Below are 55,593 nucleotides of genomic sequence, written 5' to 3'. Positions count from 1 at the left end.
CGATCTGGCCTGCCGGGTAGAAAACAGCGCGCTGGCGCAGCTCCTGGGAACGGCGCGCCGGGACGGTAACGAAATCATGGTCTTCGTGGGCAACCGCGGCTGCGTGCAGATCTTCACCGGCGCGGTGGAAAAGCTGGTGCCAATGAAAGGCTGGCTGAACGTCTTTAACCCAACCTTTACCCTGCATCTGCTTGAAGGATCCATTGCGGAAACGTGGGTCACGCGCAAGCCGACGGCTGACGGGCATGTCACCAGCCTGGAGCTGTTTGCCGCCGACGGAACGCAAATCGCCCAGCTGTACGGCCAACGTACGGAAGGCGAACCGGAGCAGAGCCAGTGGCGCAGCCAGATTGACGCCTTAACGGCGAAAGGGCTGGCCGCATGAAACGGTGGCTTGCCCTGCTTAGCGCCCTGCCCCTGCTGGCGTCTGCGGCGCCGCAGGAGAAAATCGTTACCCTCGGCGGCGACGTCACCGAGATTGTCTACGCTCTCGGCGCGGCGCCCTCGCTGGTGGCCCGCGACAGCACCAGCCAGTGGCCGCAGGCGGCGAATTCGCTGCCTGACGTGGGCTATCTGCGCCAGCTCAATGCGGAAGGGATCTTATCCATGCGCCCCACGCTGGTGCTGGCCAGCGCTCAGGCGCAGCCGTCTCTGGCGCTAAAGCAGGTTGAGCAAAGCCACGTCAGGGTGATCGCTGTTCCTGCCAGTAACGACCTGAACGTCATTGACGAAAAGGTGCGGATCGTCGCTGAAGCGACGCACCGCGAGGTCGAGGGGGAGGTCCTGCGCAGCACGCTGCGCCAGGCACTGTCGGCGCTTCCCGCGTCGCCGCTCAATAAGCGGGTACTGTTTATTCTCAACCACGGCGGGATGACCGCCATGGCCGCCGGACAACAGACCGGCGCGGATGCTGCCATTCGTGCGGCGGGGCTGCAGAACGCGATGCAGGGGTTTACCCGCTATCAGCCGCTGTCTCAGGAAGGCACGATAGCCAGCCAACCCGATCTGGTGGTGATTTCTCAGGACGGTCTCAACGCCCTGGGCGGTGAAGCGAATCTGTGGACGCTGCCCGGCCTGGCGCAAACCCCGGCGGGACGGAACAAGCAGGTACTGGCGATTGACGATATGGCGCTGCTGGGCTTCAGCGTGCGAACGCCGGAAGCCATCCAGCAGCTGCGTGCCAAAGCGGAGCTGCTGCCCTGATGTCCCGGCGGATCGCCTTATCGTTATGGATGCTGACCGCGATCCTGACCATCATGACGCTCGCAGCGACCGGGGTTGGGGCATTACACCTGCCGATCAGCCTGATGTGGAACGGGACCGACGAGGCGCTGCGTCAAATCTGGCTGACAATCCGCCTGCCTCGCGTGCTGCTGGCGCTGGCGATCGGCGGTTCACTGGCGCTGGCGGGTTGCGTGATGCAGGGGCTGTTTCGAAATCCGCTGGCGGACCCGGGACTGCTCGGCATCAGCAGCGGCGCGGCGCTCGCCGTTGCGCTGTGGGTGGTTCTTCCGCTCTCGCTGCCTGCACTGGTGATGCTGTATGCCCCGATGCTGGCGGCGTTTCTCGGCGCGCTGGCCGCCACCTTCGTGATTTTCCTGCTCAGCCGTCAGCGTGACGCTTCCCTGTCGCGCCTGCTGCTGGTGGGAATTGCTATCAACGCCCTGTGCGGCGCGGCCGTCGGGGTGCTGTCATGGCTCAGCAATGATTCCCAGCTTCGCCAGCTTTCGCTCTGGGGAATGGGCAGCCTCGGCCAGGCGCAGTGGTCAACGCTGCTGGTCGTCGCGTCGCTGATGGTTCCCACCGTGCTCGCGATCTGGCGTCTGGCAGGCGCCCTCAACCTGCTGCAGCTGGGCGACGAAGAGGCACATTACCTCGGCGTGGAGGTTGCCGCCGTGCAGCGGATCCTGCTGTTGTGCAGCGCCCTGCTGGTGGCCGCCGCCGTTGCGGTCAGCGGCGTGATCGGCTTTGTCGGCCTGGTGGTGCCGCATCTGGTGCGCATGTGGCTGGGAGCCGACCACCGGGCCGTGCTCCCCGGCTCGGTGCTGGCCGGCGCGTTGCTTCTGCTGGTTGCCGATACGCTGGCGCGCAGCCTGGTCGCACCGGCGGAAATGCCGGTCGGCTTACTGACCAGCCTTCTCGGCGCGCCGTGGTTTCTGTGGCTTATCTTTCGTCGCGGAGGTGCGCATGGCTGAACACTATTGTGCTGAAAACCTTGTTTTTCGCGCCGGACAACGCACGCTGATTGACGACGTGTCGCTGACCTTATCTCAGGGCGAGCTGGTGGCGCTGATTGGCCCCAACGGCGCCGGGAAATCAACGCTGTTGCGGCTGCTGACCGGATACCTTAAACCTGCGGGCGGACGGTGCAGCCTGGCGGGCACACCGCTTGCGGCCTGGCAGCCGAACAGGCTTTCCCGCTACCGGGCGGTAATGCGCCAGAACACGCAGCTCGGATTTGACTGGCCGGTTGAGGCGGTCGTCGGTATGGGGCGAGCGCCCTGGACCCGCACGCCTGAAGCGACGGTTATTGAGGAGGTCATGGCCGTCACCGGCTGTTTACCGCTGGCGGGCAGGCAGTTTGCCGCACTCTCCGGCGGCGAGCAGCAGCGCATCCAGCTCGCCCGCGCGCTGGCTCAGCTTTGGTGCGACGGCGCGCCGCGCGGCTGGCTGTTCCTTGATGAACCCACGTCTGCGATGGATCTCTATCACCAGCAGCATCTGCTGCGCCTGCTGAAATCCCTGACCCGTCGGGGTCATCTGCACGTTTGCGCGGTGCTGCACGACCTTAATCTGGCGGCGCTGTGGGCGGACCGCATCCTGCTGCTGCATGACGGCAGAATCGTGTCCCAGGGAGCACCGGAAACCGTTTTGCAGGCCGACGCGCTGGCGCGCTGGTACGGCGCGCAGGTTATCGTCGGCAGGCATCCGGCTCACGCCGCGCCGCAGGTGTTTCTCGCCCCCTGATTGGGCTGGTAAAAATCTTTCAGCGTTTCCAGCAGGGCATGCGCCGCCTTAGAGAGCTGCGTGTGTCCTGGATGGATCGCTCCAATACACTTTTCAATGGGCGGGTTATCCAGCGGAATACAGACCGCGCCCAGCGCCGTCATCTGCGCCTCGCAGAGCGCCGGAACGGCACTGCCGCCCAGCCCGCTCGCGACCATTCGCCCGACCGTCACCAGCTGATGACTCTCCAGCGCCACGTCCAGCTTTCTGCCGCTTCGCGCCAGCTCCTCCTCCATCATCAGACGTACCGCCGACGGGCGCTGCAGGGTGATGAAATCCAGCGTCAGCAGATCTTCCCATGACAGGCGCTTCTTGCCTGCCAGCGAGGAATCTTTCGGTACAATGGCAACAAACCTGTCGAGGCCCAGCGGAGTAAACAGCAGGTTGTGCGTTGGCGCCGGCTCAAAGGCGATGCCCATCTCGACCCGCCCTTCCCGCACCATCTCTATCACCTGCTCGTTAATAACATCATGCACGGTGACGTTGATCCCGGCATGGCGATCGCGAAACGCTTTTAGCACCTCGGGCAGGACATTCGCGGCAAACGACGGCATGGCCGCAACCGAAATTTTACCGCGCTGCAGGGTAAAGCACTGGTGCATCGCCTCTTCGACGTTATCCCAGTCGGCAAGCAGCTGACGCGCCATCGGCAAAAACGTCTCTCCCTCCTGCGTCAGCGCGACCTTGCGCGTGCTCCGCTGCAGCAGCGGTCCGCCGAGCGCATCCTCCAGCGCTTTAATCGTCAGGCTCAGGGCCGGCTGGGAAAGATTCAGCCGTTCGCTGGCGTGCGCGAAATTGAGAGTGTGAGCTACCGCTAAAAACGCGCGTAACTGTTTGACACTCATTCTCATTTTTCATCCTGTTAACTAATTGAAAAAATTTAGTTAACAGGAAATTAATAAAAAAACCAAATGAGTGGGTCACAAATTCAAAATTAACAAATGAGTCGCCGCCCCTAATGATACCGGCACGGATAACGGGAGGGATGACTATGGCGGGACTGGATAAGCGCGTCGGCAGCTATGCGCAGGCGCTGGATGGGCTGACGGACGGAATGACCTTGCTGGCGGGCGGCTTCGGCCTGTGCGGTATTCCGGAGAACCTGATTGCAGAGGTCAGACGCCGTCGGGTGAAAGATCTGACGGTGGTATCAAACAACTGCGGCGTGGACGGTTTCGGTCTCGGGATACTGCTCGAAACGCGGCAGGTTCGCAAAGTGGTGGCCTCTTACGTCGGCGAGAACGCCCTGTTCGAACAGCAGGTGCTGAGCGGCGAACTGGAGATTGAACTCACGCCCCAGGGCACGCTGGCGGAAAAAGTGCGCGCGGGCGGCGCGGGCATTCCGGCATTTTACACGGCCACCGGCTACGGCACGCCCGTGGCTACCGGCAAAGACGTGCGCCAGTTTGCGGGGAAGCACTACATCCTCGAGGAGGCGATTACTGGTGATTTCGCGCTCATTAAGGGCTGGAAAGCGGACTGGTACGGCAACGTTGTCTATCGGCATACCGCGCAAAATTTTAACCCTCTGATGGCAACGGCGGGCCGGATAACGGTCGTCGAGGTGGAAGAGATAGTTCCCCCGGGCGAGCTGCCCCCGTCGGCCATTCATACCCCGGGCATTTACGTCGACAGGCTGATTGTCGGCCAGTTTGAAAAACGCATTGAACAGCGCACCCTGCGCGCGGAAGGAGTGTGACGATGTTAACCCGTGAACAGATGGCCATGCGCGTCGCCCGCGAGCTGCGCGACGGGTATTACGTCAACCTGGGGATCGGTATTCCTACCCTGGTGGCGAACTACATTCCGGACGGAATGGACGTGATGCTCCAGTCGGAAAACGGGCTGCTGGGGATGGGGGCTTTTCCTGACGAGCAGAGCCTTGACGCTGACATGATCAACGCCGGTAAACAGACCGTGACCGCGCGCACCGGCGCGGCCATTTTCGACTCGGCCCAGTCGTTTGCCATGATCCGCGGCGGTCATGTCGACCTGACCGTGCTGGGCGCGTTTGAAGTGGACGTCGAGGGCAATATCGCCTCGTGGATGATCCCCGGAAAGATGGTGAAGGGCATGGGCGGCGCAATGGATCTCGTCGCAGGGGCGCAGAACATCATTGTGGTGATGACCCACGCCTCGAAAAGCGGTGAGTCAAAGCTGCTGCCGCGCTGCACGCTGCCGCTCACGGGCGCGGGCTGTATCCGTCGGGTCTTGACCGACCTCGCGTTGCTGGAGATCGAGGACGGCGCGTTCATCCTGCGGGAATACGCCCCCGGCGTCAGCATCGACGAAATTGCGGCTAAGACAGCCGGGAAAATGATTGTGGCGGACAACGTTCGCGAGATGCGCTTCAACTGAGGACTCACGATGAAAGAGGTCATGATTGTCGGGGCAACGCGAACCCCCATTGGCAGTTTTCGCGGATCGCTATCGTCCCTTTCAGCGGTTGAGCTGGGGGCCGTCGCGGTGCGGCAACTGCTGGAGAACAGCGGTCTTCGCGAAGAACAGGTAGATGAACTGATTTTCGGACAGGTGCTGACGGCGGGATGCGGGCAAAACCCGGCGCGTCAGACGGCCATCAACGCCGGATTACCCGTCAGCACGCCGGCGACAACGGTCAACCTGGTGTGCGGCGCGGGCCTAAAAGCGGTGCAGCTCGCCGCGCAGGCGATCCGCTGCGGCGACGCGGACGTGGCTATCGCTGGCGGTCAGGAGAGCATGAGCAACGCCCCCTATCTGCTGGACGGCGCGCGTGCAGGGCTCCGTTTTGGCCATACGGGCCTGCAGGACAGCATGATTACCGACGGCCTGTGGGACGCGTTCAACGATTACCACATGGGGATTACCGCTGAAAACGTCGCCCGGGAGAATGCCATTTCCCGCGAGCAGCAGGACGCCTTCGCTGCCCGGTCGCAGCACAAAGCGGCCTCCGCCATCGAAGCGGGTCGCTTTGACGCCGAGATAGCGCCGGTGACGGTGAAACAGGGCAAAAAACCGCCGCTTATCGTCAGCCGTGACGAACAGCCCCGGCCTGGCACTACCGCTGAGCAGCTGGCGCAGCTGCGCCCCGCCTTTTTGCAGGCGGAAGGCACGGTGACGGCCGGAAATGCGTCAACGCTCAACGACGGTGCCGCCGCGGTGCTGCTGATGAGCGGCGAAAAGGCGCGGGAGAGCGGTTTGCCGATCCTCGGTCGCATCGTGAGCTACGCCGTGACGGGCGTTGACCCGTCGGTAATGGGCATCGGTCCGGTCAGCGCCTGCCGGACGGCGCTGGCGAGGGCGGGCTGGACGCTCGATGACGTGGACCTCATTGAAGCCAATGAAGCCTTTGCCGCCCAGGCGCTGGCGGTAGGCAAGCAGCTCGGCTGGGATGAGCGCAGGGTGAACGTTAACGGCGGCGCTATCGCCCTGGGTCATCCGATTGGTGCCTCCGGCTGCCGCATCCTCGTGACGCTGCTGTACGAAATGCAGCGCCGTGACGTCAAAAAAGGGCTCGTCACCCTGTGCGTGGGCGGCGGGCAAGGCATTGCTCTGACCGTCGAGCGTTAAGCATCTCGTTGATACCCGAATAATAATTAAAGTGAGGAGTCGTAATGAGCGTGTTAATTGCCCTGGCGGCGCTGGCGCTGCTGATGCTGGCGGCCTATCGCGGATACAGCGTTATTTTGTTTGCGCCGATTGCGGCGCTCGGCGCCGTGCTGCTGACCGATCCGGGTGCCGTCGGCCCGACGTTTACCGGTCTGTTTATGGAAAAAATGGTGGGCTTCGTCAAGCTCTACTTCCCGGTGTTCCTGCTGGGGGCCGTTTTCGGCAAGCTGATTGAGCTTTCCGGTTTCTCACGATCCATCGTCGCGGCCGCGATTCAGATCCTCGGTCGTCGCCACGCTATTCCGGTGATCGTCCTGGTGTGCGCGCTGTTAACCTACGGCGGCGTGTCGCTGTTCGTGGTGGCGTTTGCGGTGTATCCGTTTGCCGCGGAACTGTTCCGCCAGAGCGGCATCCCCAAGCGGCTGATCCCGGCCACCGTGGCGCTGGGGGCATTTTCGTTTACCATGGACGCCCTGCCCGGCACGCCGCAGATCCAGAATATCATCCCCACCAGCTTCTTTGGCACGAACGCCTGGGCCGCGCCGTGGCTGGGGCTTATCGGCTCTCTGTTTATTATCGTCTTTGGCCTGCTCTGGCTGGAGCGCCAGCGTCGTAAGGCGTTCAATAACAACGAGGGCTACGGCACGGATCTGAAAAATGAACCCGAAACGCCGGATAACATTAACCTCCCGCATCCGCTGATTGCCATCTCCCCGCTGCTGGTGGTGGGCATACTGAACCTGCTGTTTACCCGCTGGATCCCCGGCTGGTACGGCACGACCCACGAGCTTACTCTGCCCGGCCTGGCGAAACCGATTGTGACCGAGGTGGGCAAGATCACCGCCATCTGGGCCGTCGAGGCGGCGCTGATCTCCGGTATCGTGCTGGTGCTGATTTTTGGCTTTCGCAATATCCGGGGGCGTCTGGCTGAAGGCAGCCGGACCGCGGTGAGCGGTGCCATTCTGGCGGCGATGAATACCGCCTCGGAATACGGTTTCGGCGCGGTGATCGCCGCCCTGCCCGGGTTCCTGGTGTTATCCAAAGCGCTGGCGGCCATCCCCAATCCGCTGCTGAATGAGGCCATCAGCGTGACCGTCCTCGCGGGGATCACCGGCTCGGCGTCCGGCGGGATGAGCATTGCGCTCGCCGCCATGTCAGACTCGTTTATCGCCGCCGCCCACGCCGCCAATATCCCGCTTGAGGTGCTGCACCGCGTGGCCTCGATGGCGAGCGGGGGAATGGATACGCTGCCCCATAACGGCGCGGTGATTACCCTGCTGGCGATTACCGGCCTGAGCCATCGTCAGGCCTACGGCGGCATTTTTGCTATCACCCTCATTAAAAGTCTGGCAGTGCTTTTTGTCATTGCCGTGTTCTATCTGACCGGCATTGTGTAAGGAGAGAAAGATGAATCTGAACGGTAAGACCGCGCTGGTGACGGGCTCGACCAGCGGCATTGGACTTGGGATCGCCCGCGTACTGGCGAAGGCCGGGGCGCAGCTGATCCTCAACGGTTTCGGCGACAGCGAATCAGCAAGAGAAGAGATTGCGCAGCTGGGCAAAAAGCCGGGCTATCACGATGCGGACCTGCGTGACGTGCTGCAAATTGAAGCCATGATGCGCTACGCCGAATCGCAGTTTGGCGGCGTGGACATTCTTGTCAACAACGCCGGGATACAGCATGTCGCCCCGGTTGACGCGTTTCCGGTGGAGAAATGGAACGACATTATCGCCATCAACCTCTCCTCGGTATTTCACACCAGCAGGCTGGCGCTGCCCGCCATGCGCGAGAAAAACTGGGGGCGCATCATTAATATCGCCTCCGTTCACGGGCTGGTCGCGTCAAAAGAGAAGTCAGCCTACGTTGCCGCCAAGCATGGCGTAGTGGGCTTTACGAAATCGCTGGCGCTGGAAACCGCCCGCACCGGTATTACCGCCAATACCATCTGCCCCGGCTGGGTACTGACGCCGCTGGTGCAACAGCAAATCGACCAGCGCATCGCTGAAGGCGTCCCGCCGGAGCAGGCTCGCGATCGGCTTCTCGCGGAGAAACAGCCTTCGGGCGAGTTTGTTACCCCGGAGCAGCTGGGTGAACTGGCGCTGTTTTTGTGCAGCGAGGGCGCCGTGAACGTTCGCGGCGCCGCGTGGAATATGGATGGCGGCTGGGTTGCGCAGTAATTTTTGCCGGGTAAGGCGACGCCGCCACCCGGCAAAATCGCTAGCTTGAACAGCTGACCTCCAGCCGCTTGCCCCAGTCAGGCGGGCGGCTGACGTAGTCATCATCCCGCTCGGCAAACGGCGTGCGCAACGCCAGATGCAGGCGGTGTAGCTCGTCATACTCCCCCTGCTCTGCCTGCTCAATCGCCCGCTGCGCCAGCCAGTTGCGCAACACCATCGCGGGATTTGTCGCGTTCATCTGCGTCTGGCGGGTAGCGTCATCCACCCGCTCCTGCTGCAGCCGCGCGCGGTAAGTGGCAAACCAGTCGTCAAACACCTGTCTGTCAATAAACTCGTCGCGCAGCGGTGAGGCCGCACTGTGCTGCTCCGTCTGGCCCAGCATCCGGAAGGTACGGGTATAATCGCTGCCCTCGCGCGCCATCAGGGCAAACAGACCGTTGAGAATGTCGTTATCGCCCCTCTCCTGCGTCATCAGCCCCAGCTTGTTGCGCATCAGCGTGCCGTATTCTCGCAGCAATATATCCTGATAGCTGTCGAGCGCATCATTGAGGGCATCTACGTCGATGAACGGCGACAGGGTTTGCGCAAGCCGCTGCAGGTTCCACAGGCCAACCGCTGGCTGATTATCAAAGCTGTAACGTCCCTGATAGTCGGAGTGGTTGCAGATATAGCCAGGCTGATAATCGTCCAGGAAACCAAACGGACCGTAATCAAAGGTCAGCCCCAGGATCGACATGTTGTCCGTATTCATGACGCCATGCGCAAAGCCCACCGTTTGCCAGCGGGCAATCAGGCTTGCGGTACGGGCAACCACATCCCTGAACCAGAGAACGTATTTATCCGCCTCGTCCTGCAAATGCGCCCAGTGGTGACGAATGGCAAAGTCAGCCAGCTGGCGAACCTTGTCAGGCTCGCGGCGATAGTAAAAGTGCTCGAAATGACCAAAGCGCAAATGGCTTTGCGCAATACGCATCAGCATCGCCCCTTTTTCCACCGTTTCGCGCGCTACCGGCGTATCGCTGGTGACAATCGACAGCGCGCGCGTAGTGGGAATACCCAGGGCGTGCATCGCTTCTGACGCCAGGCTTTCGCGGATCGTTGAACGCAGCACCGCGCGCCCGTCGCCCATTCGCGAATAGGGAGTAAGACCCGCCCCTTTCAGGTGCCAGTCAACCGTCTCCCCGTTGGGAAGCCGTTGTTCGCCGAGCAGGATCCCCCTGCCGTCGCCCAGCTGCCCCGCCCAGACGCCAAACTGATGTCCGCTATAGACCTGAGCCAGAGGTTGCATACCGGCGAGAAGCGTTTCACCGCCCCAGACGCCTGCGCCCTCTGAAAGCTGAAACAGCTCAGGCGGAATGGCCAGTTCTTCTGCCAGCAAATCGTTATGCCAGATAAGGCGTGAATTTTGTAACGGTGTTGGTTTGAGTGCGGTGTAAAAGCCAGGCAACTCGTCATGCCAGTGAGCAGTAAAAGACAGGGTCATAAGTCCTCCTGCTTTTAGTGTAGAGGGTTTACCCGGACTTAAACACGGGCGAAAGCAAGGGTTATCGCTGCTGAACCAGCGATGTAACGTGCTCCGCAGAGACGGCTGGCCAGAGTGCGCCCTGCATGGCGCCAAAATTGAAGGACAAAACGCGTTGCAACAGGCCGTGGTCGTCAATGCCCGAGACGATCACTGACTGGCAGTGCGGTGTGATTTGCCAAAGGATGGCGCGCATAAAGGGCTCAAAAGAGAGCTCCGGGGCACGCTGCTGAATGAAGCCTTTGTCGAGAATAACCCGTTTAAATAATCCATCATAGACCGCCTTGAGCGATGCGGCACCTGCGCCAAAGTTTGCCAGGACCAACGGGAAATGGATTGCCATTCTCGCCAGCTGCAGATCGTCCTTTCCGTTATTTAAACCTGGATAATTCTCATTAACAGTAAACTCAAGAAACGGGTAACGCTCAAGGATTGAAACAGCGTTTCCATTACTTAATAAAAATTCAACTATTGCAGGTGTAATATTGATCCATGCAATTAACTGATGCTGAATAAAAAACAGTTTACAGGTATCAAGTAATTGCAATTTTTCGTTAAACAGCACTAACTCTTCAGCTGCTGAAAGCCGAGGGATAACGAGCTCAGTGGGGATCCGCACATCGCTGCCGACGCCAGTAAAGTTAACCAGAACCTCTAAACCTTTAAGCTCCCCTGCGCTATTACGAGCAGGCAGAAGCAGCAGTTCAGACTGGTAAGCATTATCTAGCGTAATAATCATTGCACTCGCTCCGCATTAAAGATGAGAGAGGACATCCTGGAGCAATTGCCGACACAATTCCACTGTCTTGATTTTAATAAGATTAATTTCATTAGTTCCGTTTTTATTTTCAGATTTATCCCTGAATCTAAAATAATTTTATCCTGGTTGCCGAATAATAGCCAGTTTTAGATAAAACAGACACATGCAGGATTCGCTAATTTTAGATAAATTTAACTTTAAGCATCTTATTTGAGAAAAAACGGCATGATTTATTAGATACCATGCTGTCATAAGAGAAGTGTCTGACAAAGACTATATACGTCGTGCCTGCCAGAAATTTTTACGCCAGTAAACATTATCAAGAGAAGAGCGCATCACCCCGCGGCTTGTCGAAGCGTGAATGAACTGATTGTCTGTATCATATATCCCCACATGAAGACCGCTTTCACCCGATCCGGTTTTGAAGAAAACCAGGTCCCCGGGGAGAAGATCGTCTTTATCAATTTCAGTGCCAATTTCGGCCTGCTTGCGCGTTTCGCGCGGAAGCTGTAAATCAAACTTATCGCGGAACGTCATCAGAACGAAGCCGGAACAATCTACGCCGCCGCGGCTCATTCCGCCGTAGCGATAAGGCGTACCGCGCCAGTTGCTCAGCTGATCGTTAAGGCTGGCAATGACGGTGATCGAATCTGAAAGCCGTGGGTTAGGCGGCGGCGCACGATGGCTACTGCATCCCGCAAGAAAAAGTGCGGCCATCAGGAGAAACCAGAATCGCATTTTCAGACGAATCCTCTGCTTTTTTTGTTCTTTTCGTAATTTAGCGTGCAATTGTGCTAAGAGGCAAGAAACGGTTACGTCTGCCCGGTAGAAATCAGCATCTTATGTCCCTCAATATCCAGCCTGCGGAACGACATGTTGTACGCGCGGGCAAGATGGGGCGGCGTAAGAACCCGATCCCGCGCGCCGCTGGCGATCATCTTTCCCTGCGACAGCAGCCACACCCGGTGGGCATGACGCAGGGTGTGGTTGAGGTCATGACTGCTCATCACCACGGCGATACCTTTTCGGCTCAGGGTGCTTAACAGCGTATCCAGTGCCGCCTGCTGCGCCACGTCCAGACCGCTCATGGGTTCATCGAGGAGCAGCATTCGCCCGTGAGGATTACCTGCCGGGTGGATCTGAAGAATGACGGCCGCCAGGCGCACCCGCTGCCACTCTCCGCCGGAAAGCTGGCTGGCATGCCGGGACAGTTTATCTTCCAGTCCCAGGGCCGATGCAACGTCCGTCAGCAGTGCCGTTTGTTGTTTGTCGTGCAAATGCAGCATCAGATAGTGCCAGACCGGCATCGCAAAGGGCGGCATCTGCTGCTGTACGAGATAGCTGCGCCGATGCGCCAGCGAGACCGGCGTCCAGTCCGCGAGCGTATGCTCCAGCAGCGTTATCTGCCCTTCTCCGTCGGTCATGCCTGCCATCCGTGCCAGCAGCGTGCTCTTCCCTGCACCGTTTGGCCCGACAAGATGCAGGATTTCTCCCGCATTGATGATTTCGGTTATCGGCTCCAGACGTCCCCGCTCGGCAACGTCCGTGAGCTGCATCAGCAACGACATTATTTCGCCAGCGCCAGCTTGATCGATTCCATGACGATCGGATCTTCAGGGGTCATATCCGGCGAAAAACGCTGAACGACCTGGCCGTCGCGGCCAATCAGGAATTTTTCAAAATTCCACAGGATATCGTCCGGGTAAAGCGGCGCGCGGCCTTTGCTGGCCATGCGTTCATAAAAACCGCTTCCTTCCGGCGCAACGGCCTTCGGCGCGGCCGCGATCAGCTTCGCATACAGCGGATGGCGGTCTTCACCGTTGACATCGATTTTGCTGAACATCGGGAACGTCACGCCATAGGTGGTGCTGCAGAAGGTTTTAATCTCCTCTTCGCTGCCCGGCTCCTGGCCCAGGAACTGGTTGCACGGGAAGCCCAGCACGGTGAAACCGTCTTTCTCCCAGGCCTTCTGAATGTTCTCCAGCTGTTCGTACTGCGGCGTCAGGCCACATTTGGATGCCACGTTGACGATAAGCAGCACGTTGCCTTTGTAGCCTTCCAGCGTGGTGTTATCGCCATCAATGGTGGTCACTTCAGTATTCAGGATGTCTGACTGCATAGCATTCCCTCAGGTTGTCTTACGGCTTGTTGATTTAACGTCCAGCTTTTAATAGTAGCCAGATAAATACCGGCGCGCCCAGCGTGGCGGTCACCACGCCAATCGGCAGCTCGGCGGCCGTCAGGGCAAGCCGGGCGATGATATCGGCCACCAGCAGCGTGACGGCCCCGGCAACCGCCGAGGCCGGAAGCAGGGTCCGATGGTCCGTGAGGCCACACAGGCGCAGCATGTGCGGAATCACCAGCCCGATGAAGCCGATCGCGCCCGCCAGAGCCACGCTGACGCCGACCAGCCAGCCAATAACGATCACCAGCACATTACGCCAGAACCCAATCGGCATGCCGAGCTGGCGGGCAGAGGTTTCACCCAGCGCGAGCATATTCAGCGGCTGCGCCTGCAGGGCAGCCCAGACGATGACCGGTACCAGCAGCGCCATCAGCCAGCCCTGGTGCCAGTCAACGCCGCCAAAGCCGCCCATCATCCAGTACATCAGCTGACGCAAGTCAAAGGATGTTGAGAAGTAGACCGCCCAGGTCATCAGCGCGCTGCAGATTATCCCCAGCGCCACGCCGGCAAGCAGCAGACGGCTGGTCGATAAGTGCCGTCTGGCGAAACGAAGAAGGATCGCGGTGATTAGCAGCGCGCCGAGGATAGCGCTCAGGCTAATACTCCATCCGGAGAGTTCTCCTCCGCCGAGCATTACCGCCGCAATCAGGCCTACGCCTGCGCCGTTTGACACGCCGAGCAGCCCGGGCTCCGCCAGAGGGTTATCAAACAACGCCTGCATTATGGTGCCGCACAGCGCCAGCGCGGCGCCGACCAGAACCACCGCGACGGTGCGCGGCAGGCGAATTTGCCAGACGAAGAGCTGCCCGTCCGGCCCCCACCAGCTTTCAGGCCCGATCCATCTGTCGCCCGCGCAGAGGCTCACGCCCGCGGCGACAATGAGCATCAGCACCAGCAAAAGCAGGCGACGCTTATCGGAACGGTGCTGGCGATGGGCATAATCAAGCATGTGTACGGTTTTAGTAGCGTGAGATGTAATTGATTTTACGGCGGGTTTGCCGGAGAGCGCAAAGAAAAAAGGCCGCGTGGGCGGCCTTTTTAGTTAGTTCATATTACTCTGCTTTGGGCGTTGCGTTTTCGACACGGCTTTTCAACTTCTGGCCGGGTCTGAAGGTCACCACGCGGCGGGCTGTAATGGGAATATCTTCCCCCGTCTTCGGGTTGCGGCCCGGACGTTGGTTTTTGTCTCGCAAATCAAAATTGCCAAAACCGGAGAGTTTTACCTGCTCACCATTTTCCAGAGCACGACGGATCTCTTCGAAAAACAGCTCTACCAGCTCTTTGGCATCCCGTTTGCTAAGCCCAAGCTTATCAAACAGATATTCTGACATTTCAGCTTTTGTAAGCGCCATAGGTTCAATCCCTCAATGATGCCTGGAATCGCTCTTTTAATGCCTCTACACATTTGGCGACGGTAGCGGCAATCTCCTCTTCTTCGAGTGTACGGCTGGTATCCTGAAGGATAAGGCTAATAGCGAGGCTCTTGAAACCTTCTGCTACGCCCTTGCCGCGGTACACGTCAAATAAGTTTACGCCAACTACCTGATTTACGCCAACTTTCTTACATTCGGCCAAAATATCTGCTGCAGGCACATTTTCCGCGACCACAACCGCGATATCACGGCGGTTTGCCGGGAAGCGGGAGACGTCCTGAGCCTGAGGAATAACACGGTCAGCCACCGGGTTCCATTCCAGCTCGAACACGATGGTACGGCCGTTCAGATCCAGCTTACGCTCCAGCTCAGGGTGAACAACCCCAATAAAACCAACGCGTTTGCCGTCTAAATAGATAGCTGCGCTCTGGCCCGGATGCAGAGCCGGGATCGCTTCTGCGCGGAATTCAATTTCAGATAATTTACCGGTCAGATCCAGAATCGCTTCCAGATCGCCCTTCATATCGTAGAAATCAACCGTGCCTTTTGCCAGGTCCCAGTGCTCTTCATAGCGGTTGCCGCTGATGGCGCCAGCCAGCATGAGATCCTGACGGATGCCTAAATTTGCCTGATTATCCGGTACAAAGCGCAAACCGCTTTCGAAAATTCGCACGCGGTTTTGCTGGCGATTCTGGTTATAAACGACAGTGCCCAGCAGGCCCGTCCACAGAGACAGACGCATCGCGGACATTTCGCTGGAAATTGGGCTTGGCAGGATCAGCGCCTCCTGACCCGGGTGGATCAGCTGCTGCAGCTTTGGATCAACGAAGCTGTAGGTGATCACTTCCTGGTAGCCTTTGTCGTTCAGCATGGTTTTCACACGCTTCAGGGACAGGTCGGCTTCGCGGTGGGTGCCCATCACCAGACCTGCCTGGACAGGCTCGTCAGGGATGTTGTTGTAGCCGTAAACGCGGGCCACTTCTTCCACCAGATCTTCTTCAATTTCCATGTCGAAACGCCATGATGGCGCAACGGCTTTCCATTCGTCCTGGCCTTCGGTTACTTCACAGCCCAGACGTTTCAGGATGTCGGTTACCTGCGCATCGGCAACGTGGTGGCCAATCAGGCGATCCAGCTTGCTGCGGCGCAGGGTGATGGTCGCACGCTTCGGCAGGGTCGCTTCGTTGGTGACGTCGATAACCGGGCCCGCTTCACCGCCGCAGATGTCGATCAGCAGGCGGGTCGCACGTTCCATCGCTTTGTACTGCAGCGCCGGGTCAACGCCGCGCTCGTAGCGGTGAGAGGCATCGGTATGCAGGCCGTGGCGGCGTGCGCGACCGGTGATGGAGAGCGGGCTGAAGAACGCGCATTCCAGCAGGACGTTTTGCGTCTCGTCGTTGACGCCCGAGTGCTCGCCACCGAAGATACCGCCCATTGCCAGCGCTTTGCCGTGGTCAGCAATCACCAGGGTGTCGGCGTTCAGTTTCGCTTCGCTGCCGTCCAGCAGAACCAGGGTTTCGCCCTCTTTCGCCATGCGCACAACGATGCCGCCGTCGATACGATCTTTATCGAATGCGTGCATTGGCTGGCCCAGCTCCAGCAGAACGTAGTTGGTCACGTCAACCACGGCGTCTATAGATCGGATACCGCAGCGGCGCAGCTTCTCTTTCATCCACAGCGGAGTTGGCGCTTTCACGTTGATGCCTTTCACCACGCGACCGAGGTAGCGCGGGCAAGCATCCGCAGCGTCAACCTGAATAGGCAGCACGTCACTGATGGTCGCTTCAACCGGCGCAATGTCCGGCGCGTTCAGCTCAGTCTGGTTCAGCACGGCCACGTCGCGCGCCACGCCGATGATACCTAAGCAGTCGGCACGGTTTGGCGTGACGCTGATTTCGATGGTGTTGTCATCAAGCTTCAGGTATTCACGGATATCGGTGCCGATTGGCGCATCCAGCGGCAGCTCAATAATGCCGTTGTGATCGTCGGAAATACCCAGCTCGGAGAAGGAGCACAGCATGCCTTCAGACGGCTCGCCGCGCAGCTTAGCCGCTTTAATTTTGAAATCGCCCGGCAGCACCGCACCGACGGTCGCCACGGCCACCTTCAGGCCCTGACGGCAGTTTGGCGCACCGCAGACGATATCCAGCAGACGGTCACCGCCCACGTTTACTTTTGTTACGCGCAGTTTGTCAGCGTTGGGGTGCTGGCCGCACTCGACCACTTCGCCGACAACCACGCCGTTGAAGGCACCGGAAACCGGCTCAACGCCGTCGACTTCCAGACCTGCCATGGTGATCTGGTTAGAAAGCGCGTCGCTGTCCAGCGTGGTGTTCACCCACTCGCGTAACCACAGTTCACTGAATTTCATTGTTCTGTCCTGCCCTTATTTAAACTGTTTGAGGAAACGCAGATCGTTTTCGAAGAATGCACGTAAGTCGGTCACGCCGTAGCGCAGCATAGTCAGACGCTCCATGCCCATGCCGAAAGCAAAGCCGGAGTAAACTTCCGGATCGATACCCACGTTGCGCAGCACGTTTGGATGCACCATGCCGCAGCCCAGCACTTCCAGCCATTTGCCGTTTTTACCCATCACGTCAACTTCCGCAGACGGTTCGGTGAACGGGAAGTAGGACGGACGGAAACGAACCTGCAGATCTTCCTCAAAGAAGTTGTTCAGGAAATCGTGCAGCGTGCCCTTCAGGTTGGTGAAGCTAATGTTTTTATCAACAATCAGACCTTCCATCTGGTGGAACATTGGAGTGTGGGTCTGATCGTAGTCGTTACGATAGACGCGGCCCGGCGCGATAATGCGGATTGGCGGCGCCTGATCCTTCATGGTACGGATCTGAACGCCGGAGGTCTGAGTACGCAGCAGACGCGTAGCGTCGAACCAGAAAGTGTCGTGGTCAGCGCGTGCCGGATGATGGCCAGGAATGTTCAGGGCGTCGAAGTTGTGGTAATCATCTTCGATTTCCGGGCCAGTCGCCACGGTAAAGCCGAGCTCACCGAAGAAACTTTCAATGCGATCGATGGTGCGGGTAACCGGGTGCAGACCACCGTTTTCGATGCGGCGCCCCGGCAGAGAAACGTCGATCGTCTCTGCGGCCAGACGCGCATTCAGCACCGCGCTTTCCAGCTCGGCTTTGCGCGCGTTCAGCGCCTGCTGTACCTGCTCTTTGGCTTCGTTAATCACCGCACCCGCTGCCGGGCGTTCTTCTGGCGGCAGCTCACGCAGGGTTGTCATCTGAAGGGTCAGGTGCCCTTTCTTCCCAAGATATTCGACGCGGACATTGTCTAACGCGGCAACATCTGAGGCCTGATTAATGGCGGCTGTTGCACTGGCAACCAGCTCTGCGAGATGTGACATGATTTTCCTCATTATGTCGGTGCAGACACCGATTTGGTGGAGTTATTCTCTCAAATTCAGGCACAAAAAAAGCCTCCATCGGGAGGCTTATCTGGCGCTGTTTTTCGTTTCATCTTTCACGCGCTAGCCTCCTGAAATCAGGTGCTAAAGTAAAAGAAGAAGCGGAAAATAGCAGCATTCATGCTTGCGTTACCTTGTCTGGTAAAAACCGTTAAGACCTTATTGAAAAGCCTGGACGGATAAATGTCAATCTTCTGATAGTGTTAAATGAAAAGAGGGAGCAAAGCCCCCTCTCTCAACTGGCTTATGCCAGTGCTGCTTTCGCTTTTTCGACCAGAGCGGTGAACGCTACTTTGTCGAATACTGCGATGTCAGCCAGGATCTTACGGTCGATTTCAACAGAGGCTTTTTTCAGGCCGTTGATGAATTTGCTGTAAGAAATACCGTTCTGACGTGCTGCTGCGTTGATACGCGCAATCCACAGTTGACGGAACTGACGCTTACGCTGACGACGGTCACGGTAAGCGTACTGACCTGCTTTGATAACAGCCTGGAAGGCAACGCGGTATACGCGTGAACGCGCACCGTAGTAGCCTTTAGCTTGTTTCAAAATTTTCTTGTGACGTGCACGTGCAATTACACCACGTTTTACGCGAGCCATATGTGCTCTCCTGTATCTATATTCTTAGTAAAAAATTAAACGTTAACGGCTTATGCGTACGGCAGGCACGCGATAACCAGACCCAGATCGCCTTTAGAAACGAGGCCTTTTGGACGCAGGTGACGTTTACGCTTAGTAGATTTTTTGGTCAGAATATGACGCAGGTTTGCGTGCTTACGCTTAAATCCACCACCACCGGTTTTTTTGAAGCGCTTAGCAGCACCGCGTACGGTCTTAATTTTTGGCATCTTAATAACTTCCACTTCGCATTGTTAAATAAACGAAACATAGGCGAACAAAACCTATGAAACCCGAAGGCTCCACAGATTTTGCTGCTTGAAGGCCTTACTGTTTCTTCTTAGGAGCGAGCACCATGATCATCTGGCGGCCTTCGATCTTCGTAGGGAAGGATTCGACTACTGCCAGTTCACTCAGATCGTCACGGACGCGGTTAAGCACTTCCATACCAATCTGTTGGTGGGCCATCTCACGACCGCGGAAACGCAGTGTGATCTTGGCCTTATCGCCATCTTCCAGAAAGCGAATCAGGCTGCGGAGTTTTACCTGATAATCGCCATCGTCGGTACCAGGACGGAATTTGATTTCCTTAACCTGGATAACTTTTTGCTTCTTCTTCTGTTCCTTAGAAGACTTACTCTTTTCATAAAGGAACTTGCCGTAGTCCATGATACGACAAACTGGCGGTTCGGCGTTAGGGCTGATTTCAACTAAATCTACTCCAGCTTCTTCAGCTTTTTCGATCGCTTCTCTCAGACTCACAATCCCCAGTGGTTCACCTTCAAGATCTGTTAAGCGAACTTCCTGGGCGCGAATCTCGCCATTGATACGATTCGGACGTGCCGTTTGAACTCGTTTTCCGCCTTTAATACCTTATTCCTCCAGTTGTTGAAGACTGCGGCTGCGAATCTCTTGTTGCAGCTTCTCAATCACTTCACTTACGTCCAGGCTGCCCAGGTCTTTACCACGGCGGGTGCGAACGGCAACTTTGCCTGCTTCCACCTCTTTATCACCACAGACCAACATATACGGGACACGACGTAAAGTGTGCTCGCGGATTTTAAAGCCAATCTTCTCATTTCTCAAGTCTGCTTTTACGCGAATGCCCGCATTTTGTAGTTTCTGCGTCAATTCTTTAACGTAATCCGCCTGAGAATCGGTAATGTTCATCACCACGACCTGCACTGGCGCAAGCCAGGTTGGGAAGAAGCCAGCGAACTCTTCGGTCAGGATGCCGATGAAGCGCTCCAGAGAACCGAGAATTGCACGGTGAATCATTACCGGTACCTGACGCTCGTTGTCTTCGCCAACATAAGAGGCGCTTAAACGCTGCGGCAGGGAGAAGTCCAGCTGTACAGTACCGCACTGCCATGCGCGATCGAGGCAGTCATACAGGGTAAATTCAATTTTCGGACCGTAGAATGCGCCCTCGCCCAGCTGGTATTCGAACGGAATGCCGTTCTCTTCCAGCGCCACGGCGAGATCCGCTTCTGCGCGATCCCATGTCTCATCGCTGCCGATACGTTTTTCCGGACGCGTTGAGAGTTTGACTACGATCTTCTCGAAGCCAAAGGTGCTGTACATATCGTAGACCATACGAATACAGGCGTTAACTTCGTCACGGACCTGATCTTCAGTACAGAAGATATGCGCATCATCCTGAGTAAAGCCACGAACGCGCATCAGACCGTGCAGCGCACCTGATGGCTCGTTACGGTGGCAGCTACCGAACTCCGCCATACGCAGCGGCAGGTCGCGGTAGGACTTCAGACCCTGGTTGAAGATCTGAACGTGGCCCGGGCAGTTCATTGGCTTGATGCAGTATTCACGGTTCTCAGACGAGGTGGTGAACATCGCATCTTTGTAGTTGTCCCAGTGGCCGGTTTTTTCCCACAGCACACGGTCCATCATGAACGGGCCTTTCACTTCCTGATACTGGTACTCTTTCAGCTTGGAGCGTACGAAAGTTTCCAGTTCACGGAAGATGGTCCAGCCGTCGTTATGCCAGAACACCATGCCCGGCGCTTCTTCCTGCATGTGGTACAGGTCAAGCTGCTTACCGATTTTACGGTGGTCACGCTTCGCCGCCTCTTCCAGGCGCAGCAGGTACGCGTTCAGGGCTTTTTTATCGGCCCACGCGGTACCATAGATACGCTGCAACATCTTGTTGTTGCTGTCGCCACGCCAGTAGGCGCCTGCGATCTTCATCAGCTTAAAGTGATGACAGAAGCGCATGTTCGGCACGTGCGGTCCACGGCACATGTCGACGTATTCTTCGTGATGGTACAAGCCAGGCTTGTCATCATGCGAAATGTTTTCGTCAAGAATAGAGACCTTGTAGCTCTCGCCGCGCTTCACGAAGGTTTCACGCGCTTCGTGCCAGCTGACTTTCTTCTTGATGACGTCATAGTTCGTTTCGGCGAGCTCGTGCATGCGTTTTTCGAGCGCGTCGATATCTTCCTGAGTCAGGGTGTGGTCAAGGTCAACGTCGTAGTAGAAACCATTGTCGATAACCGGACCGATCGCCATTTTGGTGTTTGGCCACAGCTGTTTGATGGCATGGCCTAACAGGTGCGCGCAGGAGTGACGAATGATCTCCAGACCTTCTTCGTCTTTCGCGGTGATGATTGCAAGCGTCGCATCGTTTTCGATCAGATCGGAAGCATCCACCAGCTCACCGTTAACGCGGCCAGCGATAGTCGCTTTCGCGAGACCAGGACCAATGTCCAGGGCAACATCCATTGGGCTAACAGCACGGTCGAAATGGCGTTGACTGCCATCAGGAAGAGTAATTACAGGCATTTTATATCCTTATTTGCAGTGATGCCCCACACATAAGAGCATATACAAAGAAAATAATCGTGATTTGACAATAGATTACGACACCATCTGACCAACAATCGTCAAATTGGTTCGTCATCATTCACCAGCCGAATTCAGATTAATGTGGATTTACGGCAAGCGACGTAATGTTAACACTAACGGCAAGGAGATTGCACCCTCTGCGGCCAGATTGATGGGCTGGCGCTTTCGCACGAATTTGCAGGTTGCTTCTCCCCTGCGCTCGCATTTAAAAGATGCTGGGCTACTCTTGAACAGGTCTTTAAACCCAAAGGTGCATACCATGAACGTATCCAGTAGAACGGTTGTGATATTGAACATCCTTTCCGCCACAGGTTTATTGTTGATTCTCGCCGAACGATTCCACTGGTTCTGAGCCGAACCCTACGCTGGCATAACCCAATCGTTCCTGAGAAGGGGCATATTTCGGCCCTGTTTGGTAGACTGGGGATATCAACCAACAAGGATTAGGTTATGCCAACTAAACGATTTGCCGTAAAACACTGGAAAATGGTGCTGGTGCTGATTGCCATCTGCGGCGCAATGCTGCTACTCCGTTGGGCGGCAATGATTTGGGGCTAGGGGCGAAGACAAGTCATGAGAAGGGACGTCAAAAGACCGCAGACAATAAACGGGCCGACATCATCATCGGCCCGCTTTTATTACATTCTATAACCCAGTGAAACCGTGGTTCTGCGGTCGGTATGATCCGGCGCAGATTCTGGTGGTGAAGAGTTCCAGGTCACGTTGTAGGCGACTTTCAGGCCAAAGTGTTCGTTGATAGCCACGTTCAGCGCCGTCTCAGAGTTCAGCGTCGTATCGTCGGCACCAAATACAGAAACACCCTGGGTAAATTTGGTGTTGTCAGTCATCTGCCAGGCATAGGTACCGGAAGCGTAACCGAGCGGTTGGGTTTTGGTATCGCCATTGGTGTACTCGTCGTAACGCACACCCGGACCGAATTCAAAACGGAAGCTGTGTACCGGACCGTTCAGGAACTGGCGACCATAACCGGCGGTGAATACATCGCGCTGGCGATAACCGTTGTAACGGTCGGTTAACCAGCTTGCCTGACCAAACAGGTAGTCATAGTCGGTCATGTTGTAACGGCTACGTCCGCCTACCGCATACTTCTCGGAAGAACGTTCGTCGTTAGCGGAAGTGTTGCTGGCATTACCCCATAGAGACCAGGCGGTGGTATTACCGTACCAGGTGAGCGTACTGTCCGCCGTCAGAGAAGAGCTTTTCGTGTTACCGGATTGTGCCAGGTATCCGGCGTTCAGGTTACCTTCAAACGGTTTTTTCGCGGTGGAAGGATCGTCCATGACAGTAAAAACGGTATCATCAGCGGTCGCGTTCATAGCCGCAAACACGCCACCCGCCAGCATCAGTGCAGCGGGCACTGTCTTTAAAAGCTTCATTTTATTAAGGAGTCCGTACAACAAAAAAAGAGACCACACGGTCCCGGAATCTTTCTTGAGGATCAATGACAAGGCGTCCAGAGAAAGGTAACAAATTATAAAAAGCCGCAAATAACATAGCAATGTTTTCTTATTTCATTTTTTGAATAAGAACGATCTCAAAAAGCGTTTTATTTTATATATCCCCCGCCTCACTTTTCGTCAGTATTCATATTTAAAATCATACTGTTATTTACATTGCCTTCCTGACAAATGGTGCCAGGCTAATAAGAACCCATGCTAAAAGGAGGTAATGATGGTTTCTATTTATACTCTGACGCTCTCCCCTTCCCTGGATTCCGCCACCCTGACGCCGCAGATTTACCCGGAAGGTAAATTGCGCTGCAGCGCCCCGGTCTTTGAGCCCGGCGGCGGCGGGATCAACGTGGCGCGCGCCATTACACACCTCGGCGGCAAAGCCACGGCAATTTTCCCCGCAGGCGGTGCCACCGGTGAACATCTGGTCTCTCTGCTGGCCGATGAACAGGTGGCCGTTGAAACCGTTGAGGCCAAAGACTGGACGCGGCAAAACCTGCATGTCCACGTAGAATCAAGCGGCGAGCAGTACCGTTTTGTCATGCCGGGCGCGAAACTCAGCGATGACGAGTTTCGTCAGCTTGAAGAGAAAGTGCTGACGATAGAAAGCGGCGCGCTGCTGGTGGTAAGCGGCAGCCTGCCGCCCGGCGTAAGCTCGGAAAAATTAACGGCGCTGATTCAGGCCGCGCAGCAGCGCGGCATCCGCTGCATTGTCGACAGCAGCGGCGAGGCCCTGCAGGCGGCCCTGGTGCCGGGCAATCTGGAGCTGGTCAAACCCAACCAGAAAGAGTTAAGCGCGCTGGTCAACCGCGAACTGACGCAGCCTGATGATGTGCGCACCGCCGCGCAGGAGCTGGTGCGAAGCGGCAAAGCGCGGCGCGTAGTCGTCTCCCTTGGCCCTCAGGGGGCGCTGGCAGTCGATGAATCGTCATTCGTTCAGGTTGTCCCACCGCCGATGAAGAGCCAGAGCACGGTTGGCGCGGGCGATAGCATGGTGGGTGCGATGACGCTAAAACTGGCGCAGGGCGCGTCTCTGCTCGAGATGACACGCTACGGCGTGGCGGCGGGTAGCGCCGCCACCATCAACCAGGGCACGCGTCTCTGTTCGCTTGCCGATACGCAAAAAATCGTCGATTACCTGTCCCGAAATTAACGCCTTTTCCCCTTCGTCTTTACGGAGGGGAATGTCCTCTCTGAGTCGCCAAACGCAAACTATCGACTATGCTAAGAAAACTTCCATGATAACAATGAGGTGAATTATGAGCAGTGGTGATATCACACGCTACGTCGTGACCATCAACCTTCATGAAGCATCGCTGACCGAGCTGAATGAGCTCAACAATGCTTTCACCCGGGCTAATTTTCTCCTCACCCTGACGGATGACGAGGGCAATATTCATGATTTAGGCACACTGACATTTGGTCTGATCGGCGCCCTGAGCCAGGAAGAGGTTCATGCGCTGGCCGCCAGTCTGGTGGAGAGCGTGACCGACAAGCCTGCCGAAATTGACGTGGATACCTGGGAAAGCTGGCGGAAAAAAGAACAATAAGTGCGCTGTATGAATTTAAACCGCTCAGGTGTGCGTTAGTTCGTATTTTTTTACCGCAGTTATGCGCTAACTTTATGATCTGGCAGACAACATGGGAGAGACAACATGTGGCAGGCTATCAGTCATCTTTTACGTGAGCAACTGGGTGAAGGTGAAATTGAACTGCGTAACGAACTGCCAGGCGGTGAGATCCACGCCGCGTGGCATTTACGCTACGCAGGGCGCGATCTCTTCGTTAAATGCGATGAACGAGAGCTGCTTCCAATATTTACCGCCGAAGCCGACCAGCTGGAACTGTTGTCCCGCAGTAAAACGGTCACGGTCCCGCAGGTTCTGGCCGTGGGGAGCGACCGCGACTACAGCTTCCTGGTGATGGAATATCTCCCCGCCCGCCCGCTGGATGCCCATAATGCGTTCATCCTTGGCCAACAGTTGGCGCGCCTGCATCAATGGAGCGACCAGCCGCAGTTTGGTCTCGACTTTGACAACGATCTCTCCACCACGCCACAGCCCAATGCCTGGCAGCGTCGCTGGTCGACATTTTTTGCCGAGCAGCGCATTGGCTGGCAGCTAGAGCTAGCCGCCGAGAAAGGGCTGGAATTTGGCAATATCGACGCCATCGTCGAGCACGTTCAACAGCGTCTGGCATCCCACCAGCCTCAGGCGTCTCTGCTGCACGGCGATTTGTGGTCCAATAACTGCGCGCTGGGTCCCAACGGCCCGTACATCTTTGACCCGGCCTGCTACTGGGGTGACAGAGAGTGCGATCTTGCCATGCTGCCGCTTCATCCTGAGCAGCCGCCGCAAATATACGACGGATACCAGTCTGTTTCCCCTCTCCCGCCCGGTTTCCTCGACCGCCAGCCGGTGTATCAGCTTTATACGCTGATGAACCGTGCCATTCTTTTTGGCGGAGAACACCTTGTTAACGCGCAGCGGGCACTCGAGCGTATGCTTGCCGCCTGAGAAGATAACGGGTGGCCTTGCCGCCACCCTTATCGCTTACAGAAAACCGAGCAGTGAGAAGAAGAAGTATCCCGCCACAATGATAATCACGGGAAGGATGTAGAGCGGGAAAATTTGCAGGAAAATGGTGTGACGCGGCACAACGATGCGGGATTCAATCTGCTCCCGACTCATTCCTTCCGGGCCTTTGGCCTGCTCCAGAATCAACTGATCCTCAACGCCTTCGCGTAAAAAGCGCGTCTGGCGACTCATTCTCGCGCCAGAGGCCTGTAATGCCAGCGCGACAAAGATCAGGGCATATATCACCCAAAAGCCGATATTCAGCTGTTGATGAAAATCCGGGGTGGGTGAGTTAAACCAGAAGACATTCAAAAATGGCGTATTAAAACGCATCATCTCAATCATGACATGAGCGAAATCAAGCATTACCGCATTGATACCCGGCTGTTTTTCGCTGTGGTCGTACATAAATTTGAGTACAGAAATCAGCGTAGAAATGACGGCAGGAATAAAAATCACCCAGCCAGCAATACGTTTTAAGACCGCAATGCGTCCAGCTTGTTGATACGTCATCAGTTCCTCTTCATAAAGACGCGTTATTTGTGCCTAAGTCTACCTGCTGGTCATCAATTTCGCCCGCTCTTTAAAAGCAATATGCTAAATTGCAGAGTGTGCTTAGCACGTATCGTCTGTCGAACACCCTGGATAAGGAGACGTTGTGATGTCGACACCGCGCCAAATTCTTGCCGCAATTTTTGACATGGATGGATTACTGATCGATTCCGAACCGCTGTGGGATCGCGCCGAACTGGATGTGATGTCCAGCCTGGGCGTGGATATCAGCCGCCGTAATGAACTTCCCGATACGCTGGGCCTGCGCATCGATATGGTGGTTGACCTGTGGTTTGCCCAACAGCCTTGGGTAGGTCCCAATCGCGATGAGGTGACCACACGCATTATCAGCCGCGCCATTTCTCTGGTGGAAGAGAACCGGCCGCTGCTGCCCGGCGTACGTGAGGCCGTCGCGCTGTGTAAAGCCCAGGGGCTGAAGGTCGGACTGGCCTCGGCTTCGCCGCTGCATATGCTGGAAAAAGTGCTCACGATGTTTGAACTGCGCGACAGTTTTGACGCGCTGGCGTCCGCTGAAAAATTGCCTTACAGCAAGCCGCACCCGCAGGTCTATCTGGACTGCGCCGCAAAGCTGGGCCTGGATCCCCTCAACTGCGTTGCGCTGGAAGATTCCGTTAACGGTATGGTGGCGTCGAAGGCTGCACGGATGCGCTCCATTGTGGTGCCCGCTGAAGAAGGCCGTCACGACCCCCGGTTTGCCCTCGCCGACGTTAAGCTTAACTCGCTGGCAGAACTCACGGTGCATCATCTGCAGGGCGGTTAACGCCCTTCTCCGGTTTGTGACAAACAGTTACACCGTCACCTCTTCCGCCTACTGTATAAAAACCCTATACTGTATGAATTGACAGTTTTGTGGGTTTTATCATGACGGCGGAAGGCCACCTGCTTTTTTCTATTGCGTGCGCAGTATTTGCCAAAAACGCTGAACTCACCCCCGTGCTGGCACAGGGGGACTGGTGGCATATTGTCCCTTCCGCCGTATTGACCTGTCTGCTGCCCGACATTGACCACCCCAAGTCCTTCCTCGGACAACGCCTGAAGTGGGTGTCGAAACCCATCGCCCGCGCGTTCGGCCATCGGGGGTTTACGCACAGCCTGCTGGCCGTGTTTGGCCTGCTGACGCTTTTCTATTTGAAGGTGCCCGAAAGCTGGATAGTCCCCGCCGATGCCATCCAGGGGATGGTGCTGGGCTATTTAAGCCATATTCTCGCCGATATGCTGACGCCTGCGGGCGTGCCGCTGCTTTGGCCCTGCCGCTGGCGTTTCCGCTTTCCCATCCTCGCACCGCAGAAAGGGAACCAGCTTGAGCGCGTATTGTGCATGGCGCTATTTGCTTACGCCGTCTGGATGCCGCAAACATTGCCCGAAAACAGTGCAGTTCGCTGGTCATCCCAGATGATTAATTCGCTGCAATTTCAGTTCAATCGCTTTATTCATCACCAGATTGAACAGTAAACCAACAAAATTATCCTATTTGTCATAACCCATTCCATTTGGATATAAGCGCTACATCACACTTCTGCTAACCTTCCGCCAACAGGATCGGTAAAAACCGACCCAATAATAAATCAGGAGAACGGGGATGAATTTTCCACTCATCGCGAACGTCGTTGTGTTCGTTGTATTGCTATTGCTTCTCGCGCAGGCGCGCCACAAACAGTGGAGCCTGGCGAAAAAAGTGCTGGTTGGTCTGGCTATGGGTGTCGTATTTGGTCTGGCATTACAGGCAATTTATGGCTCCGATAATCCAGTTCTGAAAGATTCTATTCAGTGGTTCAACATCGTCGGTAACGGCTATGTCCAGCTGCTGCAGATGATCGTTATGCCGCTGGTGTTCGCCTCTATTCTGAGCGCCGTGGCCCGCCTGCATAATGCCACTCAGCTGGGAAAAATCAGCTTCCTGACCATTGGTACGCTGCTGTTCACCACGCTGATTGCCGCGCTGGTGGGTGTGCTGGTCACCAACCTGTTTGGCCTGACCGCAGAAGGTCTGGTTCAGGGTACCGCTGAAACGGCGCGTCTTACCGCGATTCAAACCAACTACGTTGGTAAAGTGGCTGACCTGACCGTGCCGCAGATGGTGCTCTCCTTCATTCCTAAGAACCCGTTTGCTGACCTGACCGGGGCGAGCCCAACCTCGATCATCAGCGTGGTTATTTTCGCCGCGTTCCTGGGCGTAGCGGCGCTGAAGCTGCTGAAAGACGACGCGCCTAAAGGCGAACGCGTGCTGACCGCGATTGATACCCTGCAAAGCTGGGTGATGAAGCTGGTGCGTCTGGTGATGCAGCTGACGCCTTACGGCGTGCTGGCGCTGATGACCAAAGTGGTTGCCGGCTCTAACCTGCAGGACATCATTAAGCTGGGCAGCTTCGTTGTCGCCTCTTATCTGGGCCTGGGCATTATGTTCGTGGTGCACGGCATCCTGCTGGGCGTAAACGGCGTCAGCCCGCTGAAATACTTCCGTAAAGTCTGGCCGGTACTGACCTTTGCCTTCACCAGCCGTTCCAGCGCCGCGTCTATTCCGCTGAACGTTGAAGCGCAAACCCGTCGTCTGGGCGTGCCTGAATCCATCGCCAGCTTCTCTGCCTCCTTTGGTGCCACCATTGGTCAGAACGGCTGTGCGGGTCTGTACCCGGCGATGCTGGCGGTGATGGTTGCCCCTACCGTTGGGATTAACCCGCTGGATCCGGTCTGGATCGCCACGCTGGTCGGGATTGTTACCGTCAGCTCCGCAGGCGTTGCGGGTGTTGGCGGTGGCGCAACCTTCGCCGCGCTGATTGTGCTGCCTGCGCTGGGTCTGCCCGTGACGCTGGTCGCGCTGCTGATCTCCGTTGAACCGCTGATCGACATGGGCCGTACCGCGCTGAACGTGAGCGGCTCCATGACCGCCGGTACGCTGACCAGCCAGTGGCTGAAGCAGACCGACAAAGCGATTCTGGAAAGTGAAGACGACGCCGAGCTGGCGCACCGTTAATCACTTTAGAAATAAAAAAAACCGCCTGATGGCGGTTTTTTTATGGCTGTTATTCCTCAACCTCTTCATCCTGGCGGATCTGCATCGCCCACCGCTGCGCTGACTCCGGCACGGTAAACGTGGGCGAGCGGCGGAAGTGTTCGCCGATCAGCACGAAGGCCACGTATTTTCCCCGCAGCTGCCAGACATCGCGAAAACCCTCCACTTTCAGGGCATGGTCAGGCGGCGCGGGCTCAACGCGGGGCACATAGCTAATAACCTGGCGGTTTTGTTGACGAAGAGGTTTCATAAGCGACTGGTTCACTAAAGCAAATTCTTGAAGCAGGAAAATTCTATGATAGCCGATCCTGCTGCCTTCCGTCGCGCCCCGAGTGGGTGAGAAGGCTCCTTTCGTCAATGACGGCATGTGAAAACTCTTAGTTCGCGAGCCATCTCGCGACATTGTTCTATCCTTAATAGGGTTTTTAGCAATGGATAAAGGAGAAGCGTGCAATGTCGAACAAAGATAAAACACATCAATCACCGATTCATGGCACTGAGGAATCTCAACCGGGTATGGACTCTCTCGCCCCTGCTGACGGCTCTCACCGCCCCTCCCCTGGCCCCTCTGCACCGGGCGAACAGCCTACCGCACCGGGAAGCATGAAATCACCGGAGACGGGAAACGAGAAGCTGAAATCGCTTGAGCCGCACCGCAAAGGCGGCGAAGGTTTTGCGCTGACCACCAATCAGGGCGTGCGCATTGCTGACGATCAGAACTCCCTTCGCGCAGGCGCGCGCGGGCCAACCCTGCTGGAAGATTTTATCCTGCGGGAAAAAATCACCCATTTCGACCACGAGCGGATACCGGAACGCATCGTCCACGCGCGCGGTTCCGCTGCGCACGGCTACTTCCAGCCCTATAAGAGCCTGAAAGCGATCACCAAAGCGGATTTCCTATCCGATCCGGACAAAATCACTCCGGTATTTGTGCGCTTCTCAACCGTACAGGGCGGCGCGGGTTCGGCAGATACCGTCCGGGATATCCGCGGCTTTGCCACCAAGTTTTATACCGAAGAGGGTATTTTCGATCTGGTGGGCAATAACACCCCGGTGTTCTTCATTCAGGACGCGCATAAATTTCCTGACTTTGTCCATGCGGTAAAACCGGAGCCCCACTGGGCCATACCGCAGGGACAAAGCGCGCACGACACCTTCTGGGACTATGTCTCCCTGCAGCCTGAAACCTTACACAACGTGATGTGGGCGATGTCAGACCGCGGCATTCCGCGCAGCTATCGCACCATGGAAGGCTTTGGCATCCACACCTTCCGTCTGATCAACGCCGAGGGTAAAGCCACGTTCGTCCGTTTCCACTGGAAGCCGGTGGCGGGTAAAGCCTCGCTGGTGTGGGACGAGGCGCAAAAGCTGACCGGGCGCGATCCGGACTTCCATCGCCGCGAGCTGTGGGAGTCCATCGAAGCGGGCGACTTCCCGGAGTACGAGCTGGGCCTGCAGCTCATTCCGGAAGAGGACGAATTTAAGTTCGATTTCGACCTGCTTGACCCGACGAAGCTGATCCCGGAAGAGCTGGTGCCGGTTCAGCTGGTGGGTAAAATGGTGCTCAACCGCAACCCGGATAACTTCTTTGCCGAAAACGAACAGGCCGCATTCCACCCGGGGCATATCGTGCCGGGGCTGGACTTCACCAACGATCCGCTCCTGCAGGGACGTTTGTTCTCGTATACCGATACGCAGATCAGCCGTCTGGGCGGGCCGAACTTCCACGAAATTCCGATTAACCGCCCAACCTGCCCATACCACAATTTCCAGCGCGACGGGATGCACCGTCAGGATATTGATACCAATCCGGCGAACTATGAGCCGAACTCCATCAACGATAACTGGCCGCGCGAAACGCCTCCGGCGCCGAAACGCGGTGGATTCGAATCGTACCAGGAGCGTGTCGACGGCAACAAAATTCGCGAGCGCAGCCCGTCGTTCGGCGAGTATTACGCCCATCCTCGCCTGTTCTGGAACAGCCAGACGCCGATTGAGCAACAGCACATTATCGGCGGCTTCAGCTTTGAGCTGAGCAAAGTGGTGCGTACCTACATCCGCGAGCGGGTGGTCGATCAGCTGGCGCGCATTGATATTCAGCTCGCCCAGAGCGTTGCGGATAACCTGGGCATTACGCTGACCGACGAGCAGCGCAACCTTGCCCCGCCTAAAGAGGTTAACGGCGTGAAGAAAGATCCGTCGCTGAGCCTGTATGCCGTGCCGGGTGGCTCGATTAAAGGCCGCGTGGTCGCCATCCTGCTGAACGACAAAACCCGCGCCAGCGACGTGCTGGGGATCATGCAGGCGCTGAAGACCCAGGGCGTGCATGCGAAACTGCTTTATTCCCGCATGGGGGAAGTGACCGCCGATGACGGCTCCGTGCTGCCGGTGGCGGCGACCTTTGCCGGGGCGCCATCGCTGACCGTCGATGCGGTGATTGTGCCGTGCGGAGACATTGACAGCCTGCTGAACAACGGTGACGCGGTGTATTATCTGCTGGAAGCCTACAAGCACCTGAAACCGATCGCGCTGTCCGGCGACGCGCGACGGTTTAAGGCGCAGCTGAAGGTGGCCGATCAGGGTGAGGACGGCATTGTCGAGGGAGACAAGGTTGACGATGCCTTTATGACGAAGCTGTTTGATTTGCTCGCCGCGCACCGCGTCTGGTCGCGCAGCAGTAAGATTGACCAGATCCCGGCGTAAAAAATACCCTCACCCCGGCCCTCTCCCTGAAAGGGAGAGGGTGAAATGCAGACCTGTGTTCGCATTACAGACCGCACGGCCCAGTCCCCTCTCCCTTTTGGGGAGAGGGTTAGGGTGAGGGGGAATTTCTCACAAATCCCCGAACGTTCCCAACCGATACCCACGCTCGGCAATCGCGTATTTCAGCGACGGCGACGTCAACACGTCCAGCTCCGCCAGGCGCGGCCAGCAGTAGGCGCTTTTCCGCACGGTGTTATCGACAAAAGCAGGATGCGCCATGACCTCCAGCGACTTTTCCCCCCGCGCGCTGGAATCATCCAGCACCTTCAGGAACAGCGCTTCGTCGATCTCGTCGCCGTAAAATGCGCTGCTGAACCCCTCTGTGGTGGTCACGTCGCAGTCGGGCACGCCGCGCGCCTCCCGATCCACGCGCATCGCCACGCCTTTGCGCTTTGCAAACTCAGCGACAATGGGGAAAATCGCCGGGATCATATGCACGTGGTGATGGCTGTCGATGTGCGTCGGTGCCTTACCAAAGGCGTCAACAAAGCGGTTGAACTGACACTCCAGCTCGCGGGCAACCTCTTCGAGAGGCAGAACGCCCTGTTCCGCCAGTTCCCAAATCCATTTGCCCAGCTGGCCGTCGCGCGTCAGGCCGGGCATGGGCGAAAGCGGCATCCCGAGCGTCAGCACAAAATGCATGCCAACGCCCAGCTCCGGCACCTCGCGGCTCAGCTGCGCCGCGTGTTCAACCGCCTCACCATTCACCAGTGCCGTGGTCGAGGTCACAACACCCCGGCGACAGGCTTCAATAATGCCGTAGTTCTGGCCTTTCGAGAGGCCAAAATCATCAGCATTAACGATCAGCAGGTTTTCCATTGTGCGTCCTCTTAGTGGTGTTTGAACTTCAGCTTCTCGATGGTGGCGGCAAAGTTCGGCAACCATTTTTCATGCGCCAGGATCATCTCGCTGGCCAGCTGCTCCGCATCGCGGTCGGAATGCACCAGCGGGCTCAGGTTCAGCGCCAGCAGCACGTCATTGAGCTCGCCGCTCAGCGCCGCGTTGCTTGCCGCCACTTCAAAGCCTTTGATGGTGTGGATCAGGCCCATGACCTTATCATCGAAGTGGGTGATGCGTGGATGCGGTTTAGCGCCATCGCGTCCCAGGATGCAGGTCATCTCGACCGCCCAGTCCGCCGGGATATTGTCGATATGGCCGTGGTGCGGCACGTTGACATAGTGTTCCGCCTGCTTGTCGTTGTAGATGGCGTTAATCACCTCGCACGCCGCATCGGAGTAGTAGGCCCCGCCGCGCTGCTCCAGCTCTTTCGGTTTAACGTTCAGGTTCGGATCTTTATACAAATCGAACAGCTGCTTCTCGACTTTCTGAACGATCTGCGCGCGCACGCCGCCCTTATAGTACTCGCCCATTTCGATGGCCAGCATCTCTTTCTGCTTGAAGTAGTAAAGCAGGTACGAGCACGGCAGCAGGTTCAGCGAGCGGATCAGCCCTTCGCTGAACGGCAGGTCAAAGATGTTTTTCACCGATGCCGCCGTCAGACGACCGGAAGCTACGCCGTCGAGCAGCTCGGCAAAGCGCGATTTTCCGTTCACGATCACGTCTTTAATGAATACCATGTGGTTCAGGCCGAACAGGTCGATGGAGAGATCGTCACTGTCGGTCAGCGCCAGCACGTCGCGGATAAACATCTTCATGCCGATCGGAATATTACAGACGCCGATAAAGCGTTTGAAATCGGTATGACGATAGACCGCCTCGGTCACCATCCCGGCCGGGTTGGTGAAGTTAATCACCCACGCGTTCGGGCAGATCTCCTGTACGTCTTTGACGATGTCGAAAATCACCGGGATGGTACGCAGGCCTTTAAACAGGCCGCCCGCGCCGTTGGTCTCCTGCCCGAGGTAGCCGTGGCTCAGCGGAATACGCTCGTCCAGCTCGCGCGCCTTCAGCTGGCCCACGCGCAGCTGGGTGGTGACGAAATCCGCATCTTTCAGCGCCAGACGACGGTCCAGAGTTTTATGCACGGTCAGAGGCACGCCCGCTTTCTCCACCATGCGCTTGCAAAGGTCGAAAATAATATTCAGCTTTTCCTGACCTTCCTCAACGTCCACCAGCCATAATTCGCTGACCGGTAATTCATGGTAACGTTTCAGAAAACCTTCAAGTAATTCCGGGGTATAGCTGCTGCCGCCACCAATGGTTACGACTTTTAATTTCTTCTGCATAATATCTCCCTTAGCGTATCAGGTTAATCGCCTGCAAGGTATAGCGTACTCTTCCCGCTATTTGGGCAAGCCATTAAAGCAATATTTGTGGCGGGTAATCCGCCGAAAGTTAATTAATTACCGTCAAATTCTTCCGGTAACTGTTCGGTGTGAATGAAGTCAATTTTTTAAAGGTCTTAATAAACAGGCTGGGACTGCTGTATCCTGACTCGTATGCAATATCGGTGACAGAGTAGTTGGTAATTTCCAGCTGTTTCTTCGCAAAATTAATGCGGATTTCATTAATAATTTGCACGGGTGTTTTACGATAATAGCGCTGCGTCGCGCGGGTCAGATATTCCTGGGATTTCCCCGACAGTGACACCATATTTTCCAGCGCATTTTCGCTAAACTGGCCTTTATCGTGCATCAGCTCAACGGTGCTGCGCAGCCACTGTGGAATATCATCCGTCACCTGCTGTTCTTCGCGATGATGGCGCAGCCGGTTCATCACGTAGAAGGTCACCGTCTCAATAAACTCATCAAATTCATTGTCGCGGAAGTTAAGCGAGGCGATAACCGTTTCAATCCAGGTCATGAACTCGTTTTTGACCCGATAGACCTGGGAGGCCACAAAGCAGAACGGCACCAGCGGCAGATAGTGCTTCTCAAAGAAGCGTCTGCTGACGCCCACATTCAGAATACGGGTGGCACCAAATTCGTAAAAGCTCTGGTGATAAGACCCCATCGGCAGGAAGACAAAATCCCCTCGCTCAAGCAGAACGCGCTTACCGTTGATCTCCTGGTAATAGCGGCCGGTCAGAACAATCGTGAACTCGTAGTAGTCATGCTGGTGCAGACCGCTGGCGCTCTCCGTCTTGTTGTAGATAACCACGTGAAAATTTTTGCCGTTAAACAGCTGCTGTTCAAGTGCGGTTTTAATTTCCATCGTGCTGACCTCCTGCTGCGAAATCCGACTCAGTGCATTTTCTCGTGAAGCTCAATGAGCTCCGCCACCAGCTCACGCGCCAGCATCGAGGTCATCAGGTGATCCTGCGCGTGGACCAGCACCAGGCTGACCTTCATCTTCCCTTCGCCCTGATCGCCTTCAATCAGCTTTGTCTGCACCAGGTGCGCTTCGTTGAGCGCCGTGCGGGACTGGTCCATCATGGTTTTCGCCGCGGCGAAATCCCCCTGCTTAGCCTGCTTCAGTGCGGCATAAGCCAGGCTGCGAGCCTGTCCGGAGTTGATGATAAGCCCCATCACCACTTCTTCAAGATCGTTCTCGACGGCTTCGTCTGCGACAATACTATCCAAATCTAACATTTTTAAGCTCCTTGTGGCTGGCGCGGGCTTCCCCGCGCCGGTCAATCTTAGAATTTCAGTGAGAGGGCAATATCCTCTTCGCTCTCTTCTTCATCAATAATGGTGGCGGCTTTGTTGGCAATCGCCACGAACGGCATATACAGCAAGGTGGCAATCCCGAGGTTGAATATCGCCAGCAGGAAGGCCGCGACGCTACCGTTGGTGTTGAAGAAGGCGCCCAGGCCCGCCGGCATGGTCCACGGTGCAATGTTGGTGACCGGTGGAATGATGCCCATGTAATACGCCGTCAGAGTGATCGCGGCCAGCAGCGGCTGAATCAGGATGAACGGAATGAACATTACCGGGTTCATGATGATTGGCAGACCGAACAGAATCGGTTCGTTAATCTGGAAGATGCCTGATGGCAGCGCCAGCTTCGCGACCTGACGGTAGTCAGCACGACGAGAGACAATAAAGACCGCGATGATCAGACCCAAGGTCGCTCCGGTACCGCCCAGGAAGATATAGGAGTCAAGCATCGGCTTCGCCCACACATGGAAGGTTTTACCCGCTGCCAGCGCCGCGTCAACGGAGCCGTACTGCTGGTAAAGCGCAACGTTTTCCAGTGCCCAGGGGGTCATAATCCCGCTGTCCAGCGCGGCCAGTGCCAGTGAACCATGCACGCCAAAGAACCACAGCAGAGAGGTGAAAATCACATACGCCCAACCGACCACGCCACCCATCGACGCCAGCGGCGTAGAGATAGAGTCCATGATGATCTGGTGGAAGTTTGTGCCCCAGTGGGAGAGCGCCCAGGCGATAATCCCCATGATGGAGAGAATAATGAAGCCTGGAATCAACGCGGAAAATGAACGAGAAACGGAAGCCGGTACGCTATCCGGCAGGCGGATAACCCAGTTGCGGCGGATAATAAAGGTGAACATTTCTGCCACCACCAGGCCGATAACAATACCGGAGATGATGTTGGCCCCGCCCAGCCAGTTGGCGCCAACGGCGTAGGCTTCACCCACGCTGTAAGGCGTTACGGTCATAAAGGCGGCAACGGATAATAATCCGGCAGCCAGCGGATCCACTTTACGCTCTTCTGCCAGTGCCATCCCAATAAAGAAAGGCGCCATCAGCGACATAATCCCTAACGTACCGTTATAGACGTTGCCGCCAATGGCTTTAAAACCATTAAGGGTTTCAATAGTGGAAGCGTCTAACCGAATTCCTAATGAATAAAAGAAGGAACCTTCACCAAAGCTCAGAAAAACGTTGTTAATTAAAACGAACATGGCCCCGGCCAGCGTCAACGGCATTAATTTAATAAAGCCGTTTTTGATGGCATTAACGTGAGGCTGCTTTCCTATTTTAACAGCAAAAGGAAGGAGTACCTTTTCAAGTGAAGCGATGACTTTACTCATAGGAAAATACCCTTAAATGCCGTAACGCATGTTACGGCGTATTGTGTGTGAAATAACTCTTTGACGGGAAAAATAAAAATTAATTAGCAGCTTTTTTAATGGCTGCCACAGCAGCTTTAAGAACACCTAAACCATCAATTTTGCCGTACAGCCCCGAGTCGATCACTTCGACCGGTTTATTGGGTAACAGTCGTTGAATTTCGGGCAACATATAGGCAATTTGTGGCCCCAGTAAAACAACATCGGCTGTCTGGCCTTTTTCGCCCGCCAGCGTCTCTGGAAACGCTTCAATCACCACAGGGACTTCATACTTTTCAGCCTGCGCACGCATCTTTGACACCAGAAGCGACGTTGACATGCCCGCTGAGCAGAACAGGTAGATATGTTTCTTTTCCATCGTGATTTCCCTCTTGTATGACTACCTGCCATCGCGCTATCACTCGACTCGCTGTCCCGGCAGACAGGTAGCTTGCGTACTGTTGTTTATCGTTGGAGTGAGTATACGCAATGGTACAGACAGGGGATAATTCTGGATAGGCTCAAATTGTCTCTCATTGACCTGGCTTGTTGACTCCCTTCACATTTCGGGCAAATAATTCGCGCAAAGAAATAAGATTTTCTGATGCATAAAAAAACCGGCCCATGGGCCGGTTTGTTAACATCCTCAGGCAAGCAGGGTTACTGCGCCTTAGGTGCCTGCGGATCGGTGTCGTATTCAGCACAGGTCTGATAGCCGGAGTTGATCACATGACCGGTATCATCCAGGGCGACGAAGTAGGTTTCTGCCTTACCATCACGTTGACCCAGGATATAGGTCTGGCAGGTCCCTTTCGCATGAATCATGGTCACTTCAGAAGAAGGTTTACCGGCAATCGCAGCCACCTGCGAACGGGTCATGCCTTTTTTAACGTCTTTTACTACGGGCTGCGTAAACTGATCCTTAGTGCGATCGTAAGCCGTACACCCTGCCAGCATAGTCAGTACCGCCGCTGCGCTAAGAATTCCTGCTACGTTCTTGTTCATATTCCGTCCTCTTGTTTATCAGCGTGTTATCTAAGCATGGGATAAAAAGTACTATTGTTCAACTTTGTGGATTACGCCAGACGAATTTCGGAAAATTCTAATAAAACAACGATAACCTGCTAAATCGGCGCAAATTAGCGCACTCGAAACTGTGATCCTTGTCGTTTCTCGCCCAAAGGGTTAGTTTTAACAGCTAACACATTCTGTTTATGTACTGCATATGGAGGGCGTGATGGCTCTGCAACAAGAGATTATTCAGGCACTGGGCGCGAAGCCTACGGTAGATGCACATGAAGAGATCCGCCGCAGCGTGGATTTTTTAAAATCGTACTTAAAAAAGAACGCTTTCCTGAAATCCCTGGTGCTGGGCATCAGCGGCGGCCAGGACTCTACCCTGACCGGTAAACTCTGCCAGATGGCGATTTCAGAGCTTCGCGAAGAGACGGGCGATGATAAACTGCAGTTTATCGCGGTGCGTCTACCTTATGGCGTACAGGCGGACGAGCAGGATTGCCAGGATGCCATTGCCTTCATTCAGCCTGACCGCGTGCTCACCGTGAATATTAAGGGCTCGGTGCTGGCAAGCGAGCAGGCGCTTCGCGAAGCGGGCATTGAGCTGAGCGATTTTGTTCGCGGCAACGAGAAAGCCCGCGAGCGCATGAAAGCGCAGTACAGCATCGCCGGGATGACCAAAGGCGTTGTGGTCGGCACCGACCATGCGGCAGAAGCGATCACCGGTTTCTTCACCAAATACGGCGACGGCGGCACCGACATTAACCCGATCTTCCGTCTCAACAAGCGTCAGGGTAAGCAGCTGCTGGCCGCGCTGGGCTGTCCTGAGCATCTGTATAAGAAAGCGCCGACAGCGGACCTTGAAGACGATCGCCCTTCCCTGCCGGATGAAGCGGCCCTTGGCGTCACCTATGACAACATCGATGATTATCTGGAAGGCAAAAAGCTGGATGAACGGACCGCGAAAATCATCGAAGGCTGGTATCTGAAAACCGAGCACAAGCGCCACACGCCAATTACGGTGTTTGACGACTTCTGGAAAAAATAAAGCAAAGCGGTAACCAGGTTACCGCTTTTAATGTTTGCGCCCTCTCCCATGGGAGAGGGTTGAGGTGAGGGCATCAAGCCGCACGTCCTGGCCGGGTAAGGCTTAGCCGCCACCCGGCTCTTTTTTAACCATCACACTCCTGCTACACTGTATGCCTGAACAGTATATGGAGCAGTATGTGAGCAGGCGTCAATCCGCCCCGCGTCTTGAATTTGAAGCGGCGGCTATCTACGAATATCCCGAGCACCTTCGCCCCTGGCTTGAGGCGCTGCCTAAACAGCCGGGCGTGTACATCTTTCACGGTGAAAGCGACACCCTGCCGCTCTATATCGGCAAGAGCGTGAACATTCGCAGTCGGGTGTTATCCCATCTCCGTACGCCGGACGAGGCCGCCATGCTGCGCCAGTCGCGACGCATTACCTGGTTCCAGACGGCGGGAGAAATGGGCGCGCTGTTGCTGGAGGCGCGGTTGATAAAAGAACAACAGCCGCTGTTCAATAAGCGCCTGCGCCGCAACCGTCAGCTCTGCTCTCTGCAGATAAACGATGGCAGGCCGCAGGTCGTCTACGCGCGCGACGTCGACTTTTCTCATGCCCCGAATCTCTATGGGCTATTCGCCAATAAACGCGCCGCGCTCCAGGCGCTGCAGACGCTGGCGGACGATTTACAGCTTTGCTATAGCCTTTTAGGTCTGGAGGCAACCACCCGGGGACGCGCCTGTTTTCGATCCGCGCTGAAGCGCTGCGCCGGTGCGTGCTGCGGGAAAGAGAGCGTTGAGGCGCATCACGCCCGGCTTCTCACCGGTCTGGCGGCCATCAGCGTGAACTGCTGGCCCTGGGAAAGCGCCGTTGCGCTAAAAGAAGTGGGCGAGGCCATGACCCAGTATCACATCGTCAACAACTGGCTCTGGCTGGGCGCCGTCGACGACATCAACGACGCGGCAACCCTGCTGCGCACGCCCGCCGGATTTGACCACGATGGCTACAAAATTCTCTGTAAACCGGTCCTGGCAGGAAAGTTTGAGATCATTGTGCTCAATGACCCGGCAGCCACGTGATTTCGCTGAACAATAAGGTGCCCTGAGCCTCCAGCAGACGCAGCGTATGGGTACCCTCCTCCCAGCTGGCACCCTGATCGGCCGTCAGCAATTTATCGCCCAGCTGCCACGCCCCGCTTAGCACGAACACCACGCCCCCGCGTGAGCCAAATGTGGTGAAGGTTCGGTCAGCAACGCGCACCTTCGCCCGGCAGCAGTCGCGCCGGGTCATGATGTTAAAGTCCATCGCCATCCGCCCATCTGAAAGCAGCGCTTTCACCGGCAGATCGCCGGCAAAACTGTAGGGCTGATGATGCTTGAGGGTATGGGAGAACGCCTGACCCGCGTCCAGCGTCACCTCTCCCCCTTCCAGCAAGGTAATCACCCGGTCAACACCGGGAAACGAGGAGAATTCGCCGTTGCTGGCAATCGTCGCGATACTGGCACGCCAGTGAAAATCGCGCGTCGCGGGAGGGAAGCAGCAAATCTCACGCGTTTCGCCAGCACCATTGCGCCAGAGGCTGACCGGCATCTTACGGATATCAAAGAACTCCATCACCACTCCTGAATGGCACAACCCGTGCCAGGGCAAGGATATCGCTATCGTTGCTGTCTTGTTTGTTATCGTTGGGTATTCACAGAAACAGTATCGGCAGCAGAGCGGGCAGGCCTTAGCTGAACGTTAATAAAAATTCTAACGCCATGGCTCTGCAAACATTCTCTGAAGCGACTACAGGAGGATACCGCGCTGGCGGCGGCAGGCAAGAGGGCAGGAAAGAAAAACCGCCGGTCCTGTCCACAGCGGTTGCGCTTTTGTGGACAGGATCCCGGCGGTCTTAAGAGAGTGAACCGATTATTCGGTTGGTGCTGGCATTTTACCTTCCATCGCCGGACGTTCTGTCAGACGCTTCTCAAAATTCGCATTAAATTGCTTTTTCTGTTCCGGGGTCAGAATGTTGTAGATCTTGTTCTGGGTTTCCATGTGAGCCAGCATGCGGGCTTTGTGCTGCTCGGCCATTTTGTCGATCTGCGCTTCGGCTTTCGCCTTATCGAAGCTATCGCTGGCGATGATGTCATGCATCGCACGGCGCTCTTCAAGCGGAGGACGTTTCATCTGGTCGCGTTCGCCTTTTCTGATGTCGCGGATCTGCTGCTTCTGCGCATCCGTCAGGTTGAGATCCTTAAACATCATCATCTCGTTGTGCATACCCGGACCTTTATGATGCATCATCATTTTGCCTTCAGCAGGCGCGGTAGGTGCAGTGGTCGCAGTATCTGCGGCGAACGCCATGCTGGTAGCGCCCAGAGCCAGGGTAGAAGCAACAAACAGTGCAGTAAACTTACGCATAATTTATTTCCTTTCTTTCAGTTATTCTTCGGCGCTATGCCGTGTTGACGAGATTAACTTTACGGGGTTTATCGTCAATTAGTCAGAGCAACGGTAAAACAATGAAAGTGTAAAAAACAAATTTTCGCCAAATGTGGAGGAAATAAGGATAAAGCGTGGAGAGTTGCAACAAAAAATATTTAACAGGATGATTTTAAAGAAATTAAGCAGAAGTATAGCGAAGAGAAGATCAATAATAAAGCAATTCACCAGGAATATTCTGCAAAACAAGCACAAGCGCTTTAATCGTTAAGAAAAGTTTTTTACTTCCCCCTCCCGGATGATGAGAGGGGAAAGGTTCAGGATATTTTTTCCAGCATCAGCCCGGCCCGCAGGCCAAACGCGACGGTGGGGTTAGGGAATAAGACATACTCGGTGGTGTTCTGCACCTCGTAACGTTCCTCGCCATCCTCAGCCAGCAGCGCCCCTTTGCGGAACGGCGTGAAGTTCAGGGTGTGTGCGGCCATATGGAGCTGGAAGGCATCGCTGCGGCGCGTGATCTGCTGTACGACCCGATACCGCTCAACGGGCTGACGCGCGTGCTCGGGAGCCGTTCCTCCCAGCAGCGCCCGAAGGGCGAGATGCGTAGGCGCAAAGCGGGTCAGATCGTTCTGGCCGAACGGCAGCGCTTTTCCCAGCTCCAGCGTGCAGGCCAGCGCAGCGAAACGTTCACAGGTGAAATGGGTAAAGGTTCCGCCCGGCGACTGATGAAATACCAGCGCCTCCAGCCCGGCGTCACCCAGCCAGCTCAGGAACGCTTCATCCCACGGCTGACTGCGCTGCGGCAGAACGCCGAAGCGAACGTGGTAAGACGCGCGGATTGCCGTATGCAGATCCAGATGCCAGCGCCCCGGCCCCGCGACGGCAAAAAACGCGGTCACGACGTTCTCCAGCCACTCAGCCCGCGCCGTTTCATCGCTCTGCGGAAACTGCGACCAGCGGCCGCCAAACATGCGGTTAATGTCGCTCACCAGATACCGTTTGTTTTGCGCCAGCGCAGGAGGATTGCCGAGCACCACCAGCACGCGGCACTTTAGTTCGATCTCATTGCGATACAGCGCACGCAGCAGCAGATCAACAATCTCGACGGGCGCGGTTTCATTCCCGTGGATACCCGTTGAAAGCAGCAGCGAGAGATCGCTTTTTACGGTCGGCGTCAGTTCAAGCACCCCGCGCCCCAGCCACCGCCAGCGAAATGAGGGGCCGTCCCCCTCTTTCTGTTCCGGCGTCTCGTCGGCCAGGGTCAGCGCCAGTAAATTTTCCATATCCACTCCTTTAGCGCTGGAACGGGTAAACCGATCCCAGCTGCAGGATTGTCGATAACGCGTCCAGCGCCTCGCGTCCTTCACGCAGAAGCTGCGGGTCAACCAGATCCGCCTGCGTCAGACGATCGCGATAGTAGCGATCGACCCAGTCATTCAGCCGCGTAAAGAGCGTATCGTTCATCATGACCGCCGGGTTCACCGCCTGCACTTCGTCCTGGGTCAGGACCACGCGCAGACGTAAACAGGCTGGACCACCGCCGTTGGCCATGCTTTCGCGCAGGTCAAACACGCGCAGTTCGTCAATCGGGTTATCGGCCTTGACCAGCTCCGTCAGGTAGCGCCACACGCCTTTGTGATCCCGGGACTCCTGCGGCAGGACCAGCATCATGCTGCCATCGTCACGGCTCAGCAGCTGGCTATTGAACAGATAGGTTTCTACCGCGTCCTGCACGCTCACCGCCTCCGTTGGCACCTGGATTGGCGTGAAGCCGCGCACGCGCTCATGCAGCGTGGCGAGCAGCTTATCCTGATGGGCAAACGCCTGCTCGTGGCAGAACAGCACCTGGCGGTTAGAAACAGCAATCACGTCGTTATGGAACACGCCCTGGTCAATCACATGCGGGTTTTGCTGGGCAAAAACCACCTGGGAAGGATTGACCTGGTTCAGGCGGGCTACCGCCTGGCTGGCCGCCAGCGTCTGACGAGCAGGATAACGGGTTGGCGCGGCGTGGCCCCCCTCTTCTCGCCCGTAGATAAACAGCTGCAGGCCCGGGTCGCCATAGTCGCCCCCCAGGCGGTTATGGTTGGCCGCGCCTTCGTCGCCAAACATCGCCACCTGCGGCAGGGCCTGATGCACCTCAAAATGGGCGTCATGGTTGAAAATGGCGCGCAGCACGCGCTCGGTGGTTTCCGCTTCGGTGGCGCGGTGGAATTTATTGTTCAGGTTCGCCACCGTCAGATGAACTTTGCCATCCAGCGTATCGGCTGACGGCGCGACGGTCGCGGCGTTTGCCACCCACATAGAGGAGGCGGAGCTTGCCGCCGAGAGCAGGTGCGGCGTCTGCGTACCCGCTTTTTCGACGACCTGCTCATCGGTACCGCTAAAGCCGAGCTGACGAAGGACCGCCACGTTCGGGCGTTCCTGCGGCGGGATCACCGCCTGTGGGAAACCGGCATCCGCCAGCGCCTTCATTTTTAGCAGCCCCTGCTTCGCCGCCAGCTTCGGGTTGGAGACCTGAAAACGGTGCTTCGTCGAGGCTTCATTACCAAAAGAGAGACCGGCATAGTGGTGCGTCAGCCCCACCAGCCCGTCAAAGTTAACCTCACGCGCTTTCATGACGATCCCCTCCGGTAAAATCCAGCCCCGGATTAAGCGTCTCCGGCAGCGTCAGCGCCGGGGTTTCCAGGCTCGCCATCGGCCACGCGCAGTAATCGGCGGCATACCACGCGCTGGCGCGATGGTTGCCCGACGCGCCCACGCCGCCGAACGGCGCGGTGCTCGCGGCCCCGGTCAGCGGTTTATTCCAGTTCACAATCCCGGCGCGCGCTTCCAGCAGCAGTTGGTCAAACTTCTCGCGATGCGGCGAAATCAGCCCGCTCGACAGGCCGTAGCGGGTGTTATTCGCCATCGCAATAGCCGCATCGAAATCGTCGTAACGCCAGACGCAGAGCAGCGGGCCAAAGACCTCTTCGTCCGGCACGCTGCTTGCGCCGCTCATCTCTACGATGCCCGGCATCAGCAGCGAGCTACCCGGCTGAACCTGCTTCGGCTCCAGCAGGGTTTTCGCGCCGCGCGCGACGTGGTCCTGCCAGGCCTTCAGCACGTTCAGCGCGGCCTGTTCGGAAATCAGCCCGCCGATAAACGGCTGCGGGTCAGCATCCCACGCGGCAGGCACCAGACGCGCGCTCACTTCTACCAGACGCTTCAGGAAGGCATCCCCCTGCGCGCCCCGCTTGACCAGCAGGCGGCGGGCACAGGTGCAGCGCTGTCCGGCGGTAATAAAGGCGGACTGAATCGTCAGGTGCACCGCTGCATCGATATCGTCAGGGTCTTCCACAATCAGCGGGTTGTTGCCGCCCATCTCCAGCGCCAGGATTTTCTCCGGCTGCCCTGCCAGCTGGCGGTGCAGCTGATAGCCCGTACCGGCGCTGCCGGTAAACAGCAGGCCGTCGATATCGCTCAGCGCGCTCAGCGCCTGACCGGTTTCCCGCCCGCCCTGCACCAGGTTCAGCACGCCCGGCGGCAGGCCGGCCTGTTCCCACAGCTTAACCACCGCCTCGCCGGTGAATGGCGTGAGCTCGCTCGGTTTGAAAATGACGGTATTGCCCGCCAGCAGCGCAGGCACAATATGGCCATTCGGCAGATGCCCCGGGAAGTTATACGGGCCAAACACCGCCAGGACGCCGTGGGGACGGTGGCGCAGCGTGGCCGCGCCGTCCGGCATGTCGGTGTGCTGTTCGCCGGTGCGGGTGTGGTACGCCTTCACCGAAATGGCGATTTTGTTGATCATCGCCGTCACTTCGGTTGTCGCTTCCCAGCGCGGCTTGCTGGTTTCAGACGCGATGATGCGCGTCAGTTCGGCCTTGTTTGCCTCCAGCAGCCCGGCAAACTTTTCAACAATTTCCTGGCGCACGGCGAAAGGCTGTTTTGCCCACGCCGGAAACGCGCGGCGCGCGGCACGGCAGGCTTGTTCCACCTGCGCGGCGCTGGCGTCATTCCCCTTCCAGAGCACCTCTTTTCCAACCGGATTGGTCTTTACGCGCTCTTCGCCTTCGCCCGTGACCCAGTCACCGTTAATCCATAATGTCATGCTGTTTTCTCCTCAGGGCAGAGACGCACCAGGCGAACCGTATCGCCGGCGTTACATTTCAGGGCATCCAGTTCTGCAGCCGTCAGCACCAGACGTTCACATTTCGGGTTGGTACGCACCAGCATGGCGCGGAAGTTGGCGTAATTTTCGTTCGACACCAGACAGGTGGGCCAGTCACCCGGCGCGGGCTGACCTTCAGAGACTTCAACCAGACGGCTTTTACGGATCGCGCGCACGCGGTCGATATCGCACTCAAGCGTTGGGCCGCCGTCAAAGATGTCGACATAGTTCCGGTAGCGGAACCCTTCTTTTTCCAGCACCGCGCGGGCAGGCGCGGTTTGCGGATGGACTTCGCCAATCACCGCCTGCGCCTCCGGGCTGAGGAAATGGGTATAGATAGGATGCTTCGGCATCAGTTCGGCAATAAAGGCTTTCTGGCCGGTGCCGCAGAGATAGTCCGCCCGGCTGAACTCCATCGAGAAGAAGCGCTCGCCCAGGCTCTCCCAGAACGGCGAGTAGCCGGTGTCGTCGATCACGCCGCGCATCTCTGCGACCACTTTTTCGTTAAAGCGATCGCGGAAGGCGGCCATAAACATAAAGCGCGATTTGGAGAGCAGATAGCCGTTGCCCTCTTTGCGCCACGCCGGGTCGAGGAACAGCGTGCACAGCTCGCTGGCGCCCGTGTGGTCATTACAGAGGAACAGCGTGGGCAGCGCGTTATAGACGTTCAGCTCTTTCGAGGCGTGAACCATGGTGCCGACGCGGTAGTTGTACCACGGGTCGTTAAGCCCGACGGCCACTTCGATGGCGCAGATCCCGGCCACGGTCCCCGTGTCGGTGTCTTCCAGCACGAACACATACCCCTGTTCGCTTTTTGGCAACGTCCCCTGCCAGGTTTGCAGGGCGCGCTCAATGCGCGCCGACAGCGTTTTTTCATCGGCAGGAAGCGAGGTCAGCCCGCCTCCCGTCTTACCGGCAAGCTGCATGAGCCCGGCGAGATCGCCGCGCTCAACGGGACGGATGACCATCATGATGACACCCCGGATTTCACTTTTTCACACGCCAGCGCAAAACGGTCCAGACCGGTTTGCACCTCTTCCTCGCTGACGATCAGCGCCGGCGCAAAACGCACCACGTTGGCACCGGCAATCAGCACCATCACGCCCACTTTTGCCGCTTCCTGTGAAATAAGTTTAGCTTTTCCGGCAAACTCGGCGGTGAGCTCGCAGCCGATTAACAGCCCCAGACCGCGAATTTCTTTAAACAGCCCCGTTTTGCCGTTGATGGCGTTCAGACGTTCAACAAACCAGTCGTGACGCTGCTTAACGCCTTTCAGCACCTCAGGCGTGTTAATGATGTCCAGAACCTGCCCGGCGACGGCGGTTGCCAGCGGGTTGCCGCCGTAGGTGGTGCCATGGGTACCTACGGTCATAACGCTGGCGAATTTATCGGTGGTCAGCGTCGCGCCAATCGGGAAGCCGCCGCCCAGCGCTTTGGCGGTCGACAGCACGTCCGGCGTTACGCCATAGTGCATATAGGCATACAGCTCGCCGGTGCGGCCCACGCCGGTCTGCACTTCGTCGAAAATCAGGACCGCGTTGTGACGATCGCACAGCTCGCGCAGCCCCTGCAGGAAGGCTTTTTGCGCCGGAAGCACGCCGCCCTCGCCCTGCATCGGCTCGACGATCACCGCGCAGGTGGTGTCGTTAATCAGCTCGCTGGCGGACTGCAGATCGTTATAAACACCGTGACGGATATCCGGCGGCAGCGGTGCGAAATCCTGCGAGTAGGAAGGCTGGCCGCCCGCGCTGACGGTAAAGAGCGTGCGCCCGTGGAAGGCATTTTTAAACGCCACGATGCCGCTCTTGTGGCTACCAAATTTATCGTGCGCATATTTGCGCGCCAGCTTCAGCGCCGCTTCGTTGGCTTCCGCCCCCGAGTTACAGAAAAAGACCTTTTCGGCAAACGTCGCGTCGATCAGTTTTTTGGCCAGGCGCAGCGCGGGCTCGTTAGTAAAGCCGTTGCCGGTATGCCAGAACTTCGCCGCCTGGTCATTTAGCGCCTGACGCAGCGCAGGGTGCGCATGACCCAGCGCGTTGACCGCAATCCCACCTGCAAAGTCGATATACTCTTTACCCTGCTGATCCCACAGGCGCGAGCCTTCCCCACGAACCGGAATAAAAGCCGCCGGAGCGTAAACCGGCATCATCCATTCATCGAAATTTTCACGCGTAATTGACAGAGACATAGCGACCTCATCCGGTAAATAAAAAGTTATTTGAATGTTAAATAATTGGGTGTTTGCACTGTGAATGTAGATTGCAGCCTTCGTGCCAGCCAGCGATAAAATTGCATAAACGGGTTGAGGTAACAGAATATCAACAAGTTACAATATGGAGTTATTCACTGTTAGTGCATAAAAAGTGAATATTTTTACGGCAAGCGGCGCTTTGCCGCATGAAAATCAGAAAGAGTATGCAAGGGCCAAATATAATTCTGGAATTGTGATCGCTCGCGAAATTTATCGGTCATTTACGCCCTGTTTGAGGGCGATGCGCGTCAGAATGGTGCAAATATTGCACCACCGGCATTATCTGTCGCAGTTATTGGCCGAACCCGGTAACAGTTGACGCAAATTCTGCTACCATCCATGCACTATTCACCTTGCACTGGCAGCGACTATGAAATTTGTCTCTTTTAATATCAACGGCCTGCGCGCCCGCCCCCATCAGCTTGAAGCCATTGTTGAGCAACATCAGCCAGATGTGATCGGCCTGCAGGAGACCAAGGTTCACGACGACATGTTCCCCCTCGAAGAGGTGGCGAAGCTCGGCTACAACGTCTTCTATCATGGGCAGAAAGGCCATTACGGCGTTGCGCTGTTGACCAAAGAGACGCCAGTTTCAGTCCGCCGTGGGTTTCCCGGCGATGACGAAGAAGCACAGCGCCGCATCATCATGGCGGAACTGCCTTCCCCGCTGGGGAACATCACCGTGATTAATGGTTACTTTCCCCAGGGCGAGAGCCGCGACCATCCGACAAAATTCCCTGCTAAGGCCAAGTTTTATCAGGATCTGCAGAACTACCTGACAACCGAACTCAACAAAGACAATCCGGTGCTGATCATGGGTGATGTGAATATCAGCCCGACCGATCTGGATATTGGCATCGGTGAAGACAGCCGCAAACGCTGGCTGCGTACCGGCAAATGCTCCTTCCTGCCGGAAGAGCGCGAGTGGATGCAACGCCTGCTGGACTGGGGGCTGGTGGATACTTTCCGTACCGCCAACCCGGACACGCAGGATCGCTTCTCGTGGTTTGACTACCGCTCAAAAGGCTTTGACGACAACCGCGGCCTGCGTATCGACCTGCTGCTCGCCAGTTCGCCGCTGGCAGAGCGCTGCATCGAAACCGGGATCGACTACGAGATCCGCAGCATGGAAAAACCGTCTGACCACGCGCCGGTGTGGGCTAAATTCAAGCTGTAATGACGCGTGAACATTCGAAAACTCGCTTTCCTGTGCGCCCTTCTGGGCGCATTTATTCTGACGTTTGTCATGCTTCCCCCAGGCACGCTCTCCCTGGAAGGAATTAAAACTCACCAGCAGGCACTCCTCTCCCATGTTGACCACGCGCCGCTGCGAAGCGCGCTGATCTTTATTGCGCTCTACGTGGCGATCTCCGCCCTGTCGATCCCCGGCGCGGCGATCCTCACCCTGCTGGGCGGAGCGTTATTTCCCCTGTGGGAAGGCACCCTTCTGGTCTCGTTTGCCTCCACGCTCGGGGCGACGCTTGCGATGCTCGCCAGCCGTTATCTGCTGCGCGAATGGGTCCAGCGTCGGTTTGCTCAGCAGATGAAAACGGTGAACGCCGGTATGGCGCATGACGGCGCGGGCTATCTTTTTGCCCTGCGCCTGATGCCGCTGTTCCCGTTTTTCCTGGTGAATTTGCTGATGGGGCTGACCCGCATTGGAGTCTGCCGCTACTGGTGGGTCAGCCAGGTCGCGATGCTGCCCGCGACGGTTGTCTTTCTGAACGCCGGGCGCGAGCTGGGGAAAGTGGCGTCGCTGCGCGATATTTTGTCGCCGGGCATGCTAATCGCCTTTACACTACTGGGGTTATTGCCGCTGGCGACGCGCCGGCTGTTTTCCCGTTATCTCCCGTCTGTTAAAAAGTGAGGCATTATGCGCCGTGTGCGTTTTTGCGCGTTCCTGACCGGTCTGCTGCTGGCAGCCCCCCTCTGTGCCGCCGAAAGCTGGCACGCTATTCAACAGCAGGCCAAAGGCCAGACCGTCTGGTTTAACGCCTGGGGCGGCGATCCGGCGGTCAACCGCTACCTTGAGTGGGTCAGCGGTGAGATGCAAACGCACTACGCCATTACCCTAAAAATCGTCCCGCTGGCGGATGCCGCCGATGCGGTAAAACGGATCCAGACGGAAGCCGCCGCAGGGCGTAAGACCAACGGCTCGGTTGACCTGCTGTGGGTCAACGGCGAAAACTTCCGCACGTTAAAAGAGGCGAACCTGCTGCAAACCGGATGGGCGCAGACGTTGCCAGACTGGCGCTATGTCGATACCCGCAAACCCGTTACGGAAGATTTTGCGATTCCAACCGACGGGGCGGAATCCCCGTGGGGCGGCGCGCAGCTGACCTTTATCGCCCGCAAAGCCAGCATGCCGACGCCGCCTGCGGATCCCCAGGCGCTGCTGGCGTACGCGCAGCAGCATCCGGGCAAAGTCAGCTACCCTCGCCCGCCCGATTTTACCGGCACGGCCTTTCTGGAGCAGCTGCTGCTGACGTTCATCGATCGCCCTGAGGCGTTACAAAAAGCGCCCGATGCAACGTTTGCTGAGGTTACGGCGCCGCTCTGGGCCTACCTCGATAAGCTGCACCCGCTGCTGTGGCGCGAAGGAAAAGATTTCCCTCCCTCACCTGCCCGAATGGATGCCCTGCTTGCCAGCGGCAGTCTGAACCTGTCGCTGACCTTTAACCCGTCCCATGCGCAGCAGAAAGTGGCGAGCGGCGAACTGCCCGCCGACAGCTACAGCTTTGGTTTTGAGAGCGGGATGCTCGGCAACGTCCATTTTGTGGCTATCCCGGCCAATGCCAGCGCGAGCGCGGGTGCTAAGGTGGTCGCTAATTTCCTGCTGTCAGCGCAGGCGCAAATCCGCAAGGCCGACCCGGCCATCTGGGGAGACCCGAGCGTACTGGATGCGAAAACGCTGCCCGAAGGTGACGCGAAACAGCTGCTGGCCCATACGCCTCAGGGGCTGCCGCAGGTGCTTGCAGAGCCGCAGTCCGCCTGGGTGAACGCGCTGGAGCAGGAATGGCTGCGTCGTTACGGCACCCGCTGAGCGGGCTTGTCTGGCTGGCGATGGCGGTGATTTATCTGCCGATCCTGCCCGCTGGCGTGATGCTGTTCGCACCGGCGCTTTCTGCGACAAACTGGCAGCGGCTGCTGAACGATCCGCAGCTGCCGCAGGCGACCGTCGCCACGCTGGTCTCAACGCTCATCGCCACGCTGGGGGCGTTGCTGATTGCCCTTTTCTTCGTCTGCCTTTTGTGGCCCGGTCAACGCTGGCGACGCCTCACGACCCGCCTGCCGTGGCTACTGGCGATCCCCCATGTGGCTTTCGCCACCAGCGCGTTGCTGCTGTTTGCCGAGGGCGGTCTGTTTTATCAGCTCTGTACCATCTGTACGGCTCCGTTTGACCGCTACGGCGTCGGGCTGGGCCTGACGCTCGCGGTCAAAGAGAGCGCGTTCGTACTGTGGGCCATTTACGCCGTGCTGCCGGAAAAACGGCTCGCGCAGCAGAAGATCGTCCTGCAAACCTTTGGCTACGGGCGTTATCAGACGCTCAGCTGGCTGATCCTCCCGGCGATCGCGCCTGTCCTCGGCGCGGTGATGCTGGCGGTGCTGGCATGGTCGCTCTCGGTCGTGGACGTGGCGATCGTTCTCGGGCCCGGCAACCCGCCCACCCTGGCCGTGCTGGCCTGGCAGTGGCTAAGCCAGGGCGACGCGCAGCAGCAGGCAAAAGGAATGCTGCTGTGCCTGCTTCTCCTTGTGCTGTTGGCCGCGCTGGCCGCCCTCGGATACGGCCTCTGGAAGGCATGGCGTCGCACAATTCCGCAACTCGCGGGAACGCGCGGAAGGTCTCAGCGCGCCCTGCCTGAGCGGGCATTCAGCGGGTTACTACCCGCGTGCGGCGTCCTGTGCGCTGCGGTACTGCTGATGCTGGCGGAAGGGGGAGACGCGGGCCCCGTGGAGACCAGCCTTTCCTTCGGCCTGCTGTCGAGCCTGATCGCCCTCATCGTCATTTTTCTCTGGCTGGAATGGGGACCGCAGCGCGGCGCAGCGTGGGTGTGGTCACCGCTCGCCCTTCCGGCGCTGCCGCTCGTCACCGGGCAATACTTTATTGCATTGCGTCTGGGGCTCGACGGGCACTTTGCCGCCGTACTCTGGAGCCATCTGCTGTGGGTGTTACCCTGGATGCTGCTGGTTCTGCAGCCCGCCTGGCGGCGGATCGATCCCCGGCTTATCCTTACCGCCAGAACGCTCGGCTGGCGACGGGCAAAAATATTCTTACTGCTGAAATGCCCCCTGCTGGTGCGCCCGGCGCTGCTGGCCTTTGCCATTGGTTTTTCCGTCAGCATGGCGCAATACATGCCGACGCTCTGGCTTGGCGCGGGGCGTTTCGCCACGCTGACCACTGAAACCGTCGCGCTCAGCAGCGGGGGCAGCATCCCTGTTCTCGCTAACCGGGCGCTGGGATTACTGCTGGTCACGGGCACGGTGTTCGGTCTTGCCGCCCTGTTATCCCGGCTCGCGGGCCGCTACCGTCAAGGATTACGTTAATGCTGAAGGTAAAAGATCTCACCATCGAACCGCTTTTCCGCGAGGTCAATTTTTGCGTTCCTCGCGGGGAGATCGTGACCCTGATGGGGCCGTCCGGCAGCGGCAAATCGACCCTTTTTGCGTGGATGGTCGGCGCGCTGTCAGACGATTTCCAGGCGCGGGGCGAACTGTGGCTCGACGCGCGTCGCTGCGACGGCCTTCCCGTTGAATCACGCGGGCTGGGCATTCTCTTTCAGGACGCGCTGCTGTTTGAACCGTTCAGCGTCGGGCAAAATTTGCTGCTGGCCTTGCCTGAGCACATCGTCGGACGCGCGCGTCGGGAAGCGGTCGAGCAGGCGCTGGATTCCGCCGGGCTGAGCGGTCATTACGCCAGCGATCCGGCCACCCTTTCCGGCGGGGAGCGTGCCCGGGTCAGCCTGCTGCGCGCCCTGCTCGCAGAGCCGCAGGCGCTGCTGCTGGACGAACCGTTCAGTCGTCTCGATAAAACGCTGCGCACAACGTTTCGGACATGGGTTTTTGACGCCCTCCGCGCGCGCAATATCCCGGTGGTGCTGGTCACGCACGATGAGGACGATATTCCGCCCGGCGGCGAGCTGATTGAGATTTCTCGCTGGCAATAATGTGCTAACGCAATGTTTTCCGTTTCGGGAGAGACGACAATGCCCCCCTCTTTTACTGACGTCAGGTTATTCGATGAAACGTGTTTCTCAACTGACCGCGCTGGCCCTGCTCTGCGGCCTCGCGTCCTTTTCCTCTATGGCGGCTGATATGCCCAACGCGATGACGCTCTCCCAGCTTCAGGCGCAGCACGGCACGCCTGTCGACACCCGTCCCAGCGCGTTTTACAACGGCTGGCCGCAGACCCTCAGCGGCCCCTCCGGGCATGAACCCGCCGCACTCAACCTTGCTGCCGCCTGGCTGGGCGCAATGAGCGACGAGCAGATTGCGAGCTGGGCAAAACAGCATCAGCTTACGCCTGCAACCGCCATCGCCCTGTACGGCGACGAGAACGATAACCTGGCGGTGAAGTCCCGCCTGGAGAAAGCCGGATACCGCCAGGTCTCGCTGCTCAGCGACGCGCTGCAGACGCCCGACCGCCTTCAGCGCCTGCCTCACTTTGAACAGCTGGTTTACCCGCAGTGGATCCACCGCCTCCAGCAGGGTAAACCCGTGACCGCCGCGCCGGCGGGTGACTGGAAAGTGATTGAAGCCGCCTGGGGCGCACCGAAGTTTTACCTGCTGAACCACATTCCCGGCGCGGGCTACATCGACACCAACGAGGTGGAAAGCGAGCCGCTGTGGAATAAAGTCTCCGACGACAAGCTGAAAGCGATGCTGGCGAAGCACGGTATCCGTCACGACACCACCGTTATTTTGTATGGCCGTGACGTTTACGCCGCCGCGCGCGTGGCGCAGATAATGCTGTATGCAGGCGTGAAGGATGTGCGCATTCTCGACGGCGGCTGGAAGGCGTGGTCGGATGCAGGCCTCCCGGTTGAACGCGGCACGCCCGGCAAAGTGACGCCAGCACCCGATTTCGGCGCGCCGATCCCCGGCCAGCCGCAGCTGATGGTTGATATGGAACAGGCGCGCGGGATGCTGCACCGTCAGGATGCCTCCCTGGTCAGCATTCGTTCGTGGCCGGAGTTCATCGGCGAAACCAGCGGCTACAGCTACATCAAGCCAAAAGGTGAAATAGCCGGTGCCCGCTGGGGTCATGCGGGCAGCGACGCGACCCATATGGAAGATTTCCATAACCCGGATGGCACCATGCGCAGCGCGGACGATATCGCCGCCCAGTGGAAGCGCTGGAATATTCTGCCGGAACAGCACGTCGCGTTTTACTGCGGCACCGGGTGGCGCGCGTCAGAAACCTTTATGTACGCCCGGGCGATGGGCTGGAAGAATGTCGCCGTCTATGACGGCGGCTGGTACGAATGGAGCAGTCACCCGCAGAACCCGGTCACCACCGGAGAGCGCGGGCCAGAGAGCGCTCTCTAACGGGTGAGTGACTTCAGCGTTACATAGCCGCTCCAGACGCGCGTTGTGGTGGTCAGCCAGCACAGCGCGCCGAATACCCACGCGAACAGCGTAAAGTGCGCCGGGAAGAGGCAGCACAGCACGAACAGCGCGATGGTCTCCGTCCCTTCCGTTAACCCACCGATGTAATAAAACGACTTGTGCGCATAGCCGGGGTTGTCGATGTCGTGCTTTGCGGCCAGCGCCGCAAACGCCAGAAAGCTGCTGCCGGTACCGATAAAGGCAAACAGCAGCCAGGCGGCCGCGAGCGCATTCTCTGCCGGAGCCGCGAGCGCAAAGCCAAACGGCACCAGGGCGTAGAACAGAAAATCGAGCGCGATGTCGAGAAATCCGCCCGCGTCGGTCAGCCCTCTCCGGCGCGCCAGCGCGCCGTCCAGACCATCCAGCAGGCGGTTAAGCATGATGGCGGCCAGCGCCGCCGGATACCAGCCGAGGGCCAGAAACGGCAGCGCCAGCACGCCGAAGACAAACCCGGTCAGGGTCAATCCGTCGGGCGTGATGCCCGGCTTATCCAGCACGGAAACCAGACGATTCAGAACGGGCTTTACCCGCGGATGAAGATGACGGTCAAGCATGAGGAGTCTCGTTAAACGTGGCGCACAGCCCCTGCGCCGGAATATCCAGCGCGGCATTAAAGCGGGCGGAGAGATTCTGAAACGCAATCAGCGCCGTCATCTCGGTGATGGCATCATCCGTGAAGTGGCGTTTCAGCGCCGTTCTGACTGACTCATCCGCCCGGGGCGGCGTGGCGGTCATCGCCTCGGCGTAGGCCAGGGCCGCGCGCTCTTGCTCGGTAAACAAGGCGGAATCCTGCCAGTCGCTCACGGCCTGAACCTTATCCAGCGCGCCGCAGCGCTCGGCCAGCCGCAGGCTGTTGGCATCAATACAGAAAGCGCAGTGACAGAGCTGGGATACCCGCGTCATGAGCAGCGAACGCAGCGCGGGCGTCAGGCGCGCGTGACGACGCTCCAGAAAGCCGACAAACAGCGCCACCAGCCATAACAGACGCGGCATTCGCCCCCACCAGCGGGTGGGATTCAGCACCGCGCCAAAGTGCTTTTTCTGCATGGCGGCAATCGGTTTAAGGCTGGCGGGAAGGGATTCGAGGGGGGCAACCCAGGCGGTGGACTCTTTCACCTGATTCTCCTGTTTACTGGACTCTGAGAAAGGGCACGATAATATGTCTTTTTTCGCTATCAATTATTGACGACCATGCTGAAAACACTCGATGTCGTTGCCGCCATCATCGAAAAAGACGGCAACATTTTACTGGCGCAGCGCCCTGTCCACGCCGACCAG

Annotated in this window: 61 protein-coding genes and 1 other annotated feature (2 of these 62 cut by a window edge); of the genes, 27 read left to right on the top strand and 34 right to left on the bottom strand. The window is 57.4% G+C overall.

Annotated elements, in window-relative coordinates; all coding sequences use genetic code 11:
- The 4 genes in view from chuS to NWV12_RS09030 are tightly spaced (each overlapping or abutting the next) and all read left to right on the top strand, a layout consistent with a single transcriptional unit that may run on beyond the window.
- Positions 1–385, top strand: the end of a protein-coding gene (gene chuS / locus NWV12_RS09045) for a hematinate-forming heme oxygenase ChuS (RefSeq protein ID WP_039262091.1). 644 nt of this gene lie to the left of the window's left edge; 385 of the gene's 1,029 nt are visible here — the last part of the coding sequence; its start codon lies off the left edge, out of view; its stop codon occupies positions 383–385.
- Positions 382–1,203, top strand: coding sequence for a hemin ABC transporter substrate-binding protein (locus tag NWV12_RS09040; protein ID WP_033145289.1), 822 nt, complete (start codon positions 382–384; stop codon positions 1,201–1,203). The genes chuS and NWV12_RS09040 overlap by 4 nt, the downstream gene beginning before the upstream one ends.
- Positions 1,203–2,195 (top strand): iron ABC transporter permease, encoded by a 993-nt coding sequence (locus NWV12_RS09035; RefSeq protein ID WP_047061637.1) that lies wholly within the window; start codon positions 1,203–1,205, stop codon positions 2,193–2,195. The genes NWV12_RS09040 and NWV12_RS09035 overlap by 1 nt, the downstream gene beginning before the upstream one ends.
- On the top strand, positions 2,188–2,967 hold the full coding sequence (locus tag NWV12_RS09030; protein ID WP_048979473.1) for a heme ABC transporter ATP-binding protein: 780 nt from the start codon (positions 2,188–2,190) through the stop codon (positions 2,965–2,967). Before NWV12_RS09035 ends, NWV12_RS09030 begins: the two co-directional genes overlap by 8 nt.
- On the opposite strand, the gene NWV12_RS09025 is transcribed toward NWV12_RS09030, so the two are convergent.
- Positions 2,934–3,857 (bottom strand): LysR family transcriptional regulator, encoded by a 924-nt coding sequence (locus NWV12_RS09025; RefSeq protein WP_045353748.1) that lies wholly within the window; start codon positions 3,855–3,857, stop codon positions 2,934–2,936. The two genes, NWV12_RS09030 and NWV12_RS09025, sit on opposite strands and share 34 nt — an antisense overlap.
- A 140-nt stretch (positions 3,858–3,997) precedes the next feature.
- On the opposite strand from NWV12_RS09025, the gene NWV12_RS09020 reads away from it, so the two are divergent.
- From NWV12_RS09020 to NWV12_RS09000, 5 genes are read left to right on the top strand one after another with little or no spacing between them, the layout of a single operon-like run.
- Positions 3,998–4,705 carry a CoA transferase subunit A gene (locus NWV12_RS09020; protein ID WP_048979472.1) on the top strand — a complete coding sequence of 236 codons (708 nt, stop codon included), beginning with the start codon at positions 3,998–4,000 and terminating at the stop codon, positions 4,703–4,705.
- 2 nt (positions 4,706–4,707) lie between these two features.
- A complete protein-coding gene (locus tag NWV12_RS09015; RefSeq protein WP_039262087.1) occupies positions 4,708–5,364 on the top strand; it encodes a CoA transferase subunit B in 657 nt (218 codons plus the stop codon).
- A gap of 9 nt (positions 5,365–5,373) precedes the next feature.
- Positions 5,374–6,555, top strand: coding sequence for an acetyl-CoA C-acetyltransferase (locus NWV12_RS09010; RefSeq protein ID WP_048979471.1), 1,182 nt, complete (start codon positions 5,374–5,376; stop codon positions 6,553–6,555).
- Between the two features lie 44 nt (positions 6,556–6,599).
- Entirely contained in the window at positions 6,600–7,991 is a 1,392-nt protein-coding gene (locus NWV12_RS09005; protein WP_048979470.1) for a GntP family permease, read from the top strand.
- A 10-nt stretch (positions 7,992–8,001) separates the two neighbouring features.
- Positions 8,002–8,772 carry a 3-hydroxybutyrate dehydrogenase gene (locus NWV12_RS09000; protein WP_039262084.1) on the top strand — a complete coding sequence of 257 codons (771 nt, stop codon included), beginning with the start codon at positions 8,002–8,004 and terminating at the stop codon, positions 8,770–8,772.
- 40 nt (positions 8,773–8,812) lie between these two features.
- On the opposite strand, the gene selO is transcribed toward NWV12_RS09000, so the two are convergent.
- The 14 genes from selO to thrS all read right to left on the bottom strand — a co-directional run bounded on the left by selO (position 8,813) and on the right by thrS (position 21,463).
- A complete protein-coding gene (gene selO, locus NWV12_RS08995; RefSeq protein WP_048979469.1) occupies positions 8,813–10,255 on the bottom strand; it encodes a protein adenylyltransferase SelO in 1,443 nt (480 codons plus the stop codon).
- Positions 10,256–10,316: 61 nt separating this feature from the next.
- The gene (locus tag NWV12_RS08990) at positions 10,317–11,033 is read right to left on the bottom strand and encodes an EAL domain-containing protein (protein WP_032657851.1); all 717 of its coding nucleotides are present in this window, start codon (positions 11,031–11,033) and stop codon (positions 10,317–10,319) included.
- 294 nt (positions 11,034–11,327) lie between these two features.
- Positions 11,328–11,792: an NlpC/P60 family protein gene (locus NWV12_RS08985; RefSeq protein ID WP_008500650.1), complete on the bottom strand. Its 465-nt coding sequence runs from the start codon at positions 11,790–11,792 to the stop codon at positions 11,328–11,330.
- Positions 11,793–11,866: 74 nt separating this feature from the next.
- Positions 11,867–12,622: a vitamin B12 ABC transporter ATP-binding protein BtuD gene (gene btuD, locus NWV12_RS08980; RefSeq protein WP_048979468.1), complete on the bottom strand. Its 756-nt coding sequence runs from the start codon at positions 12,620–12,622 to the stop codon at positions 11,867–11,869.
- Positions 12,622–13,173 carry a glutathione peroxidase gene (locus NWV12_RS08975; RefSeq protein WP_023311298.1) on the bottom strand — a complete coding sequence of 184 codons (552 nt, stop codon included), beginning with the start codon at positions 13,171–13,173 and terminating at the stop codon, positions 12,622–12,624. The genes btuD and NWV12_RS08975 overlap by 1 nt, the downstream gene beginning before the upstream one ends.
- A 34-nt stretch (positions 13,174–13,207) precedes the next feature.
- Positions 13,208–14,188, bottom strand: a complete 981-nt coding sequence (gene btuC / locus NWV12_RS08970; protein WP_048979467.1) for a vitamin B12 ABC transporter permease BtuC — start codon at positions 14,186–14,188, stop codon at positions 13,208–13,210.
- Between the two features lie 103 nt (positions 14,189–14,291).
- A complete protein-coding gene (gene ihfA, locus NWV12_RS08965; protein ID WP_003857805.1) occupies positions 14,292–14,591 on the bottom strand; it encodes an integration host factor subunit alpha in 300 nt (99 codons plus the stop codon).
- A 4-nt stretch (positions 14,592–14,595) separates the two neighbouring features.
- Complete coding sequence (gene pheT / locus NWV12_RS08960; protein WP_048979466.1) at positions 14,596–16,983, bottom strand: phenylalanine--tRNA ligase subunit beta; 2,388 nt, start codon at positions 16,981–16,983, stop codon at positions 14,596–14,598.
- Between the two features lie 15 nt (positions 16,984–16,998).
- Positions 16,999–17,982 carry a phenylalanine--tRNA ligase subunit alpha gene (pheS, locus tag NWV12_RS08955; RefSeq protein WP_021241084.1) on the bottom strand — a complete coding sequence of 328 codons (984 nt, stop codon included), beginning with the start codon at positions 17,980–17,982 and terminating at the stop codon, positions 16,999–17,001.
- 62 nt (positions 17,983–18,044) lie between these two features.
- Positions 18,045–18,169: a sequence feature (Phe leader region), on the bottom strand.
- A complete protein-coding gene (gene pheM, locus NWV12_RS08950; RefSeq protein ID WP_001386830.1) occupies positions 18,120–18,164 on the bottom strand; it encodes a pheST operon leader peptide PheM in 45 nt (14 codons plus the stop codon). It overlaps the preceding feature by 45 nt.
- A 117-nt stretch (positions 18,170–18,286) precedes the next feature.
- Positions 18,287–18,643, bottom strand: coding sequence for a 50S ribosomal protein L20 (rplT, locus tag NWV12_RS08945; RefSeq protein WP_000124850.1), 357 nt, complete (start codon positions 18,641–18,643; stop codon positions 18,287–18,289).
- A gap of 50 nt (positions 18,644–18,693) precedes the next feature.
- Positions 18,694–18,891 (bottom strand): 50S ribosomal protein L35, encoded by a 198-nt coding sequence (gene rpmI, locus NWV12_RS08940; RefSeq protein ID WP_003030583.1) that lies wholly within the window; start codon positions 18,889–18,891, stop codon positions 18,694–18,696.
- 97 nt (positions 18,892–18,988) lie between these two features.
- On the bottom strand, positions 18,989–19,531 hold the full coding sequence (gene infC / locus NWV12_RS08935) for a translation initiation factor IF-3 (protein ID WP_014069901.1): 543 nt from the start codon (positions 19,529–19,531) through the stop codon (positions 18,989–18,991).
- A gap of 3 nt (positions 19,532–19,534) precedes the next feature.
- Complete coding sequence (gene thrS, locus NWV12_RS08930) at positions 19,535–21,463, bottom strand: threonine--tRNA ligase (RefSeq protein ID WP_008500657.1); 1,929 nt, start codon at positions 21,461–21,463, stop codon at positions 19,535–19,537.
- Between the two features lie 142 nt (positions 21,464–21,605).
- Here thrS and yncL point away from each other — a divergent pair, with 142 nt between their 5' ends.
- On the top strand, positions 21,606–21,878 hold the full coding sequence (yncL, locus tag NWV12_RS22080; RefSeq protein WP_080973617.1) for a stress response membrane protein YncL: 273 nt from the start codon (positions 21,606–21,608) through the stop codon (positions 21,876–21,878).
- A gap of 98 nt (positions 21,879–21,976) precedes the next feature.
- Entirely contained in the window at positions 21,977–22,084 is a 108-nt protein-coding gene (gene yniD, locus NWV12_RS08920) for a small membrane protein YniD (protein ID WP_008500658.1), read from the top strand.
- 80 nt (positions 22,085–22,164) lie between these two features.
- Here the strand turns inward: yniD and NWV12_RS08915 are convergent, their stop codons facing one another.
- Positions 22,165–22,923, bottom strand: coding sequence for a YdiY family protein (locus NWV12_RS08915; RefSeq protein ID WP_033145273.1), 759 nt, complete (start codon positions 22,921–22,923; stop codon positions 22,165–22,167).
- Positions 22,924–23,218: 295 nt separating this feature from the next.
- Between NWV12_RS08915 and pfkB the strand changes: the two genes are divergently transcribed.
- The 3 genes from pfkB (at position 23,219) to NWV12_RS08900 (ending at position 25,514) form a co-directional block, all read left to right on the top strand.
- Positions 23,219–24,151, top strand: a complete 933-nt coding sequence (pfkB, locus tag NWV12_RS08910; protein WP_048979465.1) for a 6-phosphofructokinase II — start codon at positions 23,219–23,221, stop codon at positions 24,149–24,151.
- Between the two features lie 106 nt (positions 24,152–24,257).
- Positions 24,258–24,548 (top strand): type V toxin-antitoxin system endoribonuclease antitoxin GhoS, encoded by a 291-nt coding sequence (gene ghoS, locus NWV12_RS08905; RefSeq protein ID WP_033145271.1) that lies wholly within the window; start codon positions 24,258–24,260, stop codon positions 24,546–24,548.
- Positions 24,549–24,653: 105 nt separating this feature from the next.
- Positions 24,654–25,514 (top strand): fructosamine kinase family protein, encoded by an 861-nt coding sequence (locus NWV12_RS08900; protein ID WP_029740438.1) that lies wholly within the window; start codon positions 24,654–24,656, stop codon positions 25,512–25,514.
- Positions 25,515–25,550: 36 nt separating this feature from the next.
- Here the strand turns inward: NWV12_RS08900 and NWV12_RS08895 are convergent, their stop codons facing one another.
- Complete coding sequence (locus NWV12_RS08895) at positions 25,551–26,087, bottom strand: YniB family protein (RefSeq protein WP_023311291.1); 537 nt, start codon at positions 26,085–26,087, stop codon at positions 25,551–25,553.
- A 148-nt stretch (positions 26,088–26,235) separates the two neighbouring features.
- Here NWV12_RS08895 and hxpB point away from each other — a divergent pair, with 148 nt between their 5' ends.
- From hxpB to tcyP, 3 genes are all read left to right on the top strand, one after another.
- Positions 26,236–26,907, top strand: coding sequence for a hexitol phosphatase HxpB (gene hxpB, locus NWV12_RS08890; RefSeq protein WP_048979463.1), 672 nt, complete (start codon positions 26,236–26,238; stop codon positions 26,905–26,907).
- A 101-nt stretch (positions 26,908–27,008) separates the two neighbouring features.
- The gene (locus NWV12_RS08885; protein WP_014883483.1) at positions 27,009–27,599 is read left to right on the top strand and encodes a metal-dependent hydrolase; all 591 of its coding nucleotides are present in this window, start codon (positions 27,009–27,011) and stop codon (positions 27,597–27,599) included.
- A 127-nt stretch (positions 27,600–27,726) separates the two neighbouring features.
- On the top strand, positions 27,727–29,118 hold the full coding sequence (gene tcyP, locus NWV12_RS08880) for a cystine/sulfocysteine:cation symporter (RefSeq protein WP_008500667.1): 1,392 nt from the start codon (positions 27,727–27,729) through the stop codon (positions 29,116–29,118).
- A gap of 49 nt (positions 29,119–29,167) precedes the next feature.
- Here the strand turns inward: tcyP and cedA are convergent, their stop codons facing one another.
- Positions 29,168–29,407 (bottom strand): cell division activator CedA, encoded by a 240-nt coding sequence (gene cedA, locus NWV12_RS08875; protein ID WP_008500668.1) that lies wholly within the window; start codon positions 29,405–29,407, stop codon positions 29,168–29,170.
- 203 nt (positions 29,408–29,610) lie between these two features.
- Between cedA and katE the strand changes: the two genes are divergently transcribed.
- Positions 29,611–31,860, top strand: a complete 2,250-nt coding sequence (katE, locus tag NWV12_RS08870) for a catalase HPII (RefSeq protein ID WP_048979462.1) — start codon at positions 29,611–29,613, stop codon at positions 31,858–31,860.
- A 129-nt stretch (positions 31,861–31,989) separates the two neighbouring features.
- On the opposite strand, the gene chbG is transcribed toward katE, so the two are convergent.
- The 7 genes from chbG to osmE form a co-directional block, all read right to left on the bottom strand.
- On the bottom strand, positions 31,990–32,739 hold the full coding sequence (gene chbG, locus NWV12_RS08865) for a chitin disaccharide deacetylase (RefSeq protein ID WP_048979461.1): 750 nt from the start codon (positions 32,737–32,739) through the stop codon (positions 31,990–31,992).
- Between the two features lie 11 nt (positions 32,740–32,750).
- The gene (locus NWV12_RS08860) at positions 32,751–34,106 is read right to left on the bottom strand and encodes a 6-phospho-beta-glucosidase (protein ID WP_048979458.1); all 1,356 of its coding nucleotides are present in this window, start codon (positions 34,104–34,106) and stop codon (positions 32,751–32,753) included.
- A gap of 109 nt (positions 34,107–34,215) precedes the next feature.
- A complete protein-coding gene (gene chbR / locus NWV12_RS08855; protein ID WP_071789366.1) occupies positions 34,216–35,058 on the bottom strand; it encodes a transcriptional regulator ChbR in 843 nt (280 codons plus the stop codon).
- Between the two features lie 5 nt (positions 35,059–35,063).
- Entirely contained in the window at positions 35,064–35,411 is a 348-nt protein-coding gene (gene chbA / locus NWV12_RS08850; protein WP_023311284.1) for a PTS N,N'-diacetylchitobiose transporter subunit IIA, read from the bottom strand.
- 47 nt (positions 35,412–35,458) lie between these two features.
- Positions 35,459–36,817: a PTS N,N'-diacetylchitobiose transporter subunit IIC gene (chbC, locus tag NWV12_RS08845; protein WP_023311283.1), complete on the bottom strand. Its 1,359-nt coding sequence runs from the start codon at positions 36,815–36,817 to the stop codon at positions 35,459–35,461.
- A 79-nt stretch (positions 36,818–36,896) separates the two neighbouring features.
- Positions 36,897–37,214: a PTS N,N'-diacetylchitobiose transporter subunit IIB gene (gene chbB / locus NWV12_RS08840; RefSeq protein WP_008500676.1), complete on the bottom strand. Its 318-nt coding sequence runs from the start codon at positions 37,212–37,214 to the stop codon at positions 36,897–36,899.
- 281 nt (positions 37,215–37,495) lie between these two features.
- Entirely contained in the window at positions 37,496–37,840 is a 345-nt protein-coding gene (gene osmE, locus NWV12_RS08835; RefSeq protein WP_010430142.1) for an osmotically-inducible lipoprotein OsmE, read from the bottom strand.
- Positions 37,841–38,072: 232 nt separating this feature from the next.
- On the opposite strand from osmE, the gene nadE reads away from it, so the two are divergent.
- On the top strand, positions 38,073–38,900 hold the full coding sequence (gene nadE, locus NWV12_RS08830; protein ID WP_048979456.1) for an ammonia-dependent NAD(+) synthetase: 828 nt from the start codon (positions 38,073–38,075) through the stop codon (positions 38,898–38,900).
- Positions 38,901–39,078: 178 nt separating this feature from the next.
- On the top strand, positions 39,079–39,957 hold the full coding sequence (gene cho / locus NWV12_RS08825; protein WP_075204792.1) for an excinuclease Cho: 879 nt from the start codon (positions 39,079–39,081) through the stop codon (positions 39,955–39,957).
- On the opposite strand, the gene ves is transcribed toward cho, so the two are convergent.
- From ves to NWV12_RS08790, 7 genes are all read right to left on the bottom strand, one after another.
- Positions 39,935–40,492: an environmental stress-induced protein Ves gene (gene ves, locus NWV12_RS08820; protein ID WP_023311280.1), complete on the bottom strand. Its 558-nt coding sequence runs from the start codon at positions 40,490–40,492 to the stop codon at positions 39,935–39,937. The two genes, cho and ves, sit on opposite strands and share 23 nt — an antisense overlap.
- 297 nt (positions 40,493–40,789) lie before the next feature.
- Complete coding sequence (spy, locus tag NWV12_RS08815) at positions 40,790–41,284, bottom strand: ATP-independent periplasmic protein-refolding chaperone Spy (RefSeq protein WP_039262058.1); 495 nt, start codon at positions 41,282–41,284, stop codon at positions 40,790–40,792.
- A gap of 338 nt (positions 41,285–41,622) precedes the next feature.
- Positions 41,623–42,588, bottom strand: coding sequence for a succinylglutamate desuccinylase (astE, locus tag NWV12_RS08810; RefSeq protein ID WP_048979455.1), 966 nt, complete (start codon positions 42,586–42,588; stop codon positions 41,623–41,625).
- A 10-nt stretch (positions 42,589–42,598) separates the two neighbouring features.
- Positions 42,599–43,924, bottom strand: a complete 1,326-nt coding sequence (gene astB / locus NWV12_RS08805) for an N-succinylarginine dihydrolase (protein WP_048979454.1) — start codon at positions 43,922–43,924, stop codon at positions 42,599–42,601.
- Entirely contained in the window at positions 43,911–45,398 is a 1,488-nt protein-coding gene (gene astD, locus NWV12_RS08800; RefSeq protein WP_048979453.1) for a succinylglutamate-semialdehyde dehydrogenase, read from the bottom strand. Before astD ends, astB begins: the two co-directional genes overlap by 14 nt.
- Positions 45,395–46,429, bottom strand: coding sequence for an arginine N-succinyltransferase (gene astA, locus NWV12_RS08795; protein ID WP_048979448.1), 1,035 nt, complete (start codon positions 46,427–46,429; stop codon positions 45,395–45,397). Before astA ends, astD begins: the two co-directional genes overlap by 4 nt.
- Positions 46,426–47,646: an aspartate aminotransferase family protein gene (locus NWV12_RS08790; RefSeq protein WP_047061612.1), complete on the bottom strand. Its 1,221-nt coding sequence runs from the start codon at positions 47,644–47,646 to the stop codon at positions 46,426–46,428. Before NWV12_RS08790 ends, astA begins: the two co-directional genes overlap by 4 nt.
- 433 nt (positions 47,647–48,079) lie before the next feature.
- Between NWV12_RS08790 and xthA the strand changes: the two genes are divergently transcribed.
- The 6 genes from xthA (at position 48,080) to NWV12_RS08760 (ending at position 54,255) form a co-directional block, all read left to right on the top strand.
- Complete coding sequence (gene xthA / locus NWV12_RS08785; protein ID WP_023311273.1) at positions 48,080–48,886, top strand: exodeoxyribonuclease III; 807 nt, start codon at positions 48,080–48,082, stop codon at positions 48,884–48,886.
- Positions 48,887–48,892: 6 nt separating this feature from the next.
- A complete protein-coding gene (locus NWV12_RS08780) occupies positions 48,893–49,576 on the top strand; it encodes a TVP38/TMEM64 family protein (protein ID WP_048979446.1) in 684 nt (227 codons plus the stop codon).
- A 15-nt stretch (positions 49,577–49,591) separates the two neighbouring features.
- Positions 49,592–50,752 (top strand): ABC transporter substrate-binding protein, encoded by a 1,161-nt coding sequence (locus tag NWV12_RS08775; protein ID WP_375379100.1) that lies wholly within the window; start codon positions 49,592–49,594, stop codon positions 50,750–50,752.
- The gene (locus tag NWV12_RS08770; RefSeq protein WP_048979444.1) at positions 50,725–52,254 is read left to right on the top strand and encodes a thiamine ABC transporter permease; all 1,530 of its coding nucleotides are present in this window, start codon (positions 50,725–50,727) and stop codon (positions 52,252–52,254) included. Before NWV12_RS08775 ends, NWV12_RS08770 begins: the two co-directional genes overlap by 28 nt.
- Positions 52,254–52,874 (top strand): ATP-binding cassette domain-containing protein, encoded by a 621-nt coding sequence (locus tag NWV12_RS08765; protein WP_048979442.1) that lies wholly within the window; start codon positions 52,254–52,256, stop codon positions 52,872–52,874. Before NWV12_RS08770 ends, NWV12_RS08765 begins: the two co-directional genes overlap by 1 nt.
- 73 nt (positions 52,875–52,947) lie before the next feature.
- On the top strand, positions 52,948–54,255 hold the full coding sequence (locus NWV12_RS08760; protein ID WP_048979440.1) for a sulfurtransferase: 1,308 nt from the start codon (positions 52,948–52,950) through the stop codon (positions 54,253–54,255).
- On the opposite strand, the gene NWV12_RS08755 is transcribed toward NWV12_RS08760, so the two are convergent.
- A complete protein-coding gene (locus NWV12_RS08755) occupies positions 54,252–54,869 on the bottom strand; it encodes a CDP-alcohol phosphatidyltransferase family protein (RefSeq protein WP_048979439.1) in 618 nt (205 codons plus the stop codon). The two genes, NWV12_RS08760 and NWV12_RS08755, sit on opposite strands and share 4 nt — an antisense overlap.
- A complete protein-coding gene (locus NWV12_RS08750) occupies positions 54,862–55,431 on the bottom strand; it encodes a carboxymuconolactone decarboxylase family protein (RefSeq protein WP_048977363.1) in 570 nt (189 codons plus the stop codon). Before NWV12_RS08750 ends, NWV12_RS08755 begins: the two co-directional genes overlap by 8 nt.
- 75 nt (positions 55,432–55,506) lie before the next feature.
- On the opposite strand from NWV12_RS08750, the gene NWV12_RS08745 reads away from it, so the two are divergent.
- Positions 55,507–55,593 carry the beginning of a pyrimidine (deoxy)nucleoside triphosphate diphosphatase gene (locus NWV12_RS08745; protein WP_033145251.1) on the top strand. Its footprint extends 330 nt past the window's final position, so 87 of the gene's 417 nt are visible here — the first part of the coding sequence; it begins with the start codon at positions 55,507–55,509; its stop codon lies beyond the right edge, outside the window.

Origin of the sequence: Enterobacter sp. Crenshaw, assembly GCF_024734705.1 — a bacterium.
In the GTDB taxonomy this organism is placed as follows: Bacteria; Pseudomonadota; Gammaproteobacteria; order Enterobacterales; family Enterobacteriaceae; genus Enterobacter; species Enterobacter asburiae_B.
This window is presented reverse-complemented; position numbering and strand designations above follow the sequence as displayed.

Bases quoted from the DNA above. Each gene is read 5' to 3' on its own strand.
- nadE (WP_048979456.1), top strand. From the start codon at position 38,073: ATGGCTCTGCAACAAGAGATTATTCAGGCACTGGGCGCGAAGCCTACG.
- osmE (WP_010430142.1), bottom strand. From the start codon at position 37,840: ATGAACAAGAACGTAGCAGGAATTCTTAGCGCAGCGGCGGTACTGACT.
- chbG (WP_048979461.1), bottom strand. From the start codon at position 32,739: ATGGAAAACCTGCTGATCGTTAATGCTGATGATTTTGGCCTCTCGAAA.
- selO (WP_048979469.1), bottom strand. From the start codon at position 10,255: ATGACCCTGTCTTTTACTGCTCACTGGCATGACGAGTTGCCTGGCTTT.
- astE (WP_048979455.1), bottom strand. From the start codon at position 42,588: ATGGAAAATTTACTGGCGCTGACCCTGGCCGACGAGACGCCGGAACAG.
- chbB (WP_008500676.1), bottom strand. From the start codon at position 37,214: ATGGAAAAGAAACATATCTACCTGTTCTGCTCAGCGGGCATGTCAACG.
- NWV12_RS08860 (WP_048979458.1), bottom strand. From the start codon at position 34,106: ATGCAGAAGAAATTAAAAGTCGTAACCATTGGTGGCGGCAGCAGCTAT.
- chbA (WP_023311284.1), bottom strand. From the start codon at position 35,411: ATGTTAGATTTGGATAGTATTGTCGCAGACGAAGCCGTCGAGAACGAT.
- ves (WP_023311280.1), bottom strand. From the start codon at position 40,492: ATGGAGTTCTTTGATATCCGTAAGATGCCGGTCAGCCTCTGGCGCAAT.
- astB (WP_048979454.1), bottom strand. From the start codon at position 43,924: ATGAAAGCGCGTGAGGTTAACTTTGACGGGCTGGTGGGGCTGACGCAC.
- hxpB (WP_048979463.1), top strand. From the start codon at position 26,236: ATGTCGACACCGCGCCAAATTCTTGCCGCAATTTTTGACATGGATGGA.
- pheS (WP_021241084.1), bottom strand. From the start codon at position 17,982: ATGTCACATCTCGCAGAGCTGGTTGCCAGTGCAACAGCCGCCATTAAT.
- NWV12_RS09035 (WP_047061637.1), top strand. From the start codon at position 1,203: ATGTCCCGGCGGATCGCCTTATCGTTATGGATGCTGACCGCGATCCTG.
- NWV12_RS09010 (WP_048979471.1), top strand. From the start codon at position 5,374: ATGAAAGAGGTCATGATTGTCGGGGCAACGCGAACCCCCATTGGCAGT.
- NWV12_RS08975 (WP_023311298.1), bottom strand. From the start codon at position 13,173: ATGCAGTCAGACATCCTGAATACTGAAGTGACCACCATTGATGGCGAT.
- NWV12_RS09020 (WP_048979472.1), top strand. From the start codon at position 3,998: ATGGCGGGACTGGATAAGCGCGTCGGCAGCTATGCGCAGGCGCTGGAT.
- cedA (WP_008500668.1), bottom strand. From the start codon at position 29,407: ATGAAACCTCTTCGTCAACAAAACCGCCAGGTTATTAGCTATGTGCCC.
- NWV12_RS09000 (WP_039262084.1), top strand. From the start codon at position 8,002: ATGAATCTGAACGGTAAGACCGCGCTGGTGACGGGCTCGACCAGCGGC.
- NWV12_RS08760 (WP_048979440.1), top strand. From the start codon at position 52,948: ATGAAACGTGTTTCTCAACTGACCGCGCTGGCCCTGCTCTGCGGCCTC.
- NWV12_RS08755 (WP_048979439.1), bottom strand. From the start codon at position 54,869: ATGCTTGACCGTCATCTTCATCCGCGGGTAAAGCCCGTTCTGAATCGT.
- NWV12_RS09025 (WP_045353748.1), bottom strand. From the start codon at position 3,857: ATGAGAATGAGTGTCAAACAGTTACGCGCGTTTTTAGCGGTAGCTCAC.
- astD (WP_048979453.1), bottom strand. From the start codon at position 45,398: ATGACATTATGGATTAACGGTGACTGGGTCACGGGCGAAGGCGAAGAG.
- NWV12_RS08915 (WP_033145273.1), bottom strand. From the start codon at position 22,923: ATGAAGCTTTTAAAGACAGTGCCCGCTGCACTGATGCTGGCGGGTGGC.
- tcyP (WP_008500667.1), top strand. From the start codon at position 27,727: ATGAATTTTCCACTCATCGCGAACGTCGTTGTGTTCGTTGTATTGCTA.
- NWV12_RS09005 (WP_048979470.1), top strand. From the start codon at position 6,600: ATGAGCGTGTTAATTGCCCTGGCGGCGCTGGCGCTGCTGATGCTGGCG.
- katE (WP_048979462.1), top strand. From the start codon at position 29,611: ATGTCGAACAAAGATAAAACACATCAATCACCGATTCATGGCACTGAG.
- pheT (WP_048979466.1), bottom strand. From the start codon at position 16,983: ATGAAATTCAGTGAACTGTGGTTACGCGAGTGGGTGAACACCACGCTG.
- NWV12_RS08985 (WP_008500650.1), bottom strand. From the start codon at position 11,792: ATGCGATTCTGGTTTCTCCTGATGGCCGCACTTTTTCTTGCGGGATGC.
- NWV12_RS08885 (WP_014883483.1), top strand. From the start codon at position 27,009: ATGACGGCGGAAGGCCACCTGCTTTTTTCTATTGCGTGCGCAGTATTT.
- NWV12_RS08990 (WP_032657851.1), bottom strand. From the start codon at position 11,033: ATGATTATTACGCTAGATAATGCTTACCAGTCTGAACTGCTGCTTCTG.
- ihfA (WP_003857805.1), bottom strand. From the start codon at position 14,591: ATGGCGCTTACAAAAGCTGAAATGTCAGAATATCTGTTTGATAAGCTT.
- xthA (WP_023311273.1), top strand. From the start codon at position 48,080: ATGAAATTTGTCTCTTTTAATATCAACGGCCTGCGCGCCCGCCCCCAT.
- chbC (WP_023311283.1), bottom strand. From the start codon at position 36,817: ATGAGTAAAGTCATCGCTTCACTTGAAAAGGTACTCCTTCCTTTTGCT.
- NWV12_RS08770 (WP_048979444.1), top strand. From the start codon at position 50,725: ATGGCTGCGTCGTTACGGCACCCGCTGAGCGGGCTTGTCTGGCTGGCG.
- yniD (WP_008500658.1), top strand. From the start codon at position 21,977: ATGCCAACTAAACGATTTGCCGTAAAACACTGGAAAATGGTGCTGGTG.
- ghoS (WP_033145271.1), top strand. From the start codon at position 24,258: ATGAGCAGTGGTGATATCACACGCTACGTCGTGACCATCAACCTTCAT.
- astA (WP_048979448.1), bottom strand. From the start codon at position 46,429: ATGATGGTCATCCGTCCCGTTGAGCGCGGCGATCTCGCCGGGCTCATG.
- btuD (WP_048979468.1), bottom strand. From the start codon at position 12,622: ATGTCGTTGCTGATGCAGCTCACGGACGTTGCCGAGCGGGGACGTCTG.
- btuC (WP_048979467.1), bottom strand. From the start codon at position 14,188: ATGCTTGATTATGCCCATCGCCAGCACCGTTCCGATAAGCGTCGCCTG.
- NWV12_RS09015 (WP_039262087.1), top strand. From the start codon at position 4,708: ATGTTAACCCGTGAACAGATGGCCATGCGCGTCGCCCGCGAGCTGCGC.
- NWV12_RS09030 (WP_048979473.1), top strand. From the start codon at position 2,188: ATGGCTGAACACTATTGTGCTGAAAACCTTGTTTTTCGCGCCGGACAA.
- NWV12_RS08790 (WP_047061612.1), bottom strand. From the start codon at position 47,646: ATGTCTCTGTCAATTACGCGTGAAAATTTCGATGAATGGATGATGCCG.
- NWV12_RS08900 (WP_029740438.1), top strand. From the start codon at position 24,654: ATGTGGCAGGCTATCAGTCATCTTTTACGTGAGCAACTGGGTGAAGGT.
- yncL (WP_080973617.1), top strand. From the start codon at position 21,606: ATGTGGATTTACGGCAAGCGACGTAATGTTAACACTAACGGCAAGGAG.
- thrS (WP_008500657.1), bottom strand. From the start codon at position 21,463: ATGCCTGTAATTACTCTTCCTGATGGCAGTCAACGCCATTTCGACCGT.
- spy (WP_039262058.1), bottom strand. From the start codon at position 41,284: ATGCGTAAGTTTACTGCACTGTTTGTTGCTTCTACCCTGGCTCTGGGC.
- NWV12_RS08765 (WP_048979442.1), top strand. From the start codon at position 52,254: ATGCTGAAGGTAAAAGATCTCACCATCGAACCGCTTTTCCGCGAGGTC.
- NWV12_RS09040 (WP_033145289.1), top strand. From the start codon at position 382: ATGAAACGGTGGCTTGCCCTGCTTAGCGCCCTGCCCCTGCTGGCGTCT.
- rpmI (WP_003030583.1), bottom strand. From the start codon at position 18,891: ATGCCAAAAATTAAGACCGTACGCGGTGCTGCTAAGCGCTTCAAAAAA.
- rplT (WP_000124850.1), bottom strand. From the start codon at position 18,643: ATGGCTCGCGTAAAACGTGGTGTAATTGCACGTGCACGTCACAAGAAA.
- pfkB (WP_048979465.1), top strand. From the start codon at position 23,219: ATGGTTTCTATTTATACTCTGACGCTCTCCCCTTCCCTGGATTCCGCC.
- NWV12_RS08895 (WP_023311291.1), bottom strand. From the start codon at position 26,087: ATGACGTATCAACAAGCTGGACGCATTGCGGTCTTAAAACGTATTGCT.